At 72.1% G+C, this 55584-nt stretch carries 53 protein-coding genes and 1 pseudogene; 26 read left to right on the top strand and 28 right to left on the bottom strand.

Annotation, left to right across the window (positions count from 1 at the left end; all coding sequences use genetic code 11):
- Positions 1–135: 135 nt before the first annotated feature.
- The 4 genes from ACFYZL_RS31265 to pip all read right to left on the bottom strand — a co-directional run bounded on the left by ACFYZL_RS31265 (position 136) and on the right by pip (position 3424).
- Positions 136–669: a hypothetical protein gene (locus ACFYZL_RS31265; RefSeq protein WP_388683628.1), complete on the bottom strand. Its 534-nt coding sequence runs from the start codon at positions 667–669 to the stop codon at positions 136–138.
- A 5-nt stretch (positions 670–674) separates the two neighbouring features.
- Positions 675–1676 (bottom strand): serine/threonine-protein kinase, encoded by a 1002-nt coding sequence (locus tag ACFYZL_RS31260; protein WP_388683626.1) that lies wholly within the window; start codon positions 1674–1676, stop codon positions 675–677.
- Between the two features lie 97 nt (positions 1677–1773).
- A complete protein-coding gene (locus ACFYZL_RS31255; RefSeq protein WP_384754626.1) occupies positions 1774–2337 on the bottom strand; it encodes a YciI family protein in 564 nt (187 codons plus the stop codon).
- A 124-nt stretch (positions 2338–2461) separates the two neighbouring features.
- Complete coding sequence (gene pip / locus ACFYZL_RS31250; RefSeq protein ID WP_388683623.1) at positions 2462–3424, bottom strand: prolyl aminopeptidase; 963 nt, start codon at positions 3422–3424, stop codon at positions 2462–2464.
- Between the two features lie 232 nt (positions 3425–3656).
- Between pip and ACFYZL_RS31245 the strand changes: the two genes are divergently transcribed.
- Entirely contained in the window at positions 3657–4421 is a 765-nt protein-coding gene (locus tag ACFYZL_RS31245) for a maleylpyruvate isomerase family mycothiol-dependent enzyme (protein WP_384754631.1), read from the top strand.
- 27 nt (positions 4422–4448) lie between these two features.
- Here the strand turns inward: ACFYZL_RS31245 and ACFYZL_RS31240 are convergent, their stop codons facing one another.
- Positions 4449–4865: a VOC family protein gene (locus tag ACFYZL_RS31240; protein ID WP_384754634.1), complete on the bottom strand. Its 417-nt coding sequence runs from the start codon at positions 4863–4865 to the stop codon at positions 4449–4451.
- A gap of 584 nt (positions 4866–5449) precedes the next feature.
- Between ACFYZL_RS31240 and ACFYZL_RS31235 the strand changes: the two genes are divergently transcribed.
- Positions 5450–5842, top strand: coding sequence for a hypothetical protein (locus tag ACFYZL_RS31235; protein ID WP_384754637.1), 393 nt, complete (start codon positions 5450–5452; stop codon positions 5840–5842).
- Positions 5843–5846: 4 nt separating this feature from the next.
- Here the strand turns inward: ACFYZL_RS31235 and ACFYZL_RS31230 are convergent, their stop codons facing one another.
- Positions 5847–6824, bottom strand: coding sequence for an AraC family transcriptional regulator (locus ACFYZL_RS31230; protein WP_388683619.1), 978 nt, complete (start codon positions 6822–6824; stop codon positions 5847–5849).
- A 510-nt stretch (positions 6825–7334) separates the two neighbouring features.
- Here ACFYZL_RS31230 and ACFYZL_RS31225 point away from each other — a divergent pair.
- Positions 7335–7607, top strand: coding sequence for a hypothetical protein (locus ACFYZL_RS31225; protein WP_384754642.1), 273 nt, complete (start codon positions 7335–7337; stop codon positions 7605–7607).
- 204 nt (positions 7608–7811) lie between these two features.
- On the opposite strand, the gene ACFYZL_RS31220 is transcribed toward ACFYZL_RS31225, so the two are convergent.
- Positions 7812–8288: a hypothetical protein gene (locus ACFYZL_RS31220; RefSeq protein ID WP_388683616.1), complete on the bottom strand. Its 477-nt coding sequence runs from the start codon at positions 8286–8288 to the stop codon at positions 7812–7814.
- 234 nt (positions 8289–8522) lie between these two features.
- Between ACFYZL_RS31220 and ACFYZL_RS31215 the strand changes: the two genes are divergently transcribed.
- Positions 8523–9011, top strand: coding sequence for an ATP-binding protein (locus ACFYZL_RS31215; protein WP_384754648.1), 489 nt, complete (start codon positions 8523–8525; stop codon positions 9009–9011).
- Between the two features lie 172 nt (positions 9012–9183).
- On the opposite strand, the gene ACFYZL_RS31210 is transcribed toward ACFYZL_RS31215, so the two are convergent.
- From ACFYZL_RS31210 to ACFYZL_RS31200, 3 genes are all read right to left on the bottom strand, one after another.
- The gene (locus ACFYZL_RS31210; RefSeq protein ID WP_388683611.1) at positions 9184–9615 is read right to left on the bottom strand and encodes an SsgA family sporulation/cell division regulator; all 432 of its coding nucleotides are present in this window, start codon (positions 9613–9615) and stop codon (positions 9184–9186) included.
- Positions 9616–9804: 189 nt separating this feature from the next.
- On the bottom strand, positions 9805–12237 hold the full coding sequence (locus tag ACFYZL_RS31205) for a SpoIIE family protein phosphatase (protein ID WP_388683608.1): 2433 nt from the start codon (positions 12235–12237) through the stop codon (positions 9805–9807).
- A gap of 90 nt (positions 12238–12327) precedes the next feature.
- A complete protein-coding gene (locus ACFYZL_RS31200) occupies positions 12328–15792 on the bottom strand; it encodes a HAMP domain-containing protein (RefSeq protein ID WP_384754656.1) in 3465 nt (1154 codons plus the stop codon).
- 186 nt (positions 15793–15978) lie between these two features.
- Here ACFYZL_RS31200 and ACFYZL_RS31195 point away from each other — a divergent pair, with 186 nt between their 5' ends.
- Positions 15979–16437, top strand: a complete 459-nt coding sequence (locus ACFYZL_RS31195) for an ATP-binding protein (RefSeq protein ID WP_388683607.1) — start codon at positions 15979–15981, stop codon at positions 16435–16437.
- Here the strand turns inward: ACFYZL_RS31195 and ACFYZL_RS31190 are convergent.
- Positions 16432–16779, bottom strand: coding sequence for an STAS domain-containing protein (locus ACFYZL_RS31190; protein ID WP_384754659.1), 348 nt, complete (start codon positions 16777–16779; stop codon positions 16432–16434). The two genes, ACFYZL_RS31195 and ACFYZL_RS31190, sit on opposite strands and share 6 nt — an antisense overlap.
- 266 nt (positions 16780–17045) lie before the next feature.
- Between ACFYZL_RS31190 and ACFYZL_RS31185 the strand changes: the two genes are divergently transcribed.
- The 5 genes from ACFYZL_RS31185 (at position 17046) to ACFYZL_RS31165 (ending at position 20652) form a co-directional block, all read left to right on the top strand.
- Positions 17046–17933 (top strand): SigB/SigF/SigG family RNA polymerase sigma factor, encoded by an 888-nt coding sequence (locus ACFYZL_RS31185; RefSeq protein WP_388683604.1) that lies wholly within the window; start codon positions 17046–17048, stop codon positions 17931–17933.
- 9 nt (positions 17934–17942) lie between these two features.
- Positions 17943–18371 (top strand): STAS domain-containing protein, encoded by a 429-nt coding sequence (locus ACFYZL_RS31180; RefSeq protein ID WP_384748180.1) that lies wholly within the window; start codon positions 17943–17945, stop codon positions 18369–18371.
- On the top strand, positions 18368–19321 hold the full coding sequence (locus ACFYZL_RS31175; protein ID WP_384748177.1) for an anti-sigma factor RsbA family regulatory protein: 954 nt from the start codon (positions 18368–18370) through the stop codon (positions 19319–19321). Before ACFYZL_RS31180 ends, ACFYZL_RS31175 begins: the two co-directional genes overlap by 4 nt.
- Positions 19322–19393: 72 nt before the next feature.
- The gene (locus ACFYZL_RS31170) at positions 19394–19858 is read left to right on the top strand and encodes an ATP-binding protein (RefSeq protein ID WP_384748174.1); all 465 of its coding nucleotides are present in this window, start codon (positions 19394–19396) and stop codon (positions 19856–19858) included.
- Between the two features lie 251 nt (positions 19859–20109).
- The gene (locus ACFYZL_RS31165; protein ID WP_384748171.1) at positions 20110–20652 is read left to right on the top strand and encodes a GNAT family N-acetyltransferase; all 543 of its coding nucleotides are present in this window, start codon (positions 20110–20112) and stop codon (positions 20650–20652) included.
- 2 nt (positions 20653–20654) lie between these two features.
- On the opposite strand, the gene ACFYZL_RS31160 is transcribed toward ACFYZL_RS31165, so the two are convergent.
- Together ACFYZL_RS31160 and ACFYZL_RS31155 are read right to left on the bottom strand one after the other, a co-directional pair.
- Positions 20655–21839 carry a PP2C family protein-serine/threonine phosphatase gene (locus tag ACFYZL_RS31160; RefSeq protein ID WP_384748168.1) on the bottom strand — a complete coding sequence of 395 codons (1185 nt, stop codon included), beginning with the start codon at positions 21837–21839 and terminating at the stop codon, positions 20655–20657.
- Between the two features lie 154 nt (positions 21840–21993).
- Positions 21994–23016 (bottom strand): Ku protein, encoded by a 1023-nt coding sequence (locus ACFYZL_RS31155; protein ID WP_388683599.1) that lies wholly within the window; start codon positions 23014–23016, stop codon positions 21994–21996.
- A 211-nt stretch (positions 23017–23227) separates the two neighbouring features.
- Here ACFYZL_RS31155 and ACFYZL_RS31150 point away from each other — a divergent pair, with 211 nt between their 5' ends.
- Together ACFYZL_RS31150 and ACFYZL_RS31145 are read left to right on the top strand one after the other, a co-directional pair.
- Positions 23228–23626: a hypothetical protein gene (locus ACFYZL_RS31150; protein ID WP_384748162.1), complete on the top strand. Its 399-nt coding sequence runs from the start codon at positions 23228–23230 to the stop codon at positions 23624–23626.
- 212 nt (positions 23627–23838) lie between these two features.
- On the top strand, positions 23839–24210 hold the full coding sequence (locus ACFYZL_RS31145; protein WP_388683596.1) for an STAS domain-containing protein: 372 nt from the start codon (positions 23839–23841) through the stop codon (positions 24208–24210).
- Between the two features lie 64 nt (positions 24211–24274).
- Here ACFYZL_RS31145 and ACFYZL_RS31140 read toward each other — a convergent pair whose 3' ends face one another.
- On the bottom strand, positions 24275–25015 hold the full coding sequence (locus ACFYZL_RS31140; protein ID WP_384748157.1) for an SDR family oxidoreductase: 741 nt from the start codon (positions 25013–25015) through the stop codon (positions 24275–24277).
- 93 nt (positions 25016–25108) lie between these two features.
- On the opposite strand from ACFYZL_RS31140, the gene ACFYZL_RS31135 reads away from it, so the two are divergent.
- Both ACFYZL_RS31135 and ACFYZL_RS31130 read left to right on the top strand, forming a co-directional pair.
- The gene (locus ACFYZL_RS31135) at positions 25109–25591 is read left to right on the top strand and encodes an RrF2 family transcriptional regulator (RefSeq protein ID WP_388683593.1); all 483 of its coding nucleotides are present in this window, start codon (positions 25109–25111) and stop codon (positions 25589–25591) included.
- 217 nt (positions 25592–25808) lie between these two features.
- The gene (locus ACFYZL_RS31130; RefSeq protein ID WP_388683591.1) at positions 25809–26690 is read left to right on the top strand and encodes an aldo/keto reductase; all 882 of its coding nucleotides are present in this window, start codon (positions 25809–25811) and stop codon (positions 26688–26690) included.
- 81 nt (positions 26691–26771) lie between these two features.
- Here ACFYZL_RS31130 and ACFYZL_RS31125 read toward each other — a convergent pair whose 3' ends face one another.
- The 5 genes from ACFYZL_RS31125 to ACFYZL_RS31105 form a co-directional block, all read right to left on the bottom strand.
- Positions 26772–27362 (bottom strand): TetR/AcrR family transcriptional regulator, encoded by a 591-nt coding sequence (locus tag ACFYZL_RS31125; RefSeq protein ID WP_384748148.1) that lies wholly within the window; start codon positions 27360–27362, stop codon positions 26772–26774.
- Between the two features lie 91 nt (positions 27363–27453).
- Positions 27454–28305 (bottom strand): NmrA family NAD(P)-binding protein, encoded by an 852-nt coding sequence (locus ACFYZL_RS31120; protein ID WP_388683589.1) that lies wholly within the window; start codon positions 28303–28305, stop codon positions 27454–27456.
- Complete coding sequence (locus ACFYZL_RS31115) at positions 28305–28742, bottom strand: nuclear transport factor 2 family protein (RefSeq protein ID WP_388683586.1); 438 nt, start codon at positions 28740–28742, stop codon at positions 28305–28307. The genes ACFYZL_RS31120 and ACFYZL_RS31115 overlap by 1 nt, the downstream gene beginning before the upstream one ends.
- Positions 28743–29402: 660 nt before the next feature.
- Positions 29403–30515 (bottom strand): glutamate--cysteine ligase, encoded by a 1113-nt coding sequence (locus tag ACFYZL_RS31110; protein ID WP_384748143.1) that lies wholly within the window; start codon positions 30513–30515, stop codon positions 29403–29405.
- A gap of 205 nt (positions 30516–30720) precedes the next feature.
- Positions 30721–33045: an ABC transporter substrate-binding protein gene (locus ACFYZL_RS31105; RefSeq protein ID WP_388683583.1), complete on the bottom strand. Its 2325-nt coding sequence runs from the start codon at positions 33043–33045 to the stop codon at positions 30721–30723.
- 239 nt (positions 33046–33284) lie between these two features.
- Between ACFYZL_RS31105 and ACFYZL_RS31100 the strand changes: the two genes are divergently transcribed.
- Positions 33285–33971, top strand: coding sequence for a hypothetical protein (locus ACFYZL_RS31100; RefSeq protein WP_388683581.1), 687 nt, complete (start codon positions 33285–33287; stop codon positions 33969–33971).
- A gap of 150 nt (positions 33972–34121) precedes the next feature.
- Here the strand turns inward: ACFYZL_RS31100 and ACFYZL_RS31095 are convergent, their stop codons facing one another.
- Together ACFYZL_RS31095 and ACFYZL_RS31090 are read right to left on the bottom strand one after the other, a co-directional pair.
- Entirely contained in the window at positions 34122–34625 is a 504-nt protein-coding gene (locus ACFYZL_RS31095) for a hypothetical protein (protein WP_384748135.1), read from the bottom strand.
- 47 nt (positions 34626–34672) lie between these two features.
- Entirely contained in the window at positions 34673–35119 is a 447-nt protein-coding gene (locus ACFYZL_RS31090) for a hypothetical protein (RefSeq protein ID WP_388683578.1), read from the bottom strand.
- A 599-nt stretch (positions 35120–35718) separates the two neighbouring features.
- On the opposite strand from ACFYZL_RS31090, the pseudogene ACFYZL_RS31085 reads away from it, so the two are divergent.
- The 3 genes and pseudogenes from ACFYZL_RS31085 to ACFYZL_RS31075 all read left to right on the top strand — a co-directional run.
- Positions 35719–35874: pseudogene (locus tag ACFYZL_RS31085) on the top strand (dynein regulation protein LC7); the annotation flags it as partial.
- Positions 35871–36212 carry a DUF742 domain-containing protein gene (locus ACFYZL_RS31080; protein ID WP_384748131.1) on the top strand — a complete coding sequence of 114 codons (342 nt, stop codon included), beginning with the start codon at positions 35871–35873 and terminating at the stop codon, positions 36210–36212. The pseudogene ACFYZL_RS31085 and the gene ACFYZL_RS31080, both read left to right, overlap by 4 nt.
- A complete protein-coding gene (locus tag ACFYZL_RS31075; RefSeq protein ID WP_388683575.1) occupies positions 36196–36798 on the top strand; it encodes an ATP/GTP-binding protein in 603 nt (200 codons plus the stop codon). The genes ACFYZL_RS31080 and ACFYZL_RS31075 overlap by 17 nt, the downstream gene beginning before the upstream one ends.
- Positions 36799–36902: 104 nt before the next feature.
- On the opposite strand, the gene ACFYZL_RS31070 is transcribed toward ACFYZL_RS31075, so the two are convergent.
- On the bottom strand, positions 36903–37556 hold the full coding sequence (locus ACFYZL_RS31070) for a hypothetical protein (protein WP_384748126.1): 654 nt from the start codon (positions 37554–37556) through the stop codon (positions 36903–36905).
- A 243-nt stretch (positions 37557–37799) separates the two neighbouring features.
- On the opposite strand from ACFYZL_RS31070, the gene ACFYZL_RS31065 reads away from it, so the two are divergent.
- Entirely contained in the window at positions 37800–40031 is a 2232-nt protein-coding gene (locus tag ACFYZL_RS31065; protein ID WP_388683573.1) for a choice-of-anchor A family protein, read from the top strand.
- 13 nt (positions 40032–40044) lie between these two features.
- On the opposite strand, the gene ACFYZL_RS31060 is transcribed toward ACFYZL_RS31065, so the two are convergent.
- On the bottom strand, positions 40045–40773 hold the full coding sequence (locus ACFYZL_RS31060; RefSeq protein ID WP_388683570.1) for a hypothetical protein: 729 nt from the start codon (positions 40771–40773) through the stop codon (positions 40045–40047).
- Between the two features lie 90 nt (positions 40774–40863).
- Complete coding sequence (locus ACFYZL_RS31055; RefSeq protein ID WP_388683568.1) at positions 40864–41520, bottom strand: dihydrofolate reductase family protein; 657 nt, start codon at positions 41518–41520, stop codon at positions 40864–40866.
- A gap of 277 nt (positions 41521–41797) precedes the next feature.
- On the opposite strand from ACFYZL_RS31055, the gene ACFYZL_RS31050 reads away from it, so the two are divergent.
- Positions 41798–42532 carry a serine hydrolase domain-containing protein gene (locus ACFYZL_RS31050; protein ID WP_388683566.1) on the top strand — a complete coding sequence of 245 codons (735 nt, stop codon included), beginning with the start codon at positions 41798–41800 and terminating at the stop codon, positions 42530–42532.
- An 8-nt stretch (positions 42533–42540) separates the two neighbouring features.
- Complete coding sequence (locus ACFYZL_RS31045; RefSeq protein WP_384748113.1) at positions 42541–42729, top strand: hypothetical protein; 189 nt, start codon at positions 42541–42543, stop codon at positions 42727–42729.
- Between the two features lie 260 nt (positions 42730–42989).
- Here the strand turns inward: ACFYZL_RS31045 and ACFYZL_RS31040 are convergent, their stop codons facing one another.
- Positions 42990–44804, bottom strand: a complete 1815-nt coding sequence (locus tag ACFYZL_RS31040; protein ID WP_384748110.1) for a nucleobase:cation symporter-2 family protein — start codon at positions 44802–44804, stop codon at positions 42990–42992.
- Between the two features lie 454 nt (positions 44805–45258).
- Between ACFYZL_RS31040 and ACFYZL_RS31035 the strand changes: the two genes are divergently transcribed.
- The 3 genes from ACFYZL_RS31035 (at position 45259) to ACFYZL_RS31025 (ending at position 48495) form a co-directional block, all read left to right on the top strand.
- Positions 45259–46050 carry a helix-turn-helix domain-containing protein gene (locus tag ACFYZL_RS31035; protein ID WP_384748107.1) on the top strand — a complete coding sequence of 264 codons (792 nt, stop codon included), beginning with the start codon at positions 45259–45261 and terminating at the stop codon, positions 46048–46050.
- A gap of 697 nt (positions 46051–46747) precedes the next feature.
- On the top strand, positions 46748–47500 hold the full coding sequence (locus ACFYZL_RS31030; RefSeq protein ID WP_388683563.1) for a transcriptional regulator: 753 nt from the start codon (positions 46748–46750) through the stop codon (positions 47498–47500).
- Positions 47501–47535: 35 nt separating this feature from the next.
- Entirely contained in the window at positions 47536–48495 is a 960-nt protein-coding gene (locus tag ACFYZL_RS31025) for an SDR family oxidoreductase (RefSeq protein ID WP_388683560.1), read from the top strand.
- Here the strand turns inward: ACFYZL_RS31025 and ACFYZL_RS31020 are convergent.
- Positions 48486–49520: a helix-turn-helix transcriptional regulator gene (locus ACFYZL_RS31020; RefSeq protein ID WP_384748098.1), complete on the bottom strand. Its 1035-nt coding sequence runs from the start codon at positions 49518–49520 to the stop codon at positions 48486–48488. The two genes, ACFYZL_RS31025 and ACFYZL_RS31020, sit on opposite strands and share 10 nt — an antisense overlap.
- A 133-nt stretch (positions 49521–49653) precedes the next feature.
- A complete protein-coding gene (locus ACFYZL_RS31015) occupies positions 49654–51768 on the bottom strand; it encodes a HEAT repeat domain-containing protein (protein WP_388683557.1) in 2115 nt (704 codons plus the stop codon).
- Between the two features lie 115 nt (positions 51769–51883).
- Here ACFYZL_RS31015 and ACFYZL_RS31010 point away from each other — a divergent pair, with 115 nt between their 5' ends.
- Entirely contained in the window at positions 51884–53851 is a 1968-nt protein-coding gene (locus tag ACFYZL_RS31010) for a hypothetical protein (RefSeq protein ID WP_388683555.1), read from the top strand.
- Positions 53852–53911: 60 nt separating this feature from the next.
- On the opposite strand, the gene ACFYZL_RS31005 is transcribed toward ACFYZL_RS31010, so the two are convergent.
- Positions 53912–54463: a YceI family protein gene (locus tag ACFYZL_RS31005; protein WP_384748090.1), complete on the bottom strand. Its 552-nt coding sequence runs from the start codon at positions 54461–54463 to the stop codon at positions 53912–53914.
- Positions 54464–54952: 489 nt separating this feature from the next.
- Here ACFYZL_RS31005 and ACFYZL_RS31000 point away from each other — a divergent pair, with 489 nt between their 5' ends.
- Positions 54953–55432, top strand: coding sequence for a lamin tail domain-containing protein (locus ACFYZL_RS31000; RefSeq protein WP_388683552.1), 480 nt, complete (start codon positions 54953–54955; stop codon positions 55430–55432).
- Positions 55433–55584: the final 152 nt, after the last annotated feature.

Below are 55584 nucleotides of genomic sequence, written 5' to 3'. Positions count from 1 at the left end.
GCCGAACGGCAGCTCTTTGTCGGCCTGGCCGAGGTTGAGGTCGGTTCCATGCTGAGGACGTGACGGCTGGAAGGCCACGCCGGCCGCTGCACGTACCGCGGCCGGTGGGCGTCGGCAGAAGCCGACCGGACGGGGTCACTCCTCGTTCAGCCACCCGCACACGTAGTACTGCTGGTCCGCGTCCCGCTCGATGATCCATTGGTTGAGGACCTCGCCCGCGAGTTTCCCGGTCTCGGGGTCCCGCCGGGTGATCTTCGCTTCCACGCTGAGGAGGTCCGTGTTCGGGGGGATCTCGTACGGCTGGAGTTCCCAGCGGTCCACGAAGTAGCCGTTGAGGGCGAATCCGAGCAGGCTCGCGCGCAGCCGGGGGCAGGTGCCTCGGCGCAGCGATGTCATGTCGTGCTGGGCCAGGCCGTTCATGTAGAGGGCGAAGACGCGCTCGATGCCTTGGCGGTCGAGGGGGGCGTGCGTGGCCTTGGACGTGGGGGTGGGGGTGGGGGTGGGGGTGGGGGTGGGGGTGGGGGTGGGGGTGGAGGTGGAGGAGGTGGCCGTGGTCGGTGCGGCAGGGGAAGGGGACGGGGAGTGGGCGGTGGGCGCCGTGGAGTCGGTCGCGCGGGTACGGCCGGTCTCGTCGCCGGGAGATCCGTGCCCCGGTAACCACCAGGGCATCGAGCTCAGGGCGGCAGCCAGGCGATCGCCGCCAGGCCGCCCATCAGGTACCGCCGCCGGCGGGCAGGACGGGCGGGGCCGTGCGCCGGCGGGTCCGGCAGTCCCGCTCCGGGGACCCGGCCGGGCGCCGCACCCAGCCGCAGCGTGGACGCGGACGTCCGCGCGGGCGCCGGCCCCGAGTGCTCCGCTTCGCCCGCCGGTCCGGCGAGCAGGTCGTACGCTTCCTCGGCGGTGAGCCGCTGCGCCGGATCCTTGCGGAGGAGGCCCGTCAGGACGGGGGCGAGGTCCCCGGCGCGGAGGGCCGGGGCGGGTTCTTCGGTGGCGACGGCGACGAAGACTGCCCAGGAACCGGAGCCGCCGAACGGAGGGTGACCCTCCACGGCGGTGAAGAGCGTTGCCCCCAAGGACCACAGATCGGATTCGGCGGTCGCAGGGAGACCGCGCACCTGCTCGGGGGACATGTAGACCGGGGTCCCCATGAGGGCCCCCGAGCGGGTCAGACCGGGCTCGCCCTCCACGGCGGCGATACCGAAGTCGGTCAGCACCACCCGTTCACCTTCGAGCAGCACGTTGGCGGGCTTGATGTCCCGGTGGGTGACGCCCGTGGTGTGCACGGCGCGCAGCGCGTCCAGGACCTGCCGCCCGATCCTGGCCACTTCGCCCGGCGGAAGCGGGCCGCCCTCCTTGATCAGGTCGTCGAGCGAGCGGCCGTGGACGAGTTCCATCACGATCCACGGGCGGCCGTCGTCGCCGGCTATCCGGTCGTGAACGGTGATCACCCCCGGGTGCTTCAGCCTGGCGGCCGCGCGCGCCTCACGGTCGAGGCGGCCGATCCAGGCGTCGCGCCGGTTCGCGTCGAGGTCGTCGGGGAGCCGGAGTTCCTTGAGGGCGACCTCCCGGCCGAGTTGCTCGTCGAGGGCCCGCCAGACGATCCCCATGCCGCCCTGGCCGAGCAGTTCGGCCAGCCGGTACCGGCCCGCCAGCAGTCGTCCGCGATCGTGAGTCACGTCTCGGAACCTAACCCAACACGCCTTCGCACCTGGGGCCGGGGACAGAAGTCCGCGGCCGGGACCTGTGGCGGCGGCATCGACGGACGTCGTCGGATCACGACGGCCGACCGCCGAACTGCCAGTTGTGCACCTCGATGTCGGCGTACCGGTCCCGGGTCAGGACGGCGCGTGCCGTGTCCCGGTCCGGCGCGCGGACCAACACCGCCGTGCCGAGCCAGGTGGCGCCGTCGTCGGACAGCAGCGGCCCGTAGGCGATCAACTCGTCCCGGTCGGCCGGCACGGCGAGGTCGGCGGCCCGTCCGGTGCCGAGGCCGGTGCCGAGGCCGAGCACCAGGTACCGGTTGCCGCCGGTCCGCCCGCCGGGGAAGTCCCACATGGTGCGTCCCAGCAGGTTGCGCCACCGTCGCAGCAGCACGTCCCGGTAGACGCCGGCCTGGTAGCCCGGTTCCTCGAAGGCGAATGCGCGGGCGGCGGCGGGGTCGGGCAGGTCGAGGATGTGCACGCTGCCGGTGGGTGCGCTGCCGTCGTCGGTGAGGGTCGGGCCCCGCGCGATCATCTCCTTCGCGTACCGGTCCATGTAGGACCAGTGCTCTTCCAGCAACTCGTCGCGCAGCGCCAGAGAGCCGGGCCGGTCACGGTGGTAGCAGAGGAACTCCATGCCCGTATGGTCGCTTCGACGAGGTCACCCGGTCCAGAGCGTTTCGCTGCGTCGGCCACTCGGGGGCCTCGGCGCCCGGGACGGCGGGATCGACGGCGGGTGGCGCGCCGACGGATCGGCGGTCTCATCCCTGGCGAGCGAAACGGTCGAGAGCCTTGAGCACGTGGGCGCGGGTCGTGTCGCTGCCGAGATGGCCTGCGTTGTCGACGATGGTCAGCTCGGCATCGGGCCAGACACGGGCGAGTTCCCATGCGGTGTCGAGGGGGCCCGCCAGGTCGAGCCTGCCGTGGACCAGTACGCCCGGGATCCCGGCCAGGCGGTGCGCATCGCGCAGGAGCGCGCCTTCCTCCAGCCAAGCGCCATGGGAGAAGTAGTGCGAGCAGATGCGGACCAGGGCCAGTTGCGCGGCCGGCGGGCGGTCGCCGTACGGGTTGGAGGCGCCGTTCGTTTCTCCGGAGAGGACCGCGTCCTCCCAGGCGCACCAGTCGGCCGTGGCCTTCTCCCGTACCGCGGCGTCCGGATGTTCCATCAGGCGTGCGTACGCAGCCACGACGTCGCCGTCCCGCGGTGTGCCGCCGGCTCCTTCGAGGAAGCGTTCCCACTGCTCGGGGAAGAACCGGCCCGCACCTCGGTACAGCCAGTCGATCTCGGAGCGCCGAGTGGTGGTGACGGAGGCGATGACGATCTGCGACACCCGCTCCGGGTGCGCCTCGGCGTAGGCCAGGATCAGCGTGGAGCCCCACGAGCCCCCGTAGAGCAGCCAGCGCTCGACACCCAGGTGATTCCGCAGCCGCTCCATGTCGGCGATGAGGTGCCCGGTGGTGTTGTGGCGCATGTCGGTCGTGGGTTCGCTCGCGTGGGGGGTGCTGCGGCCGCAGCCCCGCTGGTCGAACAGGACGACCCGGTAGCGCTCCGGGTCGAAGTACTGGCGCGCCCCCGTCCCGCATCCTGATCCCGGCCCGCCGTGGACGACGAGTGCCGGCTTGCCGTCCGGGTTTCCGCAGGCCTCCCAGTAGACGAGGTTGCCGTCGCCGACGTCGAGCATCCCCTTCTCGTACGGCTCGACGGGCGGGTAGAGCTCACTCATCTTCCAGACCTCCTGATCACACCGGATGCGACATGAGGGAGCTCTGCCGCACGCGCATGCTCCATCCTCTCTCGACCCGATCGACCTCGCGCAGGGGTCGGACCGCGTGGCCGAGCTCCAAGTCCGCAGCTCCGGAAAGCTGGTGTGCCGGATCCCCGGGCACTTGGAGGACATCTCATCTGGGGGCCCAAATCGAGTGCGAGAGTTCCGGTCCGGGTGATACAAGGTCCGCGTGACTGATCATCTCCACTTCCCCACCCTGCTGCGGATGCTTGACGAGCGGTCCGCCGCGTTCCGCGACGCCGTCGCCGCGGCCCCCGGCCTCGACGCCGACGTCCCCTCCTGCCCGGGCTGGACGCTGTACGACCTGGCGAACCACCTCAGTGAGGGGGACCGCTTCTGGGCCCACATCGTGCGGAACACCGCGCCGGGCGACGAGCGGCCGAGCAAGGACGGGCTGGCGGCGCCCAGGGAGCGCGAGGCCCTCATACCCTGGCTGGCCGACTCGACGGAGCAACTGCTCACTGCTCTGCGCGAGGCCGGCCCGGACCGGGGCTGCTGGGCCTGGTGGGAGCCGCTGGCCTCGCCGCACACGGTGGCCGCCGTGGCCCGCCGCCGCGTCCCGGAATCGCTGATCCACACCTACGACGCCCAACTGGCCTCCGGTAACCCGCAAGAGCTGCCGACGACCGAGGCGGTCGACGCCATCGAGGAGTTCCTCGCCACGGTCTGCACCGTCACGGTCCCGTGGCCGGGCGAGCCCGCCACCATGGACTACCACGCGGCCGACGCCGGCTCCTGGCGCCAGACGGTGGACGCCGCCGGTTCCCGCTTCACCCGCCTCACCGCGGCGGAGGCCGCCGAGAGCAAGCCCACCGCCGCCGTCCACGGCACGGCGAGCGAGATGGCCCTGCTCATGTACATGCGCATCCCGGCCGGCTCGCTGCGGATGGAGGGCGATGCCGACCTGCTCCAGCAGCTGCAGAGCTGGGGCTGAGGGACCTGAGGGAACCGGTGGCGGCAGTCAGGACGGACGTCCTGCGGGCTCGGGAACCGCGGTGGGTGGAGCGGCGGCCAGGACGAAGGAGTGCCCCGCAGGGTCGCTGAGCCTGCGCACCGGGCGCGGCCCGTCCTCGGCACGCGCGTCGACCGGACGGGCTCCGAGGGAGACCGCCTCCCGCTCGGCCCGGTCCAGGTCGTCCGCTGCCACCTGGATGCGCAGGTGGGCCTGGAGGGCGTCCTCCGGCCTGGGCCAGCTCGGTGGTGCGAATCCCGCGTCGCGGCGAAAGCCGAGCCTGGCACCCGACGGGGCGAGTACCTCCACCTCGTCCGGCGTCGGGCCGGGCCGCACTTCCGCGTCGAGCAGGGCGGCGTAGAACCGGGCGAGCACCTCGGGCTCGGCGCAGTCCAGGGCGAGTACGGGCGTCTTCTGTACGGTCATGGCGCGCGCCTACCCGGGTGTCCGAGCCGCACACGGCGCAGATCTCGCCAACTGGCTTGCCGGCGGCCGGATTCCGCGACGCGTTGCCGTCTCGGTCGAGGAGCGCCCCGACGCCGGAACGGCATCGCGGACGGACCGTACCTGCACCGCGCCATGCTGCCGTCGCGTTGAAATCCGTTGGCACGAACGGGGTTTGGTGGTCGCGATCGGGGACACACGCATCGGTGACGGCGGCACGTCTCTTCAGCCCGGCGACCATCGCGGCTGGTGACCGTGGTCGGCAGCCCTTCCCGTGGGATGCCGGCCACGGGCCGCCGACACGGTCAAGTTCCGTCGTCCCGTCGCACGGCACAGCCCACGGCCGCGTCCACGCCTCCCCGCGGATCCGGTCCGGCCAAGCCCCCGGCGCCCACTGATCACACAGTCGGTCCCGGGCCGCCGACGGGACGACGACCGTGCCCCCAAGGTGGTGGTGCCCGATTCCCCACGGTGCGCGATGGGGCAGTTTCGTTTTCCGGACGACCGCGGCGGATCTGTTCGCTCGGCGGCTTCCACCGGGGGCTTCGGGTCGATGGAGTAGGCACATGCCACCCACACAGCCCCCGACTGCCGAGCCTCCCGGAGAGGAAGGCGACGACGCGGACTACGAGCGGGTCCGGGGCGTCCTGGCCCGCGCCGGTTTTGACACGTCCTCGCGCGAGGGAGAAGGTCTGCGGGTGTGGCCCACGCCCGAAGGCGTCATGGTGGGCTGGGTCGCCCAGGAGGTGCTGCGGCCGACCGTCCAGGTACACGGCCATGAGGAAGACCTGTCCCGGTTCACGTCCCTGGCCGGACTGCACAAGGCACTGCAGACCGCCTTGGCCGAGATCCTCCGCGAGGCGGGCCTCGATGTCGCTCCTCACGGGGAGCGCCTGCTCGTCGTCACGCCGGGGGCAGGGGAAGCATCGGTCGACGGAGCGGACCGGTTGCCGAGTTGAACGCTCAGGATCCGGCGAGGGTGCGCCGGGGTGGAACGCCGTACGCGGCGCGGTAGGCCTCGGAGAAACGCCCGTGGTGGTGGAAACCCCAGCGGTGGGCGATGGCCGTGACCGTCTCCCGCGAGGGGTCCGCCGCGACCAGGTCCGCGTGGGCCAGGGCCAGTCGTACGCGTCGCAGGTAGGCCATCGGGGTCATGCCGAGGTGGCTGCGAAAGGCGTACTGCAGGGCCCGCGGTGTCACGCCCGCGGCAGCGGCGATCTCGGTCAGGCCGATTTCGGCGCCCGGCCGCGACTCGATGAAGGAGACGGCCCGGCGCACGGTCCGCGGAGTCGCGTCCCGTGTATCGGCGAGCACGGTGGCGGGGCGGGCATCGGTGGGAAAGGCGGCCAGGAGGACCGCGGCGAGCATCCTGACGGCCGCGTCGACGACCAGCGGCTCACCGCCCGCCGGCAGGGCCAGGACGCTCTCCTCCACGTAGTCGACGGTCCTCTTCCACTGGTCGGCCATGGCCCTGGAGACGGGGGTGAAGCGGTGGAACCGCAGCGGACGAGCGGCCTGCCCGGCCGGGCGGCCCGCGGCCTGCTCCACATGTGCGAGCGGCACCGTGACTGCACGCAGCTCGGCCGAGTACACCCGGCCGGCGTACGGCAGATGGGGTTGTGAGATCGCCAGGACGTCGCCCGGGCCGGCTTCGGTGACGTCGTCCGCGCACTCGCGCGCCATACGGCCTCCGACCACGTGTGTGATGGCCACGGAGCCGAGGGCGTTGGACGTGTACGCGTACTCCGTCGGCAGGGCGATGGTGCTGAGCGATACGGGACCGGCCTCGGTGCGGGTGTAGCGGAAGGAGCCGCGCGGAGCGGGCGTCTTCATGCGCAGGCTCGTCCCGTACGCCGCCCTCATCCAGTCGCGGGCGACGTCCACGTCGGCGGTCCGGAAGCTGGATCCGCCCTCTGACTCGGCCGGTAACTGTGCCTGCACGACGATGGGGCCTCTCGTTCCGCGACGGGCGCGGCACGGAGGAGCTGCGCGGATTCAGGTTACGTTGCGATGCGCGTGCCGAGGACGCGTTCGCTCGATGGTCACGGCGGCCAAGCGGTCGGCGCGCGCGTCGGCCTCGCGGTCGCCCACGCCAGTGGCCGGATGCGGCCGGGGCCTCCCGGCCCTGACCGTGGTGGATTCACCCGAGTGGCCTACGTCGACGGGCCCCGGCGCGGCGGTCCGGGCCGGGCCGTGGCACGGTGACAGGGCGACGAGAAGGTCCGTGCACGCGGGGCCCGGCCGGTCGACGATGCCCCGGCCGGGCCCCGCGAAGGGGCCCGGTTTCTCGCCGCCGCCTCCCCGTGGACGTCGCCGTTCACGCTGTCATCGGACGGGACCGGCCGGGTGACCACCGGACGGGCACGTGGCCGCGTTCCGCTCATGACCATCACCACGTACCGGCGACGACACGCGGGTCCACCACGACGACTTCACCGGCTGGAGAACAGCGTGCTCGAAAGCAAGCGGCTCAAGGACCGTACCCAGGTCACCTTCGTCCTGCCCGAGGGCAACCCGCCGGGGCCGGTCGGTTTCGTCGGGGACTTCGATCGGCGCAACGCCGCCGCCCACCCCCTCGAACCTTGCGGCGTCGGTACCCGTGTCGGCCGCTCCCTGCCCGCCCACAGCGCCTACTCCTGCCGCTACTTGGCCGCCGGGGACTACTGGTTCGACGACGGACGGACCGGGCACCGGGACGGCCCCGAAAACCGTATCCGCACCTGATCCGTCCCCCGGCCCTGCCGGCCGCTCGGCCGCCCGGGGCGCGTCGGGATCCCGAACCCGACCGCATGCGGCTCCCCTTCACACAGCGTGAGGGGGAGCCGTACCTTTCCCCGGCGGACAACCAGTGGGAGGCGCGCATACCGCATGGAGGCGAGGCCCGCCGACCTGCTCGCATGCGGGGCGGGGGCGGCGCACCCGGACGCCTCAGGGCACCTCGACGGCCCGTCGGGCGGCCACGAGCGCTTCCCCGGTGGAGCCGTAGACACGACCGGCCGCCTTGAGGGCGTCCCGCAGGAGCGCGCGGCTCGGCGCGTCCGGCACGACCACCGAGAGCACGGTGCCCCGCGTCCTGCAGGCCCGCGAGGTGCGCAGAACCGTACTGAGGACGGCCGGAGTGCGGATGTCGGGAGCCTCCAGCACCAGGTGCGGGAGGGAGTACGCGGCCACGACTTCCTCCAGCGCGAGCGTGGCCGCGGCCCGGCTGCGGATCGAAAGCCTGGGCTGCAGGCGTACGAGCAGGGTGTCGTCCACGACACGGTGGGTGAGCAGCGCGTGCGCGCCGCCGCGCCGCCCGACCGTGTCCGCCGCCGGAGCGGGTCCGAGCGCAGCCCCTGCGTCCTCGGCCTTCAGGGTACCGAGGCGGGTGCGGTCGGGGGTCACGATCTCTCGTGCGGTGGTCATCGTGGATGGTCTCCCGGCTCTTCGGAGGAACGGACGCCGCGGCGGGCACCGACTGGTCCCGCGCATGCCCCGTGGCCGGGCGCGCATGCGCCCTCGGACACCGCCGCCGGCACGACGGCAGGGGGGTGGGGTGGCCTGGGACGGCGGCGCTCCGTCCCTCGCCCACGTCCCGGTGACGCGTCGCGGACACTCCGAGTGTCCGTTTCGGCAGGGCGGGTACAAGCGCACCACGAGATGACGCAACAGAAGGAAACGGGTGAGAGGGCAGTGCAGACCATCGGACCGGAAGCCGGGGGCCCGGCCATCCGCCAACGCCGCCGTCTCTCGCTGCGCGGCGCCCGCCGACAGGTCGCGCGAGGACGCGAGTTCGCGCGCGAGGCGCTGGAGGACTGGGGGTGGGACCATCGCGCGACCGCCGAGGACGCGCTCCTGGTCGTGTCCGAACTCGTCACCAACGCCGGCCTGCACGCCGACGGGTGCCACGAGCTCACGCTCCGCGCCGGGGACGTGTTCCGCGTCGAGGTCTACGACGGCTGCGGCGACCTTCCGCGGCTGTCGCCCGCCTCCCGTACGGGCACCCCGGGCGGGCACGGCCTGCAGATAGTGCGGCGGCTCGCCGACCGTTGGGGCGCCAGGCCCCATGCGCACGGCAAGGTGGTGTGGGCGGAGATCGACGCCGAACGGCTGCGGACGGGCCGGCCCCGACGCATCGGGAGCAGTTGAACCGAGCCCGGCGCCGGCTCGACCACGACGCTCCGACGTCAAGACGTCAAGACGTCAAGACGTCAAGACGTCACGACGTCACGACGTCACGACGCCAAGGGGCCTGGCCGGGGTGTTCGCTCCCGGCCGGCCCCCGATCCAGGACCCCGGAGCGGACCCGTCCAGGGACGGCCTACAGGTCCGCCAGGAGGCCGTCGAAGAAGTCCCAGTCCAGGGAATCCGCCTCGGCGCCGGCCGGAACCACCGCCCAGGTGCTCTCCACCCAGGAGCTCAACTCCGCCCGGTCCACCGTGAAGAGGGCGGGTGACCCCGTCCCCAGCCGCAGCAGCACCTGCCCCTTCCGCCCGGGCCCGGCCAGGGGCCGGATCCGTACGTCGCCCTCCCCCGTCAGCGTGCGGACGCCACGGGCGAGGAGGTCCCGGCCCATCACCCAGACCACGTCGGACCGACCCGCCCCCGGATGGAAGGTGACCTCGGCTTCGAGGGGAGCGTCGGGGCGCCACCGGAACGTGGCACGCAGAGGGAAGCGCAGCCGTGTCCGGAGTTGATGGATCTCGATCGTCCGTGTCAGGTCGTGTGCGCCGACGGAGGACCGGAAGGTCATGATCACTCGATTCTGCGAGAGGGGGACCGACAGCCGGGCAGGGCGCGGTCCCCTGCCCGGAGGGGCAGGGGAATGCACCCCCGCATTTCCGTCTGTTCACTCGCACACGTCCCAAACGGTGGTTCCTCCGCCCCGGTGCGGGGCGGAGGTCCGCACCGGATTTCAGGGTGCGCGCCCGTCGTGGTGGAGTCAGCCGACCTGGATGCCGATCACGCAGGTGTCGTCGTCCGTGTCGGAACGGCTCTCGGCGAGGAGGCGGTCCAGCTGCCCGTCCAGCTCCCCGGCGCCCGCGGCCGCCGCGTTCATCAGGTGTCCGAGCGAGTCCTGCACCGAGGAATCGCGCCGTTCCACCAGCCCGTCGGTGAACATCAGCAGGGTGTCGTCCCGTTCGAGCCGTACCTCCCGTTCGACGTAGGCCACATCGGGCAGGGCTCCGAGGAGCAGGCCCTCGATGAGCGGGAAGGCCTGGGCCTCGCCGCCACGGACGAGGACGGGGGGCAGGTGGCCGGCGCGCGCCCAGCGCAGCACCCTGGTGTCCGGGTCGAAGAGCCCGCAGACGGCGGTGGCCGTCACGTGCTTGGCCAGGTGGTGGGTGACCGTGTTCAGCCAGGACAGCAGCTGGGCCGGCCCCGCCCCCGTGACGGCGAGGCCCCGCAGGGCGTTGCGGAGTACGACCATGCCGGTGGCGGCCTCGATGCCGTGTCCGGCCACGTCTCCCACGGAGAGCATGATCAGCCCTGAGGGCAGGACCACCGTGTCGTACCAGTCGCCGCCGACCAGTGATTCGGTCTCCGCCGGCCGGTAACGGACCGCGACCCGCAGGCCCGGCGCCTCGATGGCCGGGGGCGTGGGCGGCATGATGGCGTGCTGGAGCTGGAGGGCGAGCCGGTTGCGTTCGGCGGACTCGGCCTCGGTGTGGGCGAGTTGGTCGCGGGTGGCGGCCAGGGCCACCTCGGTCCAGTGCTGGGCGGAGATGTCCTGGTAGGCACCGCGGACCGCGTGCAGGCGCAGGTCCGCGTCGAGGACCGGCTCGGCGACGACACGGATGTGACGGGTGATTCCGTCGGCCCGCCGGAGGCGCAGGTTGACGGACGCGGGACGCCGGTAGCGCAGCACGGCGCGCAGGAAACGCCCCAGGGCGGCGGAGTCGTCGGGGTGGGCGTAGCCGGGCAGTTCCCGCAACGGTACGGGCTGTGCGGTGGCCGGCAGTCCGTGCAACGCGTACAACTGCGCGTTCCAGGTGACTTCTCCGGTGACGAGGTTCTCCTCGAAGCCTCCGATCCGGCCCAGGCGCTGGGCGTGCTGGAGCAGGTCGGCCAGGCGTGCCGTCTCGTCCTCGACGCGCCAGATCAGCAGGACGGCGGCGCCGTGCCGGCTGACACTGATGTCCGCGACGGAGGTGAGGGGGATCTGGTCGACCAACGCGGTCAGGCTCATGCGTTCCGCTCGGAAGGGCTCGCCCGTCGCGTGCACGCGTTCGATGATGTCGAACAGGCCGCTGTCGCCGGCGGCCATCGGATAGGCCTCCAGCAGCAGCGCGCCGTTCACGTCGCCGCGAGGCCGTCCCAGGGGGTCGACGAACCGGCTGCTGACGTGGCGGATCCGGAAGTCGGCCAGCCCTCCTTCGGGACCAAGTACAGGGGTCAGCACCACCGCGGGATCGTGGAGTCCCTCGGCCAGGTCGATCAGCTCCGAGACGTCCGGGAGCACCGCCTCGGGGGCAGCGGGTTCGTGCCGGGGCGAGGCGTCCATCGTGCGGGCGCACAGCTCCGCGAGGGCCTCGGCCTGGCGCTCGATCCGCGAGGGCTGGGGGGCGAGGGGCTTCGGCCAGCAGATCTCGAGGACGCCGTGTATCCGTCCGCCGGTGCCGGCCGGTACGGCCATCCGTCCTCCGTCGGGCCAGTGGAGGTGGCCGATCGAGGGGAGGCCGGCGCGCGCCAGGCGGGCGAGGTGGACCAGCCTCCGGTCCCGCAGCGCGAGGCGGGCGACGGTCGAGACGCCGGGGGGGACGTGGCGCCAGCGCGCGGCTTCCCCGGGCGGGAACCCGGCGTGGCCGGTGAGGGTCAGGGAGCCGTCGGGCGCCGCGGACCACACGGCCACGGCGACCGCTCCCATCGGTTCCAGTGCGTTCGTCAGGAGCGACTCGGCCACAGCCTGGGTGTCGTCGGCGGCGGCCAGCACCGCGCTCTCGGTGGTGCGCAGTCGTACCGCCATCGTGGTCGGCGGCGCGGAGGGCCGGGACGGCCGGAGCGTGCCGGTGCGCTCGACGAACTCGGCGGCGACCTCGCTGACGTGGTCGCGGGCCGCCTGGTTGACGATGTCGGCGGCGAGTTCCAGCGGGGACGTCCCGGTTTCCCGGCACAACTCGTCGAGCTGCCGTGCCGCCGCGGCGGGAGTGCAGCTCAACTGTCCGATCAGGATGCCCTTGGCCAGTTCGACCAAGGCCCGGCCGTCCGCGGCCGCCTGCGCCTCCCGCACCTCACGGCGCAGGCGTTCGACCGTCGCGACCAGGCGGCCCAATTGCGTCGTGGTCTGGTGCGGGAGGACGTTTCGGGAGGGGTCCTCGACCACCGGTCCCGGGTTCGGGGCATCCTCGTGCTTCTGTGCGTCGGGCGTGCTCACCGTTCTGCCGGCTCCTTGCTGGACTGTCCTGACTCCGCTGTCCGGGCCCGGTGGGCCACGAGCGCGCGGACACTGCCTGGGGGACGGTGGTCATCTGATGAGCCAGTGCCGGACGCGGGCGATGAGGTCGTCGGCGTCGACCGGCTTGGTCACGTAGTCGCTGGCCCCGGCGGCGAGGCTCTTCTCCCTGTCGCCCGGCATCGCCTTGGCGGTGACCGCGATGATCGGCAGGCCGGCGTAGGCGGGCATCCTGCGGATTTCCGCGGTCGCCGCGTAGCCGTCCATCTCCGGCATCATCACGTCCATCACGATCAGGTCGACGCCTTCGTTGCGGGTGAGCGTCTCGATGCCCTTGCGCCCGTCCTCCGCGTGGAGCACGCGGACACCGTGGAGTTCCAGCACGCCGCTGAGGGCGTACAGGTTCCGCGCGTCGTCGTCGACGACGAGGACGGTGCGGCCTGCCAGGTCGCCGCCGGGGACTCGCCCGGTGCGCTCACGCTCCGCGCCACCCCCCTGGGCGGGGGGCGCGTCCCCCGGCTGGTCGGCGTACAGGTGCAGGACGATGCGCTCCCGGAGCTCGTCCAGACTCGACAGCAGTTCCAGGTGGCAGGACGCGGCCCGCTCCCGCAGCGCCTGCTCCTGTCCCGCCTTCAGGCGGGAGTTGTCGTGGCCGAGGACCGGGAGGGAGGCGAGCGCCGGGTCCCCGTCGAGGGCGTCGAGGAAGCGCATGGCCTCGCCGTCGGGGAGATCGAGTTCGAGGACGACGCAGTGGAAGGAAGCCGATGCCAGGGCGGCGGCGGCTTCCCGTGCGCTCGTGGCGCTGACCACCTGCGTGCCCCCGCGGTCCCCGGTGGGCCGGTGGTCGGGGGCGAAGTCCCGTTCGGCGCTCTCGGCGACGAGGGAGAGCAGGCCGCCCTGGCGTTGCTCGATCACCAGGAGACGACGGGCCGGCCGCTGCCGCGGAAGGGCGGCGCCCGCGCCGCTCGTGTCGGGGGTTCCGGTTTCCGCGGCGCCGTTCCATGCGGGCGTGGGTACGCCGTCGAGGGAGGGCTCTTCGTGGTCCGTCCCGCTGACCGGGAGGTAGAGGGTGAAGGTGCTGCCCTGCCCCGGTGTGCTGTCCGCCGTGACGGCGCCGCCGAGGAGGTGGGCCATCTCGCGGGTGATGGAGAGCCCGAGGCCGGTGCCGCCGTACTTGCGGCTGGTGGTGCCGTCGGCCTGCTGGAAGGCACCGAAGACGGACTCGATCTGCTGCTTGGGGATGCCGATGCCGGTGTCCCGGACCCGGAAGGCCACCAGGGGCCCGCGGCCCGCGAGTCCGGCGGGGACCTCCGGGCCCGTCGCCGGTTCGATCCGCAGTTCGACGCCGCCGCGTTCGGTGAACTTGACCGCGTTGGAGAGCAGGTTGCGCAGGATCTGGCGCAGCCGCGAGTCGTCGGTGTGCAGGTCGCCCGGGGCGTCGGGGGCGGTGGTGACGGTGAAGTCGAGGCTCTTCTGCGTGGTCATCGGGCGGAAGGTCGCCTCGACGTACTCCAGCAGCTGCGGCAGGTGGACCCGCTCGGGGCTGATGTCCATCTTTCCGGCCTCGACCTTCGACAGGTCGAGGATGTCGTTGATCAGCTGGAGCAGGTCCGAGCCCGCCGAGTGGATGATCCCGGCGTACTCGACCTGCTTCGGGGTGAGGTTGCGAGCGGGGTTCTGGGCGAGGAGCTGAGCGAGGATGAGGAGGCTGTTCAGCGGGGTGCGCAGCTCGTGGCTCATGTTCGCGAGGAACTCGGACTTGTACTTGGAGGCGAGCGACAACTGCCGCGCCCGTTCCTCCAGTTCCTGCCTGGCCTGTTCGATCTCCAGGTTCTTGGCCTCGATGTCACGGTTCTGGCTGGCGAGGAGGGCGGCCTTTTCCTCCAGCTCGGCATTGGACCGCTGGAGTTCTTCCTGCTGGACCTGGAGTTCGGCCGAGCGGGCCTGCAATTCGCCGGTGAGCCGCTGGGACTCGCCCAGGAGTTCGTCGGTGCGTGCGTTGGCGACGATCGTGTTGAGGTTGACGCCGATGGTCTCCATCAACTGGCCGAGGAAGTCGCGGTGCACGGGGGTGAAGGCACCGAAGGAGGCGAGTTCGATCACCCCGAGGACCTGGTCGTCCACCACGATCGGCAGGATGATCAAGCTGCCCGGGGTGGTGTGGCCGAGGCCCGAGGAAATGACGTAGTCGCCGGGCACCTGGTCCGTGACGATGACGCGGTGACTGCGCGCGGCCTGCCCGACCAGGGACTCCCCCAGGGCGAAGCCGGTGCCCGCGGCGCCGGCGGGGCGCCCGTAGGAGCCGACCGGAGTGAGGATCGTGCCGTGGGGGCCGTCCTCGGCGAGGTAGAAGGCACCGTACTGGGCGGCGACCAGCGGCGTCAGGTCGTCCATGACGAGTTCGGCGACGACGGTGAGGTCGCGGTGGCCCTGCATCAGCCCCGAGACACGGGCCAGATTGGTCTTGAGCCAGTCCTGTTCCTGGTTGGCGCGGGTGGTCTCCCGCAGCGAACCGACCATCGAGTTGATGTTGTCCTTGAGTTCGGCGACCTCGCCGGAGGCGTCGACCGTGATCGAGCGGGTGAGGTCGCCCTCGGCGACGGCGCTGGCGACCTCGGCGATGGCCCGCACCTGGCGGGTCAGGTTCCCGGCCAGCTCGTTGACGTTCTCCGTCAGACGCTTCCACGTGCCGGAGACGCCCTCCACTTCGGCCTGGCCGCCCAGCCGGCCCTCGCTGCCCACCTCGCGGGCGACGCGCGTGACTTCGGCGGCGAAGGAGGAGAGCTGGTCGACCATCGTGTTGATGGTCGTCTTCAACTCCAGGATCTCGCCACGGGCGTCCACGTCGATCTTCTTCGACAGATCACCGTTGGCCACGGCGGTCGTGACCAGGGCGATGTTGCGGACCTGGCCGGTGAGGTTGTTCGCCATGGAGTTGACGTTGTCGGTGAGGTCCTTCCACGTGCCCGCCACGTTGGGGACCCGCGCCTGTCCGCCGAGCCGGCCCTCGGTGCCCACTTCACGGGCGACCCGGGTGACCTCGTCGGCGAAACCGGACAGCTGGTCGACCATCGTGTTGATGGTCTCCTTCAGCTCCAGGATCTCCCCTCGCGCGGTGACGTTGATCTTCTGGGAGAGGTCGCCCTTGGCGACGGCCGTCGCGACCTGGGCGATGGAGCGCACCTGGGCCGTGAGGTTTCCGGCCATGAAGTTGACCGATTCCGTGAGGTCCAGCCACGCGCCTCCGACACCCGGTACGGCCGCCTGGCCACCGAGCGTTCCCTCGGTGCCCACTTCGCGTGCCACTCGCGTCACTTCGGATGTGAACAGCGACAGCTGGTCGGCCATCCCGTTGAAGACCGTGGCGATCTCGCCGAGCAGCCCGTCCGTGGTGTCGGGCAGGCGTGTACGGAAATCCCCGTCCCGTACGGCTGTCAGGCCGGCCAGCAGCAGGCGCAGCTCCGGTTCACCGATCCCGCCCCCGTGTCGAGGCGCGTCCGACCTGCTCGGTGACTCCGCATCCGTCCTGCCGGCCATCGCGCCCACCTCACTCTTTGACAACCACCGCTCCGGCGCACGGACGGGCCGGCACCACCGAATGGACCATAAGGCACACGCGATCACTCGGAGGCGGTGCTTCCGTGGACTGTCGCGGAAGCAGCGGGTGCTTGCCCGGCAGGCGGGTAGACGAACCGGTGACGAACGACACAACGACGAAGTGGGGTGAGGACATTGGCCGTCAAGGCAGTGGGGTGGGCGCGCTCGTTCCCGGTTTCGGAGGGAGTGCGGGCGGCGAGGCGGTGGACCGCCTCGCACCTGGCGTCGCTCCCGTGGAACGAATCCGCCTCGGACACGGCGCACTCCGTGCTCCTGAGCGTCTCCGAGCTCGTCACCAACGCCCACCTGCACGCGGCGAGCACCGCCGCGTTGGTACTGACGTGGGACGGCAGCTGCCTCCACGTGAGCGTCGCGGACTCCGATCCCCGACTGCCCGGCCCGCGCACGCCCGAGGCCGACGCCACGGGCGGCCGGGGGCTGGGGATCGTCGCCACCCTGGCCGACTCCTGGGACGTCCACTCGGTCCACGGCGGCAAGGCGATCACCGCGTGCTTCCGCCCCCGGGGCGGACCCGCCGGCCACACCGGCCGTCCGCCCGGACGCGGCGGAACGCGACCGTCATGACGCGTGGACCGCGTCCTCGACGGTTGGGTGCAGGGACAGCACCGTGTCGGCGCCGGTGAGGGCGAAGAGGCGGCGCAGCTGATCGCCGGGGGCGGCGATGCGCAGGGTGGTCAGCTGGTGCAGCCGCAGCAGCAGGTTCAGGAAGGACGAGTCGCCGAAGGTGACGGAGCCGGCGTCCAGCACCACCAGCCGATGCCGATCGACGGCAGCGGCGAGCACCTCCTCCAAAGGGCCCAGCGTGTCCTGGTCGAGCTCGCCGTGCGCGGCCACCACCCACCCGGCACCTGCCAGGTAGCTGTGCCCGACCACGCCTTCGCGGTTCGCGTCGTCTGCTCCGGTCATGTCCGCGCCTCCCCGGATCGTCACCTGTGCGGCCCTCCCATGGGAGTATGCCTGCTCATCGGCGGAAGGGGGCGGCCGTGGTCGCGGCACACGGGCCGGGGCGGCAGACGCCCCCCCTGTTCGACGGAACCGTACACAAGATCTTCCACACGATCTCCGACGAGATTGTGTAAGAACGGATCGAGGGGGCAGAAGCGGCCGGGCAGCCGTCAGTCGATCGGGAGGGAACGGCCACCATGTCTCACTCGGCCACCGCCGTGAGCCCCATGCGCGCAACAGAAGAGCAGAACGCCCTCGCGGTGCCCGGCACGACGGGGACCCCCACGGCGGACGTGGCACTGCCCGAGGTGAAGAACGCCTCGGAAATGGCACCCGCCGACGCACGCGAACTGTCGAAGCTGTTCTTCAGGAGCCTTCGCGCCCTGGAGGAGGGCACGCGCGAATACCAGTACGCCCGCAACACCCTGATCGAGATGAACCTCTCGCTCGTGCGGTTCGCCGCGCGGAGCTTCCGCTCCCGCGCGGTGGGAGGCGGCCTGGACATGGACGACATCGTCCAGGTGGGGATCATCGGGCTGATCAAGGCCATCGACCGCTACGACCCCGAGCGCGAGGTCGAGTTCTCCACGCTCGCCCTCCCGTACATCACCGGTGAGATCAAGCGCTACTTCCGCGACACCACCTGGGCCGTCCACGTGCCGCGCCGGCTCCAGGAGCTGCGTACGGAGCTCGCCAAGGCCCAGGAGGCCCTGACGAACGTCCTGGGCCGCGCACCGACGGTCAAGGAGGTCTCCGAGCACCTCGATCTGTCGGAGGAGCAGGTCATCGAGGGGTTGGTCGCCGCGAACGGCTACACGAGCGGGTCCCTGGACACCACCGACAGTGACGAACCGACGGCGCCGAACCGGGTGACGCCGCTGGCGGACCGGATCGGCGCCGTCGACCCGGCCATGGAACTCTTCGAGCACTTCCACACCCTCGCGCCCCTGCTGGAGAAGCTGGACGAACGCGACCGGCTGATCCTGCACCTGCGGTTCGGCCGCGAAAGGACCCAGGCCGAGATCGGCGCCGAACTCGGCATCTCGCAGATGCAGGTCTCGCGCCTGCTGTCCCGGACCCTGAGCCGGCTGCGCACCGGAATGCTCTCGGAGTAGGCGGCGGCCATGGCATCCCCACAACGGTACGACGGTGCCCTCCCGCCCGAAGGCGCGCAGGCTCTCTACGACGACGCGTGCTGGGCGGACGCGGTCTCGCGGTGCCTGCACGCGGGGCCCGCCGCGGATGCGGCGCTGACCGCCGAGCCGTTGCGCGACCGCCCCGGCGCCCTCCTGCGGGGCAGCTGCGACCTCGACACCCGGCCGCTGCTCCGCGTGGCGCTCGGTGTCGTGACCCGGATCCCCGGGCGGGTCGTCCACCTGGATCTCTCCGCGGTGGCCTTCCTGGACACGGCGGCGGTCGCCGCCGTGGTGCGGGCCACCGCCACCGTCAACGGGCAGGGGCGTCGCCTGCTCCTCCACCACCCGCCGTACTCGCTCCGCAAGGTGGCGGAGATCTTCCCGGACGAATGCGCCGCACTGGAGGTTGCAGCATGAGCGGCCTTCCTTCGTCCGCCGTCCCCGGAGCCTTCGTCCACCCCGCCCTCTTCTACCGGGACCGGACGGAGTACCTGGCGGGGGTCGGCAGGTTCATACACACGGCTCTCGCAGCCGACGAGCCGGTGCTCGTGGCCGTGCCCGGTCCGCGTCTGGACGTCCTGCGGGAAAGCCTCGGTACGGGCGCGGCTGCCGAGGTCACGTGGGCGGACATGACGCGATGGGGCCGCAACCCCGGCCGGATCCTGGCCGCCCTGCGGGATTTCGCGGACCGGCACGAGGGACGGCCCGCCCGGATCGTGGGCGAGCCGATCTGGCCCGGCCGCACCCGGGCCGAGGTTCTGGAAGCCACGCGCCACGAGGCCCTCATCAACACCGCCTTCGCGGGCCGGCGGGCCACCGTCCTGTGCCCGTACGACGTCGTGGGCCTGCCGACCGCGGTGGTGGCCGACGCCCGGCGCACCCACCCCACGCTGATCGAGAAGGGCGAGGACCGGCTCAGCGAGGCCTACGTCGATGCTTCGGTGGTCTGCGCCGACTGCGATCGCCCCCTGCCGGAACCCGCCGGCGTCGGCCCCGGGCTGGAGTACGCGCACGGGCAGCTGGGCGAGGTGCGCGAGTACACCGAGACCTGGGCCCGCGGCACGGCCCTCGGCGCGGCGCGGCGCGGCGATCTCGTCCTCGCGGTCAGCGAGGCCGCGGCCAACTCCCTTTCCCACGGAGGCGGAAAGGGCACGCTGCGACTGTGGAACTCCGCCGCTGCCGGGGTCGTCGCCGAGATCCGCGACGGCGGCCGCCTGTCCGATCCGCTGGCGGGGCGCCGCCGCCCGTCGCTGGCTTCGCCCCACGGAGGCAGGGGCCTGTGGATGATCCATCAGCTGTGCGACTTGGTGGAGATCCGCGCCTCGGCCGACAGCCTCACTCTGCGGCTGCATATGACGGGCCCCTGAGAGGTCGGTCGCCTAGACTGCACGGACTTGCTCAGCAGCGATCAGTGCCAACGGTGGGGGTGAGAGACCGCAGTGGAAACGAGCGGGCCGGAAACGGGCGATCCGCCGCGCGCGGGGCTTTCCGCCGCGGGGCAACGCCGCAGGCTCGCCCTGTCCGGCGTCCGCGGTCACGTGGCCAAGGGCCGGGACTTCGCGCGTCAGGCCCTGCTGGACTGGGGCTGGGACGGGACCGAGACCTCGGAGGACGTCCTGCTCCTCGTGTCCGAACTGCTCACCAACGCATCGCTGCACGCGGGTGGTTGCATCGAGCTCGCGCTCACGGCCGGCGAGGTCCTGCGGATCGAGGTCTTCGACGGCACGACGACGCCGCCCCGCCCCAACCCGTCACCGCAGCGGGGAGTCCCGGGCGGGCACGGCCTCTACATCGTGGAGCGCATTTCCGACGGCTGGGGCACCCTCATCCATGAGCACGGCAAAGCCGTCTGGGCCGAGGTCGAGGCGTCCCGACTGACTTCGGGCAGGTCCACGGGCCGGTGACCCGGCCGCTCCGCCCCGTGCCCGCCGGTCGCAAGGGCGTGTCGCAGCGCGGCAGCGGGCGCGGTCCCAGGGCCGAGTCGTCGAAGCCCCGAACCACGGGCAGCCCGTACCGGGCCGTGGGCCCGCGCGCCCGTCGGTACCACGAGCGTGTCAGACCGCCGTGCCATCCTCATCGCGGGATCCACCCCACCCGCGACCGGCCCGCCGGGGCCAGGGCGGGCGGACCGACGACCGGTGACCGGAGTGACCTGATGATCCACATTCGTCCCGCGGTGCCCGAGGACGGAGACGTCCTCGGTGAGATCCACGCCGCGGCCTGGGAGGCCGCGTACGCCCCCTTCTTCGCACCCGAATTCGCCGCGGAAGCCGTGCGGGACAGGCGGGGGCGATGGCACGCGCGGCTCGCGGGCGGGCAGGGCCGGGAAACGGTTCTCCTCGCCCTCCACGACGGGCGCCCCGTCGCCCTGTCCTTCTGTGGTCCCTCCGGGGACCGGCCGGGCCTTGCCGAGATCCACAGTTGCTACGCCCACCCCGACGGCTGGGGCAGTGGTGCCTCCACCACCCTGATGACCGCGACCCTGCGTCACCTCCGCGAGACCGGCTTCACGCGGGTCCACCTCTGGACGCTGCGCGACACCCCGCGTTCCCGCCGCTTCTACACGAAGTGCGGATTCTCCGAGTCGGGCGAGGAGCGTGCCTTCGACTTCGGCGACGGCAATCCGCTCCCCCAGATCGAGTACGAGCGGTCCTGCCGAACGGCCGGTATCGGGGACGGAACGTCGGGACCCGGGTGAGGTCAGGGGGCCACGGGGTGCCATTCGACCAGCAGGAGCGTGGCGTCGTCGCGGAGCCGGTGATCCTGGTGGACACGGAGGCTCTGAATGAGGCGGCGCAGCGTTTCGGGGGCGGGGTCGCCCGCCGCGGCGGAGCGGAGCACGGCGTCGATGAGGCGCTGCTCTCCGAACAGGTCCCCGTCGCGTGAGCGTGCCTCGGTGACGCCGTCGCTGTAGAGCAGGATCCGATCGCCCGGCTGGAGCCGCTGCTGGTGCGAGATGGGTGGCGTCGAGCTGTGGAACCCGAGGCCCAGGGGGAGTTGGGGCCTGCGGTGCAGGGCATCGGGTACGACGCGGCCCTCGCGGATGAGGAGGGGGGCCGGGTGGCCGCAGTTGATCCAGGAGAGCCGGCCGGTGCGGAGGTCGAGGTCGGTGATGACGGCTGTCATGAGACGGTCCGGGATCCACTCGCCCAGGACGCGGTCGATGGCGGTGGCGATGTCCGGCAGGGTCCCGCCGGAACGACGGGTCGAGCGGCAGGTGGCCAGCCCCACGGCGCCGGCTCCGCCGGAGGCGAGGTCGTGCCCCATCGCGTCGAGCAGCGTCAGGTGGAGAGCGCTGTCGGTGAGGCTGTGGTCGAAGGCGTCCCCGCCGATCTCGTAGGCGGGCTCCAGCACCGCGGATGACGTGACGTCGCGGGTGCCGATGGTCCGGGGCGGCAGGAAGGCCCAGACCAGCTCCGCCTGCACGCTCATCGGCTGAGCGCGCTCGCGAATGATCAGGGTGTCGCTGTGCAGGGATTTGACGACGATCAGCAGAGCGGCCAGGTCGGCCAGGTGTTCACAGGCGCGCAGGACGTCTGCATCGAGCCGGGGCGCGGTGACTCTGAGGACCCCCACCCGTTCGACCCCGTCGATCATCGGCAGGTAGGCCGTCGACCCGTCCCGTGTCCGCTGGGCCCTCTGGGTACGGTAGGCGAGGCCCCCGAGCGAGGAGTCGATGTCCAGGATCTCCTCGTCCGCCGCCATCCCCTCCTGCGGAAGCGCGACGAGCCGGATCTGCTGCAGGTCGGCGACGTACACGGAGGTCCCGTCGGCCCCTGCCGCACGGGCGGCGGCCTCGATGAGTCGCGGCAGTTCCCCGGCCTGGGCCAGATGTCCCTCGTCGAGGACGGGGCCCAGACTGGAAGTGGTGTCGTCCGCCGCCACAGGTCTCCGATCGCGGCCACACACCCGGCGACCGAGCCGGCCGGGTTCGTCATCTCCATACTCGCCAAGATCCTCGGGATCGGCCTGGCGGACACGGCTACCGGGCGGCACCGAGTCCCTCGGGTCGCGAAGGCGGGCGCGGGCGCTCTCCGGGTCAGCCGCCGTCGGCGGACAGAGCCCGGGCGAGCTGGTCGTGGTTCATGGTGGAGCGGCCTTCGATCCCGGCGGCCGCGGCCTTCTCGTACAGCTCGGCCTTGGTCAGGGCCATCAACGGTTTCCCGCGGGCCGAGCCGTGCGCGGTGGCGCGCTTCTTCGCCGCGGGCTTCTTCGCCGCGGGCTTCTTCTCCTCGCGGGTCTTCCCGGCAACCGCCGTGGTGGCCTTCCCGCCGGTGTCCTTCGGGCTGCGGGCCCGCTCGACGGACGCGCGCAGGGCGTCCATGAGGTCGACGGCACCTGTGGGCCGGGCCGCCGGCTCGGCCTTTTCGACCGCTTCGCCGGCGACCTTGGCCTCGATGAGCGCCTTGACCTTCTCCTGGAACGTGTCGCGGAAGTCTTCGGGGTTCCAGTCGGTGGTGAGGGTGTCGATGAGCTGGTGGGCCATCTTCACCTCGGCCGCCGGCGGATCCGTCTTGCTCGGCAGGTCGGGGACCTCCCGGTGGGGGTCGCGGATCTCGTCGGCCCAGTGCAGTGTGTGCAGGGTCAGCAGGTCGTCCTCCGCCTTCAGCGCGACGAGGTACTCGCGGCCGCGCATCACGAACGTGGCGACGCCCGCCTTGTTCGACTCCGCCAGCGCCCGCTGCAGCAGCGCGTACACCGTGCCGTGCTGCTCGCCCCGCGGCCCGAGGTAGTACGTCTTGTCGAAGAAGATCGGATCGACCGTGTCGAGGTCGACGAACCCGGATACCTCGATGGCCTTGGACCGGCCCGGGGCGATGTCGTCGAGCTCCTTGGGTTCGACGATCACGTACTCGCCTCCGGTGTCGAAGCCCTTGACGATCTCCGCGTTGTCGACCTCGTCTCCGGTGCGCTCGTTGACGCGGCGGTTGCGGATGCGGTCCGCGGTGCCGCGCTGGAGCTGGTGGAAAGGGATCGTGTGACTGTCGGTGGCGCTGTGCAGAGCGACCGGCAGCGAGACGAGTCCGAAGGAGAGCACTCCGGTCCATACGGGTCTGGACATGCTGGGATCACCACCTCGACCTGCGGTGTCGTCCTCCTCGGCTCCTTCCCTGCCTGACGCCGGTCACCCCTACGGCATCGCCCCGACACTCGGAACGCAGGCACGTGCGGTGCGGGCGAGGCGGCCGGTCACCACATGCCGGTTCACAACCCGGGTAGGCGCCGACCGTGTCCGGCGGCTCGCCCGGGCGCGGGATACAAGGAGAACGTTCATGCTTCTCGTCCTCGGCCTCATCATCCTGATCGCCGCCGCCGTCGTCGGACTCGCGGGAGTGTTCGGCAATACGGGTCCCTCCCACGGGCTCGGTGCCGGCGGTGACTTTTCGATCTTCGGCTATCACGCCACCGGTTCCACCGGAGCCCTCTTCCTCATCGGAATCATCGTCGGAGCCGCAGCTCTTTTGGGCCTGGCCCTGATCATGATCGGTGTCCGCCGCACAGCCCGCCGCTCGGCGCGGGCCCGACGTGACCTGGACACGGCACGCAAGCAGGCCGCCACGGACCGTGAACGCGAGCACGACGGGGTGACCGCAGAACCCGACGACGCTCCGGTCGCCGACGCCCCCCACCGTCGAAGTCACTGGTTCGGCCGCCGAACCGCGCCGCACTGACACGGCGGCGCCGACCCGCGGTCCGCAAGTCCTCGCTCCATGCGGCCCCGCGCATCGCACGACCATGCCCACTTCCGAGCCGTACGCACCGCCGGCAGCCGGGCCGAGCCGTCACCCGCCCGGCCGCCGGACTCCCACCGCGCACGTGGTGCCGTGCGCGGCCGCCGTCCGTAGGCCATAGCGTGGCCGTCGCAGGCACGAGAGGAGAAAAGGTGCGGACCCATCACGGCGACGGTGACGGCGGCGATGACGGCGGAAGTGAAGCGATCGACGTCGAGGACGTCGGTGGCGTCACCGTGGTCCGCCCCCACGGCGAGATGGACATCGTCCGCGCCGCCGCCTTCCACCAGGCGCTGCTGAGCGCCCTGCGGAGGGAGGTCCATCCCCACGAGGTCTGTGTGGATCTCCGGTACCTGGCCTTCAGCGATTCCTCCGGCCTCAACGCCCTCCTCACGGCACGCGCCACGGCGAACGAGACCGGGCAGCGGCTCTATCTCGCCGGTCCCAACCCCCAGTTCATCCGGCTGCTCGAGATCACCGGCGCCATCGATCTCTTCACCATCGAGCCGGCGCCTCCCTCCTGACCCGTCGCGCGCGCGTCCAAGAAGGAGGCAGCTGTTCCACAGCGGGCGGCCTTGCGGACGCGCCTCAGGAGCGGGCGCCGAGCCAGGCCTCGTACCGGGTGCGGGTGGTCCTCACTCCGGGACCGCCGGTCAGCGCGTCCCCCTCGACGAGTGCGAACGGGCCCGCTCCGTCGTCGGTGACGACGGTACGGACGTCCCCGCGGGCCGACAGCGTGAGGCGGCCGAGTTGGTCGAGGGGCATGACGTCGGGGCCCGCGATGTCGAGGGTCCCGTTCAGCGGGCGGCCGGTGGCGACCTCGGACAGGGCCGTCACCACTTCGGCCGCCGCGATCGGCCGCAGGGGCGTGGAGGGCAGCCGCACGGTGGTGTCGTCGGCGGTCCAGGACAGGATCCCGTCGACGAACTCGAAGAACTGGGTGGCGCGGACGATCGAGTACGGGATCGGCCCCTGCTTGAGGAGGTCCTCCTGGAGCGTCTTGGCCCGGTAGTAGTCGAGCTGCGGCACCCGGTCGACGCCGACGATCGACAGGGCGATCTGGTGTCGGACCCCGGCCCGCTCGCCTGCCGCCAGCAGGTTCCCCGTGGCGGCACGGAAGAAGTCGCTCGACGCGGAGTCGAAGGTGGGCGAGTTCGTCACGTCGACGACCGTGTGCGCGCCGGCGAGCGCCTCGTCCAGTCCGGTGCCGGTGGTCAGGTCCACGCCGCCCGACCGGGCGGCGGCGACGACCTCGTGTCCCGCGCCGCGAAGTGCGGCGACGAGCCGGGAGCCGATCAGTCCGGTGCCGCCGATGACCGTGATCTTCATGGCCGTGTCCTCCGTAAAGGGAATCGTTAACTCGGACAAGTCTTGTCCGAGATTGTACGCGGATAGAGTGTGTCCGGGTAAACAGGAGGGCGCATGAAACTGTCCGGTGGCGTGGAGTGGGCGCTGCACTGCTGCGTGGTGCTGACCGCGGCGTCCGAGCCGGTCCCGGCCGCCCGGCTGGCGCTGCTGCACGACGTCTCCGCCAGCTACCTGGCCAAGCAGATGCAGGCCCTCTCCCGGGCGGAGCTGGTCACCTCCGTACAGGGCAAGACCGGCGGGTACGTGCTGACCAGGCCGGCATCCGAGATCACCGTCCTCGACGTCGTACTGGCGGTCGACGGGGCGGACCCCGCGTTCGTGTGCACCGAGATCCGTCAGCGAGGCCCGCTGGGGGCGCCGCCGGAGAAGTGCACGAAACCGTGTGGGATCGCCCGCGTGATGGCGGAGGCCGAGACCGCGTGGCGCGCCTCGCTGCAGGGCGTGACCATCGCCGACCTGGTCGGCTCGGTGGACCGCGACAGTGGACCCGAGGTGCTGCCGACCATCGGCACCTGGCTCACGCCGCCGCGCGGTTGAGACCGGCCGGCCGGTGTCGGTCGACAGTTTTCCTTAATGCGCATCCAGCGGGTACGGACTTCTGCTGATGGCGACCGGCCTCCAGGATGGGGTGAGCAGGCCGGGAACGCGTCCACCCCCCGGCAGGGGAGAGGGAGTTGCCCTCCTCCCCCGCCGGCGGACGGCCGCCGGCACTGTGGCCCCGAGCCGTCACCCGACCCCGAGGAGTCGCGCCACCATGCGGTACCGCACCATCGGCCACAACACCGTCAGCGCCATAGGTCTGGGCGCCATGCCCCTGTCCATCGAGCACCGCCCCGACGAGGCGCGGGCCGTCGCCACCATCCACGCCGCCCTCGATGCCGGCGTCACCCTCATCGACACCGCCGACAGCTACCACTGGCACGCCGGCGAGGCGGGCCACAACGAAGAGCTGATCGCCCGCGCCCTGGCCGGCTACGGCGGTGACACTTCGGACGTCCTGGTGGCGACCAAGGGCGGCCGCGGGCGCCCCGGCGACGGCAGTTGGACCGTCACCGCCACCCCCGCACACCTCAAGCGCGCCGCCGAGCTCTCCGCCAAGCGCCTCGGCGTCGACGCCATCGGCCTCTACCAGCTGCACAAACCGGACCCCGCCGTGCCCTGGGCCGAGTCCGTCGGCGCGCTCCGCGGGCTGCTCGACGCAGGTACGATCCGCGCCGCGGGTATCTCCAACGTCACGTGCGACCAGATCCTCGAGGCGCATCGGATCCTCGGCGACGGACTCGTCTCCGTGCAGAACCAGTACTCGCCCGTCATCCGCGACAGCGAGCCCGAGCTGCGGCTGAGCACGCGGCTGGGACTGGCCTTCCTGCCCTGGAGCCCGCTCGGCGGCATCTCGCGCAGCTCCCTCGACGGCCCTTCCGGCCCCGCCTCGACAGGCGCCGCCTCCAGCGCGTTCCACCGCATCGCAGCCGAGCGCGACGTCAGCCCCCAACAGGTCACCCTGGCCTGGCTGCTCGCCCGCTCGCCCGCCGTCATCCCGGTACCGGGAGCCAGCCGCCCGGCCTCCGTCACGGACTCGGCCGGGGCGACGGAGCTGACGCTGAGCGCCGAGGAGCTGGCGCGGCTGGAGGCGTGAACGGACGGGTGGCCGATCGGCGGGGGCCGCAACGCCCCGGGGCCTTGTCGGCAACACCTGCTCGGCGATGTTCCGTCCGAGTCACTCCTCGTCGGCGGCCGGGGCGCCGAGCACGGTGTCGACGTACGCCGCGAGCGCCGAGCGGAGCCCTTCCGGGGTCATCCTCGCGTCGTCGACCAGGTGCGCCACGAGGTCGGCGCGGATGGCCGCCAGCAGGGCGTGGGCGGTGAAGTCCGCGTCGCGGACGCCGGGCACGGCCTCCAGTTGGTCCCGGAGCATCTCGTGCCACCAGCCGTAGTGCTCCGCCTCGTAGGGGCTGCCGATCCCGGCGTCCTCCGCGGCCGCCATCAGGTTCCGGTTCTCGATCTTGAAGCGGAGAGAGGCGTCGAGGAGGTCCCGCACCCGCTGCCGCGGCGTGGACCCGGTCGCCTCCCGCGCTTCCCGTACGGCCAGGCGCAGGGGTTCGAGGCGGGAGGCGATGACGGCGCCGATCAGGCCGGCGCGGTCGCCGAAGCGGCGGAAGAGGGTGCCCTTGCCGACGCCCGCGGCCACGGCGATCTCGTCCATGGACACGCTGTGGGGACTGCCGCTCGCGGCGAACAGCGCGTCGGCGGCGGCCAGTACGGCCTCCCGATTGCGTACGGCGTCCGCGCGTTCCGCACGCTGAGCCACGGGTCCTCCTCGGTCTTCGGCCGGTCCCGGCCCCGGGGAATGATATGCGGCGGGTGAGGGGGGCAGCGCCGCGCGGACGGCACCGGGATCTTCAGCCGGCCCGTCCGACCTCCCGTTCCACGAAGGCGCGGAGCGTGCCCGCGGGGCGACCGGTGATCCGCTCGACGGTGTCCGAGGTCCGGTCCTCCGCTCCCTCCGCGATGGCGCGGTCCATGTCCGCCAGCATGGTGGCGAACTCCAGCGGGATCTCGGCCGCCCAGCGGTCGCGCAGTTGGCCGAAGGTCAGGTGCCGGTGCTCGACGGGCCGGCCGGTGACCTCGGTGATGGTCGCGGCGACCTCGTCGTACGTCAGCGCCTGCGGTCCGGTGAGGATCAGGTCCGCGTTGGGTGCCTGCTCGTCGGTCAGGGCACGGACGGCGACGGCGGCGATGTCCTCGGCGTCCACGAAACCGATCCGCCCCTTCCCCGTGGCCGTGAGGATGACGCCGTCCTCACGGATGCTGCGGGCGTGCGGGGCGGAGCCGGCGAAGTTCTGCATGAACCAGGAGGGCCGCAGCACCGCCCACTCCTCGAACAGGCCGGGCAAGGCCTCGTGGACCCGGCCCACCGCCGGACCGCCGGCCGGGATCGCCGAAGAGCTGAGGAGCACCACGCGCCGCAGGCCGGACGCGCGGGCCCGGCGGAGGAAGGGCAGCATGGCGGCGGCTGGGTCGAACGAGCCGATGGGCGGGACGAGGTAAGCGCGGTCGATGCCGTCGAGGGCTCCGTCCCAGGTCGCGGGCTCGCTCCAGTCGAAGTGGACGGCCGGGGCTCCCGCCACCGGGACGGCGCTGCGGCTCGCGGCCTTGGTGCGGCGACCCCGGGCGACGACTTCGCTGGTGACGCGGCGGCCGGTGGTGCCGGTGGCTCCGATGACGAGGGTGGCGGCGTCGAGGTGGTCCATCAGTGGGTGCTCCTGCTCCTCGGCGCGGTGAAGTCGGTGCCGGGCTGGGATGCGGACAAGGGGTTCCAGTAGTCGCGGTAGGCGGTGATGAGGCCGTCCTTGACCGTGACGACGGCGATGTAGGTCATGTCGTACGGGGTGTCCGTCTCGACCAGGCGGCCGACGGCGCGCATCTCGACGACGATCGTCCCGGGCTCGGTGGTCCGGTGGATCGTCACGTCGGGAAAGTCGTGGATGTCGATGTGTTCGGGGTAGTGGCGCATGTACTCCCACACGGCCTGGCGGCCTTCGAGCCGCTGGGGCCGGTCGGGGGGCGCGAAGGGGAATTCCAGGACGCCGTCCTCGTCCCACAGGTCCACCCAGCCGGGGATGTCCTTCTCGACGAGGAGTGTCAGACCGTGGTGGTACAGCTCCACGGGGTCCATGGAGGTGCTCATGATCAAGGTTTCCGTTCTGCTCGAAGGCATGGCGAAGCGGTGCTTCGGGGTCCGCCGAGGTTAATCGGACCAGCGGTCCGCATGGGTGAGAGAATACGGACCGGCGGTCCGTTATGCCAACTCCGCACGTCGGCTTGGCGGGAGAGCGATCCCGGGCGTCCGCGGAACCTCATCGGCTCGCAGGTCGGTCGGACAGGGCGCGACTGCCTGCCGAGGTTCCGTCAGACGACGACTCGTCGGGGCTCTTACCGGCCCCCGGATCGGCGAGGACCCCGCGGGCGGTCCGCCTCATCCGGCGACGGCTCCTCAGCCACCCCGTGTTTCCGTGCACGGTCCCGTTCCACACGCTCCGGATCGGCGGCGGGCCCGGCGCCCGTCCCGATCCGGGACGGGACACCCGGCGGCCTGCCGTGCTCGTCCACAGCGGCTCCTCGATCGGGGAGCAAAGCCGGGCGCGGGTCGGGGTCGCCGTCACTCATGGTCCTCCGCCTCTCGTGTGAGGCCGGTCCTGGCTGCAAGGTGCCCATACACCGCGTTTACCCGGAAATCCATCGACATGCGGACCGGGGGAAGCGACCAGGCCGCGGACGAAGCCCAGGGTCTCCCGGCCCGGCGCGCTCCCGAGCCGGGCGGACGGGCCTCATGCGTGCCGCTGGTCCGTCACGCGGCGGGTGTCGTGGTCAGGCGGGCGCATTCGGCCACCACGGCGCGCAGGTCGCCGGTGGTCTGCAGCAAGCGGCGCTGGAGGCGGGCGCCGTTGCCCCGTTCGAGGAGGTGGGCGACGCCCGCGCGTGCGAGTGCGAGGTCGCCGTGGTCGTCGAGGGCCTCCCGTACGTGGTCCAGCAGCACGTCGAGGACCACCGCCGCCGGTGCCGGGCGCATGCTCCGGGGGTCGAGGAGCGGGCCGTCCAGGCCCGACTTCGCCGCCTGCCAGGCGGCGAGGCGCAGCAGACCGACGTCGATGCGTGCCGGAGGCCTGCCGGCGCGCCAGTCGCGGGCCGCGGTCTCGACCAGGGCACGGGCGAGGGCCGCGAGCAGGACGGGGGTGTCGGGCTCGAGGCAGACGTCGGCGACACGGATCTCGACCGTGGGATAGCTCGCGGAGAGCCGGGCATCGAAATAGATCATTCCCTCGTCGCGCAGGACTCCGGTCGCGAGCATCTCGCCCACTTGCCGGTGATAGTGCTCGGCGCTGCCGAAGACGTCGGTGGGCCCTGCGGAGGGCAGGCGGTTCCAGACCCGGCTGCGGTAGCTGCCGTAGGCGCTGTCCTGGCCCTGCCAGAACGGTGAATTGGCGCTGAGAGCGGTCAGGACGGGCAGCCACGGGCGGATGCGGTCGAGGACGCCCACGCCCTCGTCGTCCGAGGCGACGGACACGTGGACGTGACAACCGCAGGTGAGCTGCTCCTGGCCGGTCAGTCCGAATTGCCGGCTCACCCAGCGGTAGCGTTCTCCGGGCATCGTGGACGGCCGCACCGGCAGCGGCGAGGTGGCCAGCGCGGCGACGGCACCACCCGCGTCGGCGGCGTGCCGTGCCGCCTCGGCCCGCCAGCGGACGATCTCCTCGGCCAGTTCCCCCATCCGCAGGACGGGCCGGGTGGCGAACTCCACCTGCTCGCACTTGAGCTCGGATTCCAGAGCACCCTCCGCCGGGGCATTCGCCCCGCCGCCCTCGCGGGACGCGGCCGACATCACGGCGGCCGAGAGGGCGAGCGCCTCCCCCGTCACGGCGTCGACCAGGAGCAGCTCTTCCTCCACTCCTACGCTGCGCATGCCCGTCACGTTCCCTTCGTCGGAGTCGTAAGCCCGGTGCGCGTCCCTGTCCGGCGGAACAGGGCCGGGGTCGGGCCTGTACGCCCCACCCGTCACACGCTCCCCGGCACCCACGGTTGTACCCCGCGGGCGCTTGTTTCCGCGCCGGACGCGGGCCGGCGGGCGCGGCGCTCCCCCGTCCGGGGCGGCGGCAGGGGCCGGCGGCTCAGCGGGCGGCCGGTCCGCTCGTCACGGTCGTCCAGGTGCCGCCGTTCACCGCATACACCGTCAGCCGACGGTTGACCGTGTCGCCGCTCCCGTCGAAGGCGACGCGGCCCGTGACTCCGTCGAAACCCAGCCGTGCCACGGCCGGCGGCAGTTTCGCCCGGGCGTCGCCGGGAAGGGTGCCGCCATGGGCCGTCACGACCGCCTTCACCGCCTCGATGAGGGTCCAGGTGGCGTCGTACGCATACGGCCCGTACCAGCCGGCCGCTTCCGGATACCCCGCCTTCCGGTACCGGGCGAGGAAGTCCCGGCCCTGCGTCGTTCCCTCTGCGGCCACGCCGATGTTGGTGGCGAGATCGCCTTCCGCCTTGGGGTTCGTCGTCAGGTACTGCTGGTCGAAGATGCCGTCGCCGCCCATGAGGGGGACGTTCACTCCCGCCTGCTTCAGCTGCTGGGAAAGTGGTGCCGCGGTGTCGTAGTAGCCGCCGAAGTAGACGGCGTCGGCTCCCGAGGACCGCACTCTTTCGGCGAGGCCCGCGAAGGCCCGTTCCGCGGGACGGACCTGCTCCGTGCCGACGACGGTCCCGCCGAGCTTCGTGAACGCGGCGGTGAAGCCCGAGGTGAGGGAGACGCCGTGGGCGCTCGTGTCGTCCACCACGTACAGCTTGGTCTTGTTCGCCTCTCCGTGCAGGTACCGGGCGGCGAACGGCCCCTGGTCGACGTCCGTCGCGACGGTGCGAAAGTAGGTCGAGTAGGGACGCGCCGTGGTGCCCGCGGCCCAGTCACGGCCCAGCGTCAGCACGGGGTCGGTGTTGCCCGGTGACACGACGGCCATGTTCGCCTGTGCGAGCGGCGCCACCAGGGTCTTGGCCACGACGGAGTTGAGGGGGCCGACCACCCCGAGGACCTTCTCGTCGGAGACGAACCGGGCGGCGTTGGAAGCGCCCTTCGCGGCGTCGGCCCCGTCGTCCAGGGCCTTGATCTCGAAGGTCACCCCGGGGACGTGCTTGGTTTCGTTGGCCGTCCTGATCGCCAGCTCGGCCGAATTCCTGATGCCGACGCCCATCGAGGAGAGTCCGCCGCTGAGCGGTGCGTCCACCCCGATCACCACGGTGACGGAGGAGGCCGCCGGGCGGCTGCCGGCCGCCGGGCCCGCGCCGTGCGGCGCGCCCTCGTCACGAGTGAGCGTCCAGGTCAGGACGGAGCCCGTGACGAGCGTGGCCAGGACCGCGGCCAGGACCACGGAGCGCCGGGACGGGCGCGCCCGCCGGGTGGACTCCGGCGCGCCGTCCTCCCGTGCGTACGTCGCTTCGCGCGTGACCGGCGCCTCGGCCGGGGGCACGGGCGGAGCGGTCGGCCGGTCCGGCAGCGGGCGCTGCGGGGTGCCGGCGCCGGCGTCGGAGTCCAGGACCGTCGGGGTCCGCGGTGCCCTCGGGTCGGGAGCGTTGGAGGAACCCGGCTCGGGTGCGTGCCCCGGCTCGGGAGCATGGGGGTCGGGCGTGGTGGACCGCAGTACGGATGCCAGCATCTCGGCCGCTTCGTCGGCGCTCACGCGCTGTTCCGGGTCCTTGGTGAGGAGCGCGTCCAGCACGGGTGCGAGCGGGCCGGCGTGGACGGCCGGCCGGTGCGGGCGGGTGAAGACGGCCACGGCGAGGGCGTGGAGACCCTCGGCGTCGAACGGCGGACAGCCCTCGACGGCGTGGTACAGGGTCGCGCCGAGCGCCCACAAGTCGACGGCCGGGGTCGGACGCTTGCCCTCCAACTGCTCGGGCGGCATGTAGTGCGGCGTGCCGATGACGGTCCCGCTGTGGCTCAGCTTGGTCGTGGCGTCCGCCAGATGGGCGATGCCGAAGTCCGTCAGGACGACACGGTCCTTGGTCAGGAGCACGTTGTCCGGCTTGATGTCACGGTGGATGATCCGGGCCCTGTGCGCCTCGGCCAGTGCGTCGAGCACGGCGGCGCCGATCTCGGCCACTCGCCGCACGGGCAGCCGCCCGCCACCGCGGATGGCGGCGGCCAGGGACTGACCGCGGACCAGCTCCATCACGATGACGGGTGCGCCATCGTGCTCCACGACGTCGTGGATGGTGATGATCCCGGGATGGCTGAGAGTCACCGCTGCGCGAGCCTCGCCGATGAACCGCCGGAGCAGGGCGGCGCGATCGTCGTCCTCCAGGCCCGGCGGGAAGAGGATCTCCTTGACCGCGATCTCACGTCCGAAGAGGTGCTGGTCGAGGGCACGCCAGACCCGGCCCATACCACCCTGGCCGATGCGTTCGACGAGCTGGTAGCGGCCGGCGATGAGTTCGCGATTCTGCTCGGTCACGCGCACACTCTAGGTCCTGCCGAGCCGATCAGGTGACGGAAATGTGGCTTGATCACGCCCATCGCGAGCCCGCTTGCGACACGCGGTGCCGGGCGACGGTCGACCCCCTGGCCCCTGTGTGACACGGGTGTTCCTCGATCCCCGACCCGGCTACTGATCCGAACGCCTGCGCGGGCCCACCCGCGCTTGAGAAGATCCGCCTGGTGAAGCCGTCTTGCGATTCGCACCTGGAGGGACACATGCACCGCGCGCGTGCGTCATTCGTACGGCCTGCCACCCTCGTGGCCGCGCTGCTGGCCGTCTCGGGATGTTCGGGAGGCGGCGAGCCTGCCGCCAAGGTCCCGGATCCCTCGCCCTCCGGTCTCGTGCACTACACGCCCGCCACCGGCTCCCCCGCCCCGGCCGCGAGCCCGTCGCCCACCGGGTCCAAGGAGTGCGTGCAGACTGCCGCAATGAGCGTCGAGCAGCTGACCGACTACCTGAAGCAACTGCGCAGCACCAGCGGCAACTACCAGACCAGGGGCCTGACGCTCGACTCCTCGGGCCTGAACTTCACCCCGGAGGACATCAAGCGCCCGTGCGAGGCGGTCTCGGTCAAACTCGCCCATTACTGGGTCGACTTGAAGAAGACGCACGAGGCCAACGTCGTCAGCGGGGCCCGCTACGAATACTCGTACACCCTGATCGGCGTCGCCTCCCACACGGCCGGCCCGCAGGACGGCCGGTTGCCCGACACCGCGCCGCCCGGGCCCTCCGCCTGTCGTGGCACGGTCTCGGTGGCCTACCTCGGCGAGGACCTCGCACTGCGGGACCTGCCGTACGACCTGAAACTGGTGGATTCCACGGCCCCCGTCCCGGTCAAGGTGATCGGCGACGGGGTGCTGTCCGCGATCTACGTGTCCCCTCCACACCCGGATTCGTGCTGACGCCGGCAGGCAACGGCAACAACTGCCGCAAGACCACGGCGAACGGGCGGTCGTCGCAAGCCGCCGGGGTCGAGGACTACCTTGCCGCGGGCACCTGTGCCGGCGGGCGGCGGGGCGCGGTGACCGCGCGCCCGACCGGCAGCCGTCCGGTCAGGGAGCGGGAAGCCGGGTGCCGCACCGGGCGCAGTAGCGGGCGTCGCGTTCGGTGGCCAGACGCCCGCACGCGTCGCACACCAGGTTCAGCAGGCAGGCCGGCTCTCCGGCGTCCGAGCCCGGCCCCGGGGTGATGTTCAGCGGCGGGCGACGGCGGTGCGCGGTGGTGTAGGTCAGCCCCTCGGTCCCCGCCCGGACGGCCCGCTCGGCGCCGGCCGGCAGCCAGGCCACGGATCCGGGCGCGAGCGGGACGGTGCGGTCCGGCGTACGGATTTCGCCCGAGCCGGCGACCACGACGAGCAGGACTCCCACGACCGTCTCGGTGTGCTCACCGATGGCGGCCCCCGCACCCAGGCGTACCAGGTTCGCGTCCAGGTCACGGCCGCCGTCGCCCAGCGCCCACACGACACGGACCGCCCCGGCACCCACCGGGTGGGCGTCCGGCACGGCGGCTTCCGGCGGAGCGAGGAAGACCGGCGTCCCGGGAACAGAGGGACTCATACCTACTCCACGGACGGACGGGGACCACGGTTCACACCAGATTCCCATCAGCCGCTTTCCGCCGGAGCACCGGCGACGCCGTGCCTCAGGACGGGGTCGATGTCCACCCGGCCCTCCGAGGCGGAGCAGACGTCCCAGCGGTCCCCGGTGCGTCGCAACTCCAGTGCCACGGCCACCGGCGCACCCTCGCCGGCCCGCGGCCTGAGGTCCACGTTGACCGATGCGCTGTCGCCGGTCCGTACGGAGGACACGATCCGGTGGCCGAACACCGGGGCGAAGCCGCGCAGGGTCCGCGTCGGATCGGCCTGCGCCGCCGGACAGGCGCTGTCCGGCCCGGAGGCGGGAACCTGCCCGTCGCTCCCGCCGACGGCGTCGAGGTAGCGGTCCACCGTGTGGTGCATCTCGTCGTCCCGGAGCGAGTGCCCGGTGCTGCTGAACACCACCGCCAGGACCACTCCCACCGCCGCCATCGGCACCCCCACCGCAAGTGCCACGACGGCCCCGCCCGGTAGCCGCCTTCTGCGCGCCACGTCCCGCTCCCATCCGTTGCCCTCGTCCCGATCCCGAGGACGCAGCGGGCCGCCCGGCCGTTCCCGGCGCGGCCGGGCGGGTTCGTTCCGATGCGCCGGATCCGCGCGGGTGGATTCGGCGCCGTCAAGGCGCACCTTCGCGTCGTGCCGCCGACTGATCCACGACCTCCCCGGGTCGCTCCGCGTTCCCGCGCACGCAGACAGAACACACGGGCGGGCGCCCACGGGCGCGCGTCTCGGCACACGCCACTCGGTGCCACATGGGCCGACCGCTCGACCCGGACTCTTTCGGCTGAACCGGAGACGGTCCGAAGATCGCCCGGACCTGCGCGGACACACGGTGACCGCCCGCTGTCAGCCGTACCACAACCACATCATCGTGTAACCTGGCGTCCGACGCCTCGTTAGGGATTGACGCTGGGCTGATCCAGCGTCAGAGCCGCCCCTTGACGCCTCGCCGGGATCGACCGTTTCCGCACCATGCTCCCGGCACAGTGCCGCCACCGATACCGCCCGGGCCCGACTGTCCCGCCGCCTCTCCGCGCGCGAACGCGACGGCGACATCGGCGATCCGCGACGGCAGCTGCCTGGGCGTGCTCGCCGACAGCAGCGGTGAACTCGGCCTCGTCGGCTACGAGATGGCAGTCCTCGCCGAGCGGACCGGCGACCTGCTCAATCCCACCCTCATCGCCGACCTGCGCCAGGGCCTGCCGCGATGAGCCAGGAAGCCGACGAAGACGCCCTGTTCGTCAGGCCGTTCATCATGACCGGCGGCAGGGTGCAGCCGCTGCACGACGGGCTGCGGCTGGAAACGCTCGTAGCCGCCGCGCCCGGCGCGCAGACCGAGACCCTGGAGTTCGAGCGCCGGCGGATCGTGGCGCTGTGCGCCGAACCGGCGACCGTGGCCGAGGTGGCCGCCCGGATCGGCGTCCCGCTCGGCGTGGCGAAGGTGCTGATCGCCGACCTGGTGGTCGGTGGGCTGCTGGTCTGCCAAGAAACCAAGGAGCTACCGCTCCACGTCCTGGAGAGGATCAGGGACCATGTTCGGGCGCTCTGACAAGCCTGTGCCCCTCGCCGTGAAGATCGTGGTCAGCGGCGGGCTCGGCGTCGGGAAGACCACGTTCATCGGCGCGATCTCGGAGATCGAGCCGCTGGACACGGAAGCAGCGATCACGCAGGTGTCCGTGGGCGTCGACTCCCTGGTCGGGGTGGAGAACAAGACCACGACGACCGTCGCCCTCGACTTCGGGCGGATCACCCTCGACCCGTCGATCGTGCTCTACCTCTTCGGCACACCGGGGCAGGACCGCTTCTCGTTCCTGTGGGACGACCTCGTCGAGGGCGCCCTGGGCGCGATCGTCATCGCCGACACCCGCCGTATCGAGGACTCCTTCCCCGCGCTCGACTTCTTCGAGGAGCGCGGAACCCCCTTCGTACTGGCCGTGAACCACTTCGACGGCGCGCACCACTTCGACCTGGACGAGGTGCGCGAGGCCCTCGACCTGGGCGACGAGGTCCCGGTGATCGCCCTGGACGCCCGGAACCGCGACTCGGTTCGGGACATCCTGGTCGCCTTCATGGACCTCGTCGTGCAGCGGCGTGCGGGGGGCACCGCGCGCCGGTCGTGGGAGCTCGCCCGCTGAGCGACGACACCGTCGGTGCGGTGACGCCGGCCCGGGAAGCGTCCCGGGCCGGCGTTGCCTCTTCCCGGTGGCGGTACCGACCCCCGGCTATCCGGCTCGGTCCGTCAGCCGGTGATCGAGAAGAAGATCGAGCCGTCCTCCGCCCACCACCAGGCACCCTGTCCCTCGCTCCACTCCGAGGCCCAGCTGTCAAGGGCCTTGATGAGCTCCTCCAGGTCGTACCGGAGATCGGGTTCGATCCGGTCCAGCACCGCACGGTAGGCCTCCACCGCCGGCACCGCCTTCGCAAGGGGCCAGATGCCGATTTCCGGGGACCCGTCCACGGGGTGGGGAATGTGGAACCCGATCTCCGAGGGCGGCCCGCTGAAGATGTACTGCCGGGGCAGCAGTTCCGCCGGAACGCCCTCCGTGCTCAGCGCGTCATCGAGGGCGGAGAAGAGGGTGACGGGGCTGCGGTAGCTCGCCAGGGTGGAGGAGTCGCTCGCGTTGTGGTCGATGATGATCTGGAGGGCCGCGTAGTAGGCGCTCCCGGCATAGTCGGCGTCGGAGTCGGCCTGACCGGCCATCAGCTCCTCCAGGGCGTCCGGAACCGACAACCCCCAATCCACGCCTTGGGAGTCGAGGCTGTCCTGACGCGCTCGCGCCGCCGTGCGCATCCTGTCCAGGCGTCGTGATTCGTCGGCGCTCGGGTCCGAAGAAGGAACGAATCGCAGGACCTGGCCGAGGTTTGCCATGCTGTAGTTCACTACCTTGCTCATGGGGTCATGCTGCCAAAGAGCACTGACACCCGCTCACCCTGGTACACCATCGCGTAGTGGTGGCGCAGCGACTCGTGCGTCCCGTCCGGGAGGTCCGTCCGCGCCGGAGTGATCCAGCCCGGCAAGTGAGTGATTGTCGTACCGGAATTCCGGAGTCGAGGAGTGTCCTCAGACCTCCGCGCCCCGCCGCGGCCTCAGTCTGTCAGGCATCAGCGTGAACAGTGCCGCAACGGACGGAGCGTCATGTCAGCAGGAAACCGGGCCCTCGGGCTGGCCGTGGGCATCGTACTGGCCACTGTCGGATCCCCCACCGCCCTGGCCGCCGGGCACGGCGCCGGTCCCTCGGCCGCACAGGCCCTGCGGGCTCCGCTGCCCAGCGGTCTGGGGCCGTGCATCCCCGGTACGGGACCCGGCGAAGCCTGTCCGCCCTTCTGGCCGGAACCCAACAACCTGCCCTTCACGGGTCGGGACGACAACATCAACGTCTTCGTCGGCGGCAACATGCTGGTCCGGCGCGGCGCCGCCGAGGCCGAGGGCAAGGTCGTCGTCCTCGGCGACTTCGACATGAACAAGAGTGCCGGCGGCAACGTCTACAACGTCGGCATCGCCGGGGTCGGCTCCCGGGTGCCCCCGTCGAACGGCTCGGACTTCCTGACCGCCGGGAACGACGTGCGCGTGGCCTCGGGCCAGCGGCTGCTGGCCGACGGCGGGGTGATCCGCTACGGGTCCACCCTCACCGGAACCGCGACCGGCACGCTCACCCACGACCCGGACGCTGCGGCCCCGTACACCGTCCTGCGGGACCGCCTCACCGCCGCGAGCGACTGCTACGCCGACCGGGTGGCGACCGGCACGACCGCTTGGACCCCTCAGGAGACCGTCTTCACCGGCAACGGAACCTCCCCGTTGCAGGTCTTCAACGTCTCCCGGGACCTCTCGGGCCCGGGCACGGCCCAGCAGACGATCCGCTTCGCGGGAATCCCGGCCGGCGCCACCGTCCTCGTGAACGTCCTGGGTTCCTCCCCCACGATCCGCGTCAACAACGTGCTCCTTCCCTCCGGGCTGCGCGAGCGGCTGCTGTGGAACTTCCCCGACGCGGACACCGCCGAGATCGCGGGCTCGGCGCAGCTCGGCGGCAGCGTCCTGATCGGCCCCCGGACCTCCGTGGCCACGGTCTCCGTGATCGGCGTGAACGGCCGCTTCCTCACCGCCGGCAGCATGACGCACACCAGCCCGACCGAGACCACGGGCCTCGGAGCGGAGCTGCACGCGTACCCCTTCAACGGCGACCTTCCCGACTGCACGCCCGTGCCGCCCGTCACCGGGAACGTGTCCGTGGTCAAGCACGACGAGGACGGCAACGCGCTGACCGGGGCCGTCTTCGAGCTGTGGCGCGAGACGAACGGCATCGAGGGCCTCCAGACCGGCGGCCAGAACCCCGACACCAAGGTGTCCGACTGCACCACCGGCACCGACGGCCTGTGCAGTCGCGAGGAGGAGATCGGCACGTACTACTGGCGCGAGACCGCGGCGCCCCCCGGATACCTGCTCCCCGACGAGCCGGTCCGCCGGCTGGATCTGACGCGGGAGAACGCCGGAAGCGGGGTGAGCGTCACGGCGGTCAACCGCTGGCAGACGCCGCCGGTTCCCACCGGCGAGGTGGTGCTCGCCAAACGCGACGAGGACACCGGGGCGCTCCTCCCCGGAGCCCGCTTCGAACTGTGGCGGGAGACCAACGGCGTCACGGGGCTCCAGACCACGGGCGGCAACGCGGACACCCGGCTCCCCGCGGTCTGCGTGACCGACGGACAGGGCACCTGCCGGGTCGGCCTGCCGGTGCGGGAGACGTACTACTGGCGCGAGATCGGCCTTCCGGACGGGTACGAGCCCTCCGGCAATCCGGTCACGGTCTTCGAACTCGGCGAGGCCGACACCGGAGGGGAGAAGGCGGTCACGATCACCAACCGGAAGCGGGGCGAGGACCGTCCCGGCTCGATCCGCGTCCTGAAGAAGGACGCGAAGAAGGACCGGCCCCTTCCCGGAGCGGTGTTCCGCCTCTGGAAGGAGACGAACGGCACGTCCGGTCTGCAGACCGCGTCCCCCGGCGCCGACACGCCCGTGGGTGACGAGTGCACCACGGACGAGCAGGGCGTCTGCGAATTCACCCCGCTCGACAACGGCCGGTACTACGTGGTCGAGACGCGGGTCCCCGATGGCTACGTCCTCGCGGGCGATCCCGTCACCGGACCACTGACGCTGGACGCCGGCACCCCCGGCCACCGGCTCACCGTCACCCTCCACAACCAGCGGGACAAGCACGACAAGGAGCACAAGCCCGATGGGCACGGGAAGCCGGGGAAGCCGGAGAAGCCCGGTCATCAGGACTGGACCGGCCCCGGCAACTGGCTCGACGACGTCCTGAAGCCCGGCCACGGCGGGGGCCACGGACCCGGCCACGGCGGGCCCGGGCACTGAACGACGGGGTCCCTCAGGCCGCGTCCACCGGTTCGGGACGGTTCGACTTCACCTGCGCCACGGCGACGGGCATGAACGCCGCGACGCTGTCTGCCTCCGCCCGGGGCAGCGAGAGGACGCTGCTGATGACGACGAGCGAACTCCCGACGCGTACGACCGTCGCGTCGGCGCGTTGCGAGTCGCCGCCCGGGGCGCTCGTTGTCACCACCGCCCGGATGACGAGGCTCTCGTCGCCGAGCCGGGGGCCTTCGGCAAGGGAGAAACCGGCGGTCTCGGCCGGCTCGCTCGACGCGTGGGGCAGGTCCACGGTCCGACATCGGCCCACCAGGTCCCGCATGGACCGCATCGCCTCGTGCGCTCCGTCGCCCGGGAACGAGTAGAGCTTCTCCATGCCGGGGATGACGCCGTTGCCGACGGAGCGGCCGCCACTGAACATGGCCGTCACGGACGCGGAGGAGGCCGTCGTGCCGGCGTCCACGACGGTCTGCCCGTCCAGCAACCCCTCGCAGGACGGCGGTGACGTCGAAGCACCCGAAGTCGCCTTCGGGTGCTCGTCCGTCGGCTCGGCCACGGAGGTCCAGCCGCCCGGCAGGGCCGCGGGCAGGAGGTGTGTGCGCAGCTCGGCAGCCGACATCGGTCGGTCGGGCTTCGCGGAGCCTTCGGGCTTCGTCGAGCTGCCACAAGCCGTGACCGACGCGAGCACCACCAGTCCCACCACGCACCGGATTCCGAAGTCGGCCACCTCAGCGCTCCTCCCACCCCGAGTGATCAAATCGGCCGACGCTAACAGGGCCCTGCCGCTTCGGCAAACAAGTCGACGGCCCGCCGGTTCCTACGCCGTGCTCTCCCGGCCGTCGCGTACGACGAACTCACCGGCTCCGGTCGTGCCGGACGCCGTGCGGTGGAGGGTGAGGGAGACCGCCCCGGAGCCGCCGGCCGCCACCTGCGATTCGGTGATCCGGTAGGCGGACGGCACGGCTCCGTCGTCGAAGAGGCGCTTGCCCGCGCCGACGACGACGGGGAACTGGATCAGTCGGTGGATGTCCACCAGTCCCGCGTCGTGGAGGGTCCGGACGAGCCGCCAGCTGCCGTGCACCTGGAGCTCACCGCCCGGCCGTTCCTTGAGCCGCCGCACCTGATCGACGATGTCGTCGCCGCGGAGCACGGTGGTCTTGCCCCATGCCGCGTCGGCGTCGGTGAGCGTGTTGCTGACGACGTACTTCTGCCGGGTGCCCAGGGCCGTGGCCACGATGTTGTCGGGCTCGGTGACCTGCGACCAGTACCTACGCATCATCTCGAAGGTGGTCCGCCCGAGGAGGATGGCGTCGGCCCGGCCGAACCACTTCCCCACCGGGTCGATCTGGCCCTCGGCGCTGTGCGGTACGAGCCAGCCGCCCCGGTCGAAGCCGCCCGACGGGTCCTCCTGGACGCCACCGGGACCTTGCATGACGCCGTCGAGACTGACGAAGGTGTGAACGCTGAGTTCCATGGGTGCTCTTTCCGTGCTCGCGCGACGCGTGCGCCGCTGTCCGTTGCCGTTCGTCCCGTAGACAAACGGGGAGCGGGAAACTTGACACCACACCCGCATCGCGACGCACGTCACAGCCGGCTCACGCGCGGCACCCGGCTCAGAGCCAGCCGCGCCGGGCGGCCTGGACACCCGCCTGGAACCGCGTGGTGGCCCCGAGTGCCTGTTGCAGTGCGGAGACCCGGCGGACGACGGTGCGTCTGCCCAGGGGGGCAGGCTCTCGCTCGACGACACCGTCGTGCTGTCCGAGAGGGGCCCCCGCGCCCCGGAGAACCCGGTGCAAGCCCACTACTCGAACATCAACTACATCCTCGCCGGCATGGTGATCCAGGCCGTCACCGGCAACGGCCCGGCGTCCGAGATCAACAACCGGATCTTCCGGCCACTCGGGCTGCGCAACACCGGCTTCCCGACCAGCGACCCGGGACTGCACGGGAACTTCATGTACGGCTACGCCTACATGGGCATGTGGCCGTTCATCAGCCTCAACGAGCGCAGCACCTCCAACGTGCAGATCTTCTGGACCGCCGGGGCCATCGTGTCCACGCTGGACGACCTGAACACCTTCTACCGGGCCCTGTTCACCGGGAGGCTGCTGCCCGCGGCGCAGATGTCCGAGCTGAAGACCACGGTCCCCTTCCCGGACAACAATCCGACGTCCTCCTACGGCCTCGGGATCATCCGCGGTCGTCCACACCTGCGCCGACGGCCGCCAGGTGCCGATCTGGGTGCACACGGGCGGCGTCATCGGCTATTTCAGCTACGGGATGTCCAACGAGGACGGCAGCAAGCAGATCCTGATGGCCGCCAACGAGAACCGCCTGCAGCCGGACACTCCGGGCGAGGTGGACCTCAACAACGCCGCGGCCACGACGTTCTGCGCCATGTGACCCGACCGGAGCAAGGAGGCCGGCCGACCCGCCGCCGCGCTGAAGGCGCGGAACAGCCCCGGTCGGCATCGAAGCAGCGATGATGATCCGCATGAGCCAGCCGCACACCCCCGTCCTCCGCCACTACCTCCGCTCCGAGCCTCGTCCCACCGGCGAGACCACGGTCACGTGCCAGTGCGGCCTGGATACGGGCCTGGTCCCGAGCGACCAGGCCCGCCTCGCGTACGAGGTGCACCGCAACCTGATCCGGGACGAGATCGCGGCTCGGACGGACAGGTGAATTCCAGCCGCACGCGAGGGGTGTTGTTCCGGCCATCCCGGGCGTAGCGTGAGCACACCCGGAGGGGCGCGCCGGCCTTGCACCTCGCATACGCCGACGCGCGCCGCCGAAGAGCCCTGCCGCAACGTCCCCCGTGCGCCAGGGCTCTTCACCTTTTCGGCGTCACCGCGCCGCAGTCGCCCACCACGGCCCGAGCGCCCCCGGATGGAACCGGGAGGCGCCCGTGCCCTGCCGGCTTGTCGGAGCCGGCGGTTCTGGGGTTACCAACCGTCGCCCGGGGCCGCCCGGCCGGGCGAATCCGACTCTTGGACGGGCCGGGCGTCTTCGCGGACGGTCCGGGCGCGGGGATGGTTCAGCCGGGAATGCAGCGGGTGCAATGGGCCGGGGAACCCGATGGCTTCGGAGGAGCGTGCTTCCGGGGAGGCCGGGGGCGCGTATCCGGACGGTTCGTACGCGGGGGTGGGGGCGGGCGGGGCCGGATCGCCCCCGGGGACGGGCCGGCCGGTGGGCGGTCGGCCGGCAGGGCCCGTGCCGGCGAAGTCGACGGGGCTCGGCTCGTGGGAAGGCCACTCCGCGAACGGGGCACCAGACCCGCGCGGTCGCTCGGGCGAGGCCTGGAACGAGCCGCGCGGGTCGGAGGGCCGCGTGCGGTGGGGGGGCGCGGTCGCGGTACTGATGCCGTCGAGCAGTGCGCCCGGTTGCGCCGCGATGGGGTCGGGGTCGGCTTCGGTGCCGTGGCCCAGGTGGTTGAGGAGGTAGTTCAGCAGTACGGCGACCAGGCAGCCGGCGGTGATGCCCGAACCCAGAACGGTGGCTGCGGGGGCCGGGAGGCGTTCGTAGAAGTCGGGCGCGACGACGGGGACGAGGCCGAAGGCGAGCGTGACGGAAACGATCAGGCTGTTGTGGCCGGTGCCGAGGGCGGCCTTGGCCAGGGTGCGGATGCCCGCGACTGCGACGGAGCCGAAGAAGACCACGCCGGCTCCGCCGAGGACGGGTGGCGGGACGAGCGCGACGAGTGAGCCGAGGACCGGTACGAGGCCCAGGAGAACCAGGATCGCGCCGCAGAGCGTGACCACGTAGCGACTGCGGATCCGGCTGAGGGCGACGAGGCCGACGTTCTGCGCGTAGACCGTGGTGGTGAACGAGCCCAGCACGCCCCCGAGGACGGTGGCCAGGCCCTGGGCGCGCAGGCTTCCGGTGATGGTGTGGCCCTGCGTGGGACGTCCGGAGACCGCGCCGAGGGCGAACAGCGAGGCCGTGGATTCGGCCATCGACACGAACATCACGACCACGGCGGTGGCGATGACCGTCGGCACGAACTGCGGGATGCCGAAGGCGAACGGTTCGGGCAGGGCGAAGAGGGGCGCCTCGGTGAGGGGATCGAGGTCGACCTTGCCCAGCGGGACGGCGATCAGAGTGCCGACGAGCATCCCCAGCAGGACGGCGATGCGGCCGAGGAACCGGCCGGAGAACGCGCGGTGGACGGCCAGGGTGATCGCGAGGGTGGCTGCGGAGAGGGCCAGGTTGGAGGGCGAGCCGTAGTCGGCCGCTTCGGTGTTGCCGCCGCGGGCCCAGGTGCTTGCCGCCGGCAGGAGCGAGAGCCCGACGAGGGTGATGACGGAACCGCTGACGACGGGCGGGAAGAACCTGACCAGTCGACAGAAGGCAGGGGCCAGCGCGAAGCAGACGGCTCCCGCGATCAAGGTCGCCCCGAAGATCTCGGGCAGCGCGTCGGCCCGCGGTTCGGTGGCGGAGGCGGAGGCGGCGAGGACCGGCGCGACCACGGCGAAGGAAACGCCGTTCGTCAGCGGCAGCCGTGCACCGATGCCGAACGGGCCGAGGGTTTGGGCGATGGTGGCCAGACCCGATACGAGGAGTGCGGCGGCGAGCAGGACGGAGAGCTGGGCGGACGTCAGCCCGAGGGCTCCGCCGATGATCAGGGGCGGCGCGGTGAGGCCGGCGTACATGCCTGCGACGTGCTGGAGTGCGGCGGGCACCAGGCGGCGGACGGGGAGGATCTCGTCGACCGGGTGCGTGGGCGCACCGGGTGTTCGGGCCAGAGCTCGGGGCGACAAGGCGAGTCCTTGGGACACCGCCCGCGGAGTGGGGTTCCGGGGCGTGCGGGCGGAAGGTGGGTGGCCGGTGCGGGTGGACGGCCCGGCACCGGGCGTTGCAGGCGGTGCGGTGCCGCAGGGGTGACAGCACAGCACCGCACATTCCGCATCACGGAAACGTTTTTCCGTTGCGGACGGGACGGGACTCTAGGTAGCGACTCGGCCACTCGTCAACTCCCCCAAGTCGTCGGACCAGTTCGGGATGAACTTTGGAGGAACCGCCAGGACGGCAGCTCGCAGAACCCGTTCCAGGGGGGCCGGGGAAGTAGAAGACGTGCACGTCAAAGGCGTGCCGCCATGGCCGGGACCGTCCGCCGTCCACAGGGTGCGGCGCCCCGTCCGGGCTGCCGGGGCGTGAGAGGCCTCGGATCCGGCGCCTTGGCGAAATCGCGCCCCGTCCCTACGGTGTGCCGCTATGTCCTACGCAGAGGATCCATCCGCGCTGCCCCCGTTCGAGCCGGCCCGCGCAAGAGCCACCCGCGACCTGCTCGGGATGACGGTCGACCAGGCCGCCCACGCCATCACCGCCTATCGGGGCAGGCCCTTTCCTCCCGCGCTCCTGGAAGCCTGGGAGGCCGGCACGGCCGTCCCCGCCGACAGCGAGGTCAGAGCGCTGGCCGCCGCGCTGTGGTGCTCCCCCGTCGACCTGGTGGGGGAACCCGCGACGCTCACGCAGTGCCGCACCGTCGCCGGGCTGTCGATCAGCCGGACCGCGAGCGCCCTGGGAATGAGCCGAGCCCGCTGGGAGGACGCCGAACGCCGCAACCGCTGGCGGGGGACGGCCGCCCAGACCGACACCCTGATCCGTGTGCTGCAGCCGCCGCCGGCCTGCTTCGTGGCCGCCTGCGGCAGATCCCGGCAGCTGAGGACCTTGCTCAGGGAGGCGGTGAACGGCTGGTGGCCCAACCACGTCACCGCCGTCGCGGGCATCCTACCCGTCGAGACGGCGGTGGTCCGTGAGGCGCTGGAGCAGCTCCACCTGACCTACCACCGGCTCGAAGGGGACGTCGGCGCATCACCCCGGGCCGCCGCCGAGGCCGAGGCGCAGGCAGCCGACTTCCTCGCGCACATCGACCTGCACCTGTGGCGGCAACTGCGCGCCGTGGGACAACCTCCCGATCCGGGGCCCGACTTCCACTCCGGACGACACTCCGGTGGCAACGGCCGGAGCCCCTACGGCTCCCCCGATCCGGCCGTAGGCTATTGACGAACCAGCCGGCACTTTCTACGTTTGGGTGCGCCACGCACGGAATCGCACTTTCGAATCGTGGAAATCATGGGGCGGGTCCTGTTTCTCGCAGGCTCCGTCAGGTGGGCGACGAAACCGTCGCCCGCCAGGGTCGTCCCAACGCCACCGCGCTCCTCTCGCAGCCCGGTGGACGCTCCCGGGCCCGAAGCCACCGCCAGGTGACCGGAAGGCCGAGAATGCACAGCCGGAGACCGTTTCCGGAACCTTCGACGTCCCGACGCGTCGCGTCCCGTCGCGTCGCGTCCCGTCGCGTCGCCGTCGCCCGCCCCGACGAGTGCGGCCGCGTCGCACACGAGGACGATGCCGCACGGATCGAGCATCGCGGATCTCCCTACGGGCCGGACCTTTCCCCGCTGCTCCGACGCGTGGGCGGCGACGCCGTCGCGCTCCGGCACGTCGCGATGGGACGCGGTCGATCCGCTCCCTCACGGCGGCCCGTCGCCTCACCCCCGGCGACTCGACCGCAAGCACGTTGACCGCACGGCCTCACGGAGGCCGAGGAGGGCCGTGGAACACCGCCTTCCGCCCCACGGGGTCGACCAGACCCCCCTCCCCGAGCCCCAGCGGCTCCGCGAAGCCCCACCGAGGTGACCCACACGTGTCCACACTCCCCTTCTCTCCCGTCGAAGCCCGCGCAGCGCGCCTGCGGATGGGGATGACCCGAGACCAAGTCGCGGTCGAAATGGCCAGGTTGGGAGTCGTGCTAGGGCCGCACCGGGTGAAGGCCTGGGAGCAGGGCGCGAGAGTGCCGTCGGAGACCGAGCTCTTCGCGCTCGCCGACGTCCTGTGGTGTCCGACCCCCGTACTGATGTCCGTACGCCCCGGGACCCATCTCGACGGCCGCCCGGCGGGGCGGCCGACCCGCGAGCGGTTGGCCCACCGCATCGGCGTGGAACTCCACGCGTACGCCGCGGCGGACGACGAGCACCGCCGGAGCGGCGACGAACGCCGGATCCAAGCCCTGGCCCGTGCACTGGCCATGACTCCCGAACACCTGCGGGAGATCATCGGCCGGAGCGCGGAACTCATCCGACTGCTGGCACAGGCCGTCGAGGAGCGTTGGAGGACCGAGGTCATGCCGCTCGCGGAACTGGCCGAGCTCGACGAGCGGCGGGTGGAGCACGTGCTGCGATTGCTGCGCCAGGAATACACGCAGACCACCGAGCTCTACATGGGCCACGTCATGGCCGGCAGCCCCGAGGCGAGGCTGCGGGAGATCGCCGACGCGCGCGTCCGATGGCTGGGCAGCCTGCCGGAGCACTTCTGGCAGCTGGTGGGCCCCGACGACGGCTCTCCCCGCCCTCGCCGCCGCACGGAGAGCAGCGCGGAGACCAGCGCGGATGGTCGCGCGGAAGGTCAGGCCGAAAGTCGGGCGGAAAGCCGGCCGGAAAGTCGCGAGAAAAGGTGACGGGAGCTGTCACCTTTGGCGTGCACGGTGGTGTCATGAACCAGGACAACGCCAACCGTCACCCCGACCGGAACCGCCCGCTCACCGACCGGATCGCCCTCGTCGCCGGGGCCACCCGCGGCGCCGGACGCGCCCTCGCCGTCGAACTCGGCCGGGCCGGCGCCACGGTCTACGCCACCGGACGCACCACCCGCGAGCACGTCAGCGAGGTCGGCCGGACCACGGAGACCATCGAGGAGACCGCCGAGCTGGTCACGGCCGCCGGAGGCACCGGCATCGCCGTGCCCACCGACCACCTGGACGAGGACCGGGTACGGGCCCTCGTCGACCGGATCGACCGCGACCACGCACGGCTCGACATCCTCGTCAACGACCTCTGGGGCGGCGAGCACCTCATCGCCGGCTCCGTCTTCGGAAAGAAGAGTTGGGAGACCCCCCTCGCCGACGGACTGCGCGTCCTGGAACTCGGGGTGCGCTCGCACGTGATCACCGCCGCGCTCGCCCTCCCGCTCCTGGTCCGCTCGGACGCACCGCTGCACGTGGAGGTCACCGACGGCACGGCACGCTCCAACCGCCGCTACCGCGAGAACCTCTACTACGACCTCGCGAAGAACGCCCCGATCCGGATCGCCTTCGGTCTGGGACAGGAGCTGGAGGAATACGGGGGCACGGCGATCGCCGTCACCCCGGGGTTCCTGCGCTCGGAGCAGATGCTCACCCACTTCGGCGTGACGGAGGACAACTGGCGCGACGCCATCGCCCAGGAGCCGACCTTCGCCATCGCCGAGTCGCCGTACTACCTCGCCCGCGCGCTCGCCGCGCTCGCCGCCGACCCGGACCGGGCCGCCCGTTGGAACGGGAAGTCCGCCTCCAGCGGCGAGCTCGCCAAGGTCTACGACGTACGGGACGTGGACGGCAGCCGGCCGGACGCCTGGGCGTACTTCGAGGACGTCGTGTACGGCGGCAAGGACGGCACGCCCGACGATTACCGCTGATCCTCCGGCTCCGCGCCGTACAGGGCGGCGAGGGCCTGCGCGTTCTCGCGGAAGCGGGCGCGCAGGCCCGGCGGTGCCAACACCTCCACGTCCGCGCCCAGCCCTGCCAGCTGGGCGAAGGCCACCTCCTCCGACTCCACCGGCAGGTCGAGCGTGACGCGCCCGGCCGCGTCCGGGGCGGTCGCCGCCGCCAGCGCCTCCTCCACGCCCGCCGGATCCGCCACGGCGGGCAGGCGCCGCAGACCCGCCTCCGTCAGACGTACCGTCGCGGTCGCGCGCAGCAGCGCCCGGGCGAACCCGGCGGCGTGCCCCTGCCAGTACGCGGCCAGGTCGAACGAAGGGTCGCGGACGAAGGGTTCACCGGCGCCGGGAGCCGGCGACAGCGCCGTGACCCGGTCGACGCGGTAGGTGCGCCAGGCGGCGGCCCGGCCGGGCCGCCGCTCCGGGACACGGCCCACGACGTACCACACCCCCGCCTTCAGGACGAGCCCGTACGGCTCCAGCAGCCGGCTCACCCCGCGCGGCGCCGCGCCGTCCCGGCCGGGTCGCGCGTACTCCAACTCGACCGTGTGGTCGGACCACACGGCACGTGCCAGGTCCGGCAGCAGCTCCGGCGCCGACGGCTCGCGGAACCAGGCCGGGGCGTCGAGGTGGAACCGGCGCACCGACGACTCGGCCGCCGCCCGCAGCGAGGGGAGCAGGGTGGCCGACAGCTTCAGCCGGGCCGTGTCCGCGGGCCCCGAGAGCCCGAGGTCGCGCAGCGCCTCGGGCAGACCGGACAGGTAGAGCGTTTCCGCCTCGCTGGGGTGGAGGGAGGTCAGCCGGGTCCGGTGGCCGGGCGCCAGACGGTAGCCGCCCGTGCGTCCGCGCTCGGACTGGACGGGTACCCCCGCCTCCTGGAGCGCCTGGGCGTCGCGGATCACGGTCCGCTCGGACACGCCCAACTCCCGGGCGAGGGCGGCGGCGGTCAGGCCGGGGCTCGACTGTACGAGAAGGGCCATGCGGATCAGGCGGGCGGCACGCATGCCTCAAGGATCAGGCATCCGCCGCCCTCGACCCGGCCCCGCCCCACCAGGGCGACCTCAAGGCTTCACCGCACGCTGCCCGGTCCGCGCTCGGTGCCGTGTCACCCACCGTCGGAGGGTCGACGTGGGTGGGTCAGGCGAAGCGAGCCACGATGGCGCGGCAGGCGCACTGCAGGTCTTCGTCGTTCGCGATGCTTCCGAAACGGCCGCTGCGACGGGATAGTGCGAGCTCCGTTCGGATGCGCGGGAGGGCCGGCGCGGCAGCCGGGCCCATCCGGCCCAGGCAGGCCAGGACGTGGTTGGACGTTGCGCCGTTGCTCTCCCACGCGCCGAGCAACGTCTCGACGACGGCAGGGGCCTCGGCCTCACCGCCGATGTCCCACAGCGCGGCGGCGGCGTGGACCCGGGTCCACTCGTAGCCGGCGGTCAGCATCTGCCGCAGCCTGGGAAGCACTGTCTCGGCGGGTGGACCGATCCGACCGAGGGCATCGGCCGCTTCATGACGGCAATGGCTGTCGAGCAGGTCGTGCAGCCGCGGCACAACTGTCTCCGGGTCGCCTTCCAGGTCCCACAGAGCGGCCGTGGCGGCCATGCGGAGGCCGACGTCCTCCGCCTCGGCCAGAGGGCGAATCACGTCCGACGCGGACGCGGCGGCGCGGCCGAAGGAGGCGAGCGCGCCCAGGGCGGACGCGGCGGTCCGCCACTCCTCGTGACGGACGGCGGTGGTGACTGCGTCCGTGACTGCGGGAACGGCCGCCGGGTCCCGCAGTTCGGCAAGGGCGGACACCAGGGCTCCGGCGCCCGTCCCGGGCCACTGCGGAGAGAAGTCGGCGCCGGCGAGGCGGCGAGTCAGCCGCGGCAGGAGTTCACCGGCGGCCGGGCGCAGGCCACCGGCGACCTGCACGACGCGCCACGCGTCGACATCACGGTCCAGAGCCGTCAGCAGGTCGGGGAGGGCCCGCAGATCACCCAGGCGTGCCAGTGCCAGCACGGCTTCCTGGTGGGCGCGGCGCAGGAGCGGTTTCGGCGTGGCCCACACGTCCGAGCCGTGCGCCGCGCGCTGTCCGGCCACGTACGCGGCGAGGGCCTCGCGGGCGGGCTGTGCGAGGGACGCCAGGGATCCGAGGCTCTCGGCCGCCACGGCGGCCGTGTACGGGTCATCGGGAAGGAGGCAGTGCGCGATGAGCACGACGAGTTCGAAGTGGTCACCGCGCCGGGACCCGATCAGGTCCTGGGCCATGGCGATCGCGTCGTAGCGGGTGGCGCGGTCCGGGCTGCGGAGCTGCTCGGTGAGGAGGGCCGTCCGCTCGGGCACGTCGGAATCCAGCACCTCGTGGAAGGTGCGGAGCAGGGATGTGGTCGGCGCATGGACACGGTTGTGCCGTTCGAGGGCCTCGAAGGCATGGGCCACCTGTGGCGGGACGTTCTGGTCCGCCGGGGATTCGGCGGCTGCCGTGCACGCGCACTCTCCGGAACCGGACCGGCGCTCTTCGCCGCCCGGCCCGCTCTCCGGTGCGGGCGTCGTGAGCCGGCGGAGGAGTTCGATTGCCGTCGGTACGACGTCGTCCTCGATGTCCTGCGGGGCGCAGCGGGCCCGATGGACGAGGGCCGCGAGCCGGATGTCGGGGGAGGTTTTCGGATCGTCGGCGAGGGTGCCGAGCCAGGCGATGGCAGAGGCATGCGCGGCGGGCAACCGGAGCGCGAGGTCGGCCATCGTCCGGACGACCAGCAGCCGTTCCACCATCCCGTCCTCAGCCGACAGGCGGCCGCACAGTATCTCCACCGCTCGGTCCCCGTCGTCGAGGAAGAGACCGAGGCCTCCGATCGCCGCCCGGCGTACGGACGGTTCGGGGTCCGCGACACGGCGGACGAAGACGTCGGCGCTCCGGCGCATCAGGGCCACGCCGTCCACGTGGGCCGTCGACTCGGTCCCGTCCGGCGTGAAGTAGACGGCTTCGGCGTCGCAGTCCATGGATTCGCGTCCGATGCTGACCAGGAGCTCGATGATCGAGGCCCGGTCGGGGGTCGCGGGATCCTCGGCCATGTGGAACAGGAACGGCAGGCTCGCCACGGTGCACGGGTACACGTCGCCCTGGTGGTGTGCCGCGCTGTAGAAGTCACCGAGTGCCTTGTCCCGGACCTCGGGGTCGGTCGAGCCCATCTGCCTCAGCCACACCGGGACCTCGTCGGCCGGACCGTACGCATGGTGCATCGACGCCCAGTCGACGCCGTCAAGTTCGTTGATCACGTACGGCACTATGACGGCCGGTACTGACATCGCGACAACGAGCCGCCTCCATGGCCCTGCCCGGTCCGCACCCCCGGGTATGTGACCAAATGATGATTCCTTCGTTGTCCGCTGCGTGGGACAACGTCAAGGCTCCGGAGCCGGGCTGCGCCAGGTTGAGGCGATCATCGTCGAACGCTACCCCCAACTGCTGCGTCTGGCCTACCTGGTGCTGCCGCCGCACCTCGACCGGCACACGCGGCTGCTGCGCGCCCACCGCGCCGTCCAGCACTCGCTGCGGGCCGCGGGGCGCCGGGCACGGCAGGGCGGGGATCCGCTGGCGGCCGTACGGGCCGAAGTGGTGCGGCGCGCGGCCGGGCGGCGGCGCGGGCCGTTCCCGCCGTGGGTGTGGGGGCTGCGGATGTGGCCCACCGCCGAGGGGCTCGACGAGGCGGCGCGCGGACTGGCGGGGCTGTCCCCGTACGCCCGCGCGGCGCACGTGCTGTGCCGGTACGACGGATTGGACGAGGACACCGCGGCGGACGTACTCGCGGAGGCCGGAGCCGGTGATCCTGGCGGCGAGGTACGGGCGGCCCTGGCGGCCGATGCCCGCCCGAGGGCCGCAGCGCCGGAGGAGGGCGCTCCGGGGGACATGGGCGCCGCCGGGCCCCGACCCCACAGAGAAACGATCTTGCACCCGGCGGACGTCCACACCCGTCCCACCGACCTGCTGCTGCGCCGCACCCGTATCCGCGCCGCCTGGGGCCTCGCCGCCGTCCTGCTGTTGGCCGCCGGGCTGACCCGGGCCACCGTCGCGGGCCCGGACTCCGGGCCCCCCGTCGCCTACGCGGGTGCTCCCGCCGCCCGCGCCGTCCTCGATCCCGCGCGCCTGGTCCGGGTTCCCGCTCAGGCGTGGGCCGACACCGGCCGGGTGGACTTCACGGCCTGGCCCGCCCGCGGCACTCGCACCGGGGACCGGCCACTGCTGGCGCGGGCCCTGGGCACCTGGGTCGCGCCGCGCTCCGGTACGGCGGTGACCGTCGCCCCGTCGGCCTCGGCGGAACCGCCGGGACACCCGCCGCAGCTGCTGTTCGCGGGCGATCCCCGGCCGGGGATCGCCGTGGTCGTGTTCCTCGACCCCGACCGGGTCGTGCGCTACACCGAGCAGGGTGGCCGCCGGAGCCTGGACATCGCCCGGACAGACGACGCCGACGTCACCACGGCGGCCGCCGTCACCCTGACCCGGGACGGGGGCACGGCCCGTCGGCTCCTCGCGCCGTGGATCGCCACCGCCGGGGTCCGGGACCTGGCCGCCCCCGCCACGGCAGCCCTGCCCCTGCCGATCGGCCCCGACGGAACGGTCACGACCGAGTTCCCTCGCGAGGACGCAGGCCGGCAGGGGCCGGATGCCGACGCGGGCGGTGATGCGGGAGGCGGGAGCTGCGGACCGCGTCCGGTCCTGGAGGTCGCCTCCTCGCCGCGCATCGTGGAGAAGCACGCCTTCCTCCTCGCCGACCGCGGCGGGCTGCTCCCCGTCCACCTCACCTACACCCCGCCCGCGGAGGGCGCCGACGCGCCGCCGGCCCGCCAGCCCCGCGAGGCCACGGGGCCCGCCGCCCTGGCCCGCTGGGCCCAGGAGGCCTGCGCGCTGGACACGGTGGACGGCCGGGCGGTCCGGGCGCTCAACCTGTGGGACTTCGCCGTAACGGAGCTCCCCGAGACCCCCGGCCGGGCGGTCTGGTCCTGTACCCGCGCCACCCATTGGACCGGGCAGGGCGACGTCCTGATCCGGCTCCGGCCGCCCACGGGTGCCTCGCTGACCGTGGCCCGGGCCGGCTCCACCGCCGCCTGCGGACGCTTCGGGCAGCACCTCCTCGCGGCGACGGTCTGGCGGGCCCCGTCCGGCCGTGCCTACCAACTGGCCGCGGGCAGCCGGGAGGTGACGGAGATCATCGCCACGGGATCCCTGCGCTCCCGTACGCCCGGCCGCAGCCTGGCCGTCCCGGCACCACCGGCCTCCGGTCCTCCGGCCGCCCTGACCGCGACACTGCGCAGCGGCGCGGTGATCACCGCCTTGGACTCCCGGGGCGGCGGCCGGGACTGAAGGAGACCGCCGCCGGCACCACCGGGACGCGCCCGGAGGTGCGCCGGCCGATGACCGGTCCTAGCTCTGCTTGATGGCGGAGATGTCGAACTCCAGGACGACCTTGTCGCCGACCAGGACACCGCCGCCCTCCAGGGCCGCGTTCCAGGTGATGCCGAAGTCCTTGCGGGAGATGGTCAGCGAGCCTTCGAGGCCGACGCGCAGGTTGCCGTAGGGGTCGACGGCGTTACCGGTGTACTCGAAGTCGATGGTGACCGGCTTGGTGCTGTCCTTGATGGTGAGGTCGCCGGTGACCCGGTAGTCGGTGTCGGACTTCTGCTCGACTTTGGTGGTGCGGAAGGTGATGTCGGGGAAGCTGGGAGCGTCGAGGAAGTCGTTGGTGCGCAGGTGTTGGTCGCGCTGTTCGACGCCGGTGTCGATGCTCTCCGTCTTGATGACGACCTGACCGGTGGACTTCGCCGGGTCGGAGCCGTCCAGGTGGGCGGTGCCCTCGAACTGGTGGAAGGCGCCGCGGACCTTGGTCACCATGGCGTGCCGGGCCACGAACCCGATCCGGGTGTGGGTGGGGTCGAGGACGTAGTCGCCGGTGAGCTCGGCGAGGGACGCAGTCAAAGGTTCCTCCGTATGACCAGGATCCCGGCAGAGGCCTGCCGGGGTCGTTCCCGGGACACGCTAGAGAACGCGCCGTTCCCGACCTGGCCGAACACGTCCGGCCGCGGCGAATTGCACTCTGACCGGTGACCCGGAGCCGGTTCCTCGACAGGTTCCGGCAGCGGCTGTTACACGGCGTTGAACCCGCTTGGAGCAGCGTTTTGGGGCAGCGGTGAACCGCACGGCCGGTGAGGCGTGACGCTCGGGCCCGCGGCCCCGCTGGGCTGTGGCCGGACCTCCCGCGTTCGGCCGTCAACGCAGCTTTGATCCATGCCTGCTACAAGAGAGGGTTACGGAAATGTCCGCATTGGGCAACACCGACTGTTTTCAGCGCCTTCGAGGGTGTTTCGGGGTCAGGGTGTGGCTCCTCGGCAGGACGCCGGGAACTGTTCGGAGCCCACCCGGCCCGCACCAGGCCGGGCGGGGCTGCCCGTTGAAGGAGTCATCCGCATGTCCGCTTCCCCCGCAATCGCCACCCGCCGCACCCTCGCCGGTCTCCTCGCCGCCGGCGCCCTGATCGGTGCCGCGGCGGTGCCGGCAGCCGCCGACGATCACCGGCACGACCACCGCGGCTCCCACTCTTCCGTCGTCATCGGTGACGTCCGGGAAGCCGGCCGCGGGCACGACAACCGCGCCCTGAACCGCGAATGGGTCGAAGTGAAGAACACCGGTCGCCACGCCGTCGAGCTCCGCGGCTTCACCCTCACCGACGAGGAGGGCAACCGCTACCGCTTCAACGGCTTCCGCCTCGACGGCAAGTCCAGCGTCAGGGTCCACACCGGTCATGGCCGCGACACCGACCGCGACGTCTACCAGGGCCGCCGCCACCAGATCTGGGACGAGCGCGACACCGCCACCCTCCGCGACAACCGCGGCAACGTCATCGACACCGAGTCCTGGGGCCGACGCGGCCACCACCACGGCCACTGATCGCCCCCACCCCAGGGGAGGGCCGCCGCGACGACGCGGCGGCCCTGCCCTTCGTTCTGGTCGGGGTTGGTCAGGACGACATGATGAAGCGCAGGGCGAGGCCGGAGGCCGTGATCCAGTAGGTGACGCGGGCACCGTCGTCGAACGACACC

Source organism: Streptomyces sp. NPDC001717 (genome assembly GCF_042892775.1).
Lineage (GTDB): Bacteria > Actinomycetota > Actinomycetes > Streptomycetales > Streptomycetaceae > Streptomyces.
Note: the sequence above shows the minus strand (reverse complement) of the source record. Positions and strands in the feature narration are given on the sequence as shown.

Coding starts and splice junctions, on each gene's coding strand:
- ACFYZL_RS31030 (WP_388683563.1), top strand. CDS start 46,748: ATGACCCGAGACCAAGTCGCGGTCGAAATGGCCAGGTTGGGAGTCGTG.
- ACFYZL_RS31100 (WP_388683581.1), top strand. CDS start 33,285: ATGCACCGCGCGCGTGCGTCATTCGTACGGCCTGCCACCCTCGTGGCC.
- ACFYZL_RS31180 (WP_384748180.1), top strand. CDS start 17,943: ATGGCATCCCCACAACGGTACGACGGTGCCCTCCCGCCCGAAGGCGCG.
- ACFYZL_RS31265 (WP_388683628.1), bottom strand. CDS start 669: ATGCCCTGGTGGTTACCGGGGCACGGATCTCCCGGCGACGAGACCGGC.
- pip (WP_388683623.1), bottom strand. CDS start 3,424: ATGAGTGAGCTCTACCCGCCCGTCGAGCCGTACGAGAAGGGGATGCTC.
- ACFYZL_RS31045 (WP_384748113.1), top strand. CDS start 42,541: ATGAGCCAGCCGCACACCCCCGTCCTCCGCCACTACCTCCGCTCCGAG.
- ACFYZL_RS31130 (WP_388683591.1), top strand. CDS start 25,809: ATGCGGTACCGCACCATCGGCCACAACACCGTCAGCGCCATAGGTCTG.
- ACFYZL_RS31210 (WP_388683611.1), bottom strand. CDS start 9,615: ATGACCTTCCGGTCCTCCGTCGGCGCACACGACCTGACACGGACGATC.
- ACFYZL_RS31175 (WP_384748177.1), top strand. CDS start 18,368: ATGAGCGGCCTTCCTTCGTCCGCCGTCCCCGGAGCCTTCGTCCACCCC.
- ACFYZL_RS31185 (WP_388683604.1), top strand. CDS start 17,046: ATGCGCGCAACAGAAGAGCAGAACGCCCTCGCGGTGCCCGGCACGACG.
- ACFYZL_RS31140 (WP_384748157.1), bottom strand. CDS start 25,015: ATGAAGATCACGGTCATCGGCGGCACCGGACTGATCGGCTCCCGGCTC.
- ACFYZL_RS31055 (WP_388683568.1), bottom strand. CDS start 41,520: ATGGAACTCAGCGTTCACACCTTCGTCAGTCTCGACGGCGTCATGCAA.
- ACFYZL_RS31135 (WP_388683593.1), top strand. CDS start 25,109: ATGAAACTGTCCGGTGGCGTGGAGTGGGCGCTGCACTGCTGCGTGGTG.
- ACFYZL_RS31165 (WP_384748171.1), top strand. CDS start 20,110: ATGATCCACATTCGTCCCGCGGTGCCCGAGGACGGAGACGTCCTCGGT.
- ACFYZL_RS31240 (WP_384754634.1), bottom strand. CDS start 4,865: ATGACCGTACAGAAGACGCCCGTACTCGCCCTGGACTGCGCCGAGCCC.
- ACFYZL_RS31075 (WP_388683575.1), top strand. CDS start 36,196: ATGTTCGGGCGCTCTGACAAGCCTGTGCCCCTCGCCGTGAAGATCGTG.
- ACFYZL_RS31155 (WP_388683599.1), bottom strand. CDS start 23,016: ATGTCCAGACCCGTATGGACCGGAGTGCTCTCCTTCGGACTCGTCTCG.
- ACFYZL_RS31215 (WP_384754648.1), top strand. CDS start 8,523: ATGACGCAACAGAAGGAAACGGGTGAGAGGGCAGTGCAGACCATCGGA.
- ACFYZL_RS31110 (WP_384748143.1), bottom strand. CDS start 30,515: ATGCGCAGCGTAGGAGTGGAGGAAGAGCTGCTCCTGGTCGACGCCGTG.
- ACFYZL_RS31020 (WP_384748098.1), bottom strand. CDS start 49,520: ATGCGTGCCGCCCGCCTGATCCGCATGGCCCTTCTCGTACAGTCGAGC.
- ACFYZL_RS31150 (WP_384748162.1), top strand. CDS start 23,228: ATGCTTCTCGTCCTCGGCCTCATCATCCTGATCGCCGCCGCCGTCGTC.
- ACFYZL_RS31070 (WP_384748126.1), bottom strand. CDS start 37,556: ATGAGCAAGGTAGTGAACTACAGCATGGCAAACCTCGGCCAGGTCCTG.
- ACFYZL_RS31200 (WP_384754656.1), bottom strand. CDS start 15,792: ATGGCCGGCAGGACGGATGCGGAGTCACCGAGCAGGTCGGACGCGCCT.
- ACFYZL_RS31120 (WP_388683589.1), bottom strand. CDS start 28,305: ATGGACCACCTCGACGCCGCCACCCTCGTCATCGGAGCCACCGGCACC.
- ACFYZL_RS31035 (WP_384748107.1), top strand. CDS start 45,259: ATGTCCTACGCAGAGGATCCATCCGCGCTGCCCCCGTTCGAGCCGGCC.
- ACFYZL_RS31220 (WP_388683616.1), bottom strand. CDS start 8,288: ATGACCACCGCACGAGAGATCGTGACCCCCGACCGCACCCGCCTCGGT.
- ACFYZL_RS31190 (WP_384754659.1), bottom strand. CDS start 16,779: ATGACCGGAGCAGACGACGCGAACCGCGAAGGCGTGGTCGGGCACAGC.
- ACFYZL_RS31255 (WP_384754626.1), bottom strand. CDS start 2,337: ATGGAGTTCCTCTGCTACCACCGTGACCGGCCCGGCTCTCTGGCGCTG.
- ACFYZL_RS31025 (WP_388683560.1), top strand. CDS start 47,536: ATGAACCAGGACAACGCCAACCGTCACCCCGACCGGAACCGCCCGCTC.
- ACFYZL_RS31095 (WP_384748135.1), bottom strand. CDS start 34,625: ATGAGTCCCTCTGTTCCCGGGACGCCGGTCTTCCTCGCTCCGCCGGAA.
- ACFYZL_RS31000 (WP_388683552.1), top strand. CDS start 54,953: ATGTCCGCTTCCCCCGCAATCGCCACCCGCCGCACCCTCGCCGGTCTC.
- ACFYZL_RS31235 (WP_384754637.1), top strand. CDS start 5,450: ATGCCACCCACACAGCCCCCGACTGCCGAGCCTCCCGGAGAGGAAGGC.
- ACFYZL_RS31115 (WP_388683586.1), bottom strand. CDS start 28,742: ATGAGCACCTCCATGGACCCCGTGGAGCTGTACCACCACGGTCTGACA.
- ACFYZL_RS31080 (WP_384748131.1), top strand. CDS start 35,871: ATGAGCCAGGAAGCCGACGAAGACGCCCTGTTCGTCAGGCCGTTCATC.
- ACFYZL_RS31065 (WP_388683573.1), top strand. CDS start 37,800: ATGTCAGCAGGAAACCGGGCCCTCGGGCTGGCCGTGGGCATCGTACTG.